Below are 54,605 nucleotides of genomic sequence, written 5' to 3' on the forward strand. Positions count from 1 at the left end.
ATGTATGAGGTATAAACCTCTTCTCTCCGGAATATATATGGAGAGAGGGGAGGTATAATGGATGCGGATCTCTGAGCTGCGTTTATTGGATATAGTGAATATTAAAGACGGTCGCCGGTTGGGTCCGATTAAAGACCTGGATCTGGATCTGGAACGGGGTTCGATTAAGGGGATCGTAGTGCAGGGTGCCTCTCGAAGCTGGGGTTTCTTTGGGGGACGGACAGAGGATATTCTTGTTCCCTGGGAGCGGGTAAAAAAAATCGGGGTGGATGTCATTTTGGTTGATGCCACCGATTTGCCGGAATTCAATTCCCTGGTGGACGACCGGCGGTGATAGGTGCGACGTCTATAGAGATATGGAAAGTCTTTTGTAAAAGATAGAGAAAGCCTTCTGAAGGGCAATACAACCCTCGGAAGGCTTTAAATCGTGTAAATAGGACCTTTGGGGAGTGCATCCTCCCTAAACTTTATGGTATAGTTAAAGTCGAGAATCGTATGGGGGGAAACCGATGACTTGGAGTTGGCGTCAGGGAAAAAATCTAACCTATCTTACCATTCCCCGCTGGGAAGCGGCGGGACTTCAGATTGGGTTTTCCACACGCTGGGGAGGGGTAAGTCCGGCACCTTATGCCAGCTTAAACCTTGGACTCCATGTAGGGGATGAGCCTGATAAAGTACGGCTTAACCGTGATTTATGGTTTCAGGAATGGGATGCTGCTCCATCTCAGGTTGTGGTTGGGGAGCAGGTCCATGGAACCAGAATCCATCAAGTGCAAGAAAAAGACGGGGGACGAGGCAGCGAATCCCTGGATAGTTCGATTGCCGGTGTCGATGGCCTGTATACCATGGAGCACACCGGCTTGATGGCCTTTTTTGCAGATTGCGTTCCGGTGTTCTTTTATCATCCCGGCCTTCGAGCCGTTGGCATTGCTCATGCGGGATGGAAAGGAACAGCGGGGAAGATCGTGGGTCATATGCTGGAGGAATTCCGGCGCCTTGGCGGAGAGCCCGGTGAAACCTGGGCGGCTATCGGACCAAGTATTGGCCCCTGCTGTTATGAAGTGGATGAACGGGTTATGGCTGAGTTTGCTAAAAATTTTACGCAGAGGCCTTTTTTAAAACCAAGCAGAAACGGACATGGGCTGCTGGACTTAAAGGCGGCCAATGCGATGGTATTGAGGGAAGCTGGGATACCCCGGGAAAGACTATGGGTAGCCCCGGAATGTACCGCCTGTCATACGGACTCCTTCTTTTCTCATCGCCGGGAGGGTCCGCAGACAGGACGGATGGCAGGCTGGATTCGCCGGCTGCCGGAAAAGGAGGAGTAATCGTGGCCGTAATTTTGGTGGTTGATGACGAAGAACCAATTCAGGAGCTGCTCAGGTTTAATCTTGAGAAAGAAGGCTACCAGGTATTGATGGCGGCAGACGGGTCTGAAGCGTTGCGCATTCTTGAGGAAAAACAACCGGAGCTTGTGGTTCTTGACATTATGCTTCCCGGTATCAGCGGTCTGGAAGTACTGAATCAAATCCGCAAGACCTCCAAGTTTGTTGAACTGCCGGTCATTATGCTGACAGCAAAAGGGGAAGAGATTGATAAAGTATTGGGGCTGGAGATCGGCGCCGATGATTATATTACCAAGCCTTTCAGCCCCAGAGAGCTGATCGCCAGAATCCGGGCCAGGCTGAGGCGTCTCAAGCCTTCGGAGGAGAACAACGATATCCTTCGTCAGGATCTGCATATTGATTTGGACCGTTTCCGAGTATCCGTTCGTGGAGAGTACATAGAATTAACACCGAAAGAATTTGAATTGCTGCGTGTCCTGGCAACCTATCCCGGTAAAGTCTATACCCGGGATGAGCTCCTGGAACGAATCTGGGGATATGAATACGCAGGGGATACACGAACAGTGGATGTCCATGTGCGGCATCTCAGACAAAAAATTGAGAAAGACCCTTCAAATCCTGAATATATCGAAACATTGCGCGGTATCGGGTATCGTTTGAAAGGATAGAACATGAAGATTAAGTGGCTTATCTTAGGTCTTTATCTGCTGGTCAGCTCCTTTTCCATACTGCTTTTCTGGCTGGGTGCTCAAGTACATACAGGGATTCGTTGGGATATCGATCCTTCTTCTACAGCTTTGGCGATCCTTCTCCCCGGGGGAATTGTCTACTTCTTTGCTTTTCAATTTGAAAAGCGCATCCGTAGAATGAATGATGCCATTGCCGGGATTCTTGAAGAGGAGTTTCAGCCAGACTCTCTTCCTGAGGATGCTGATGAATTAGGAACTCTCTCCAAGGCAATTGCCAATTTGGGGCAGCAGATCAATCTCAGCATGCTGAATAACCGACAAGAAGCCCAGAAGATCCAGGCTATTCTTGCCGGTATGCAGGAAGGGGTTATTTCCCTGGACCATGTGGGACGTATTGTCTTGCTCAACCGAGCGGCAGAAAGGCTTTTTGGCAGAGAGCAGGAGGCTGTCCGGGATAAGCACTTCAGTGAATTATGCGGGTTTGAGGAATTAGGAGACCTGGTGACGCAAGCTTTGGAAAAGGGCAGCTCCGGCCAAATCGAGCTGGCTACGAATTCGAAACTCATGATCCGGGCACAGGTCAGTCCGATAAGCGGAGAGAGGGCCCGCTCTCAGGGGGCAGTGATCGTCTGCTATGACATTACGGAAATTCGCCGTTTGGAGCTGCTCCGGACGGAGTTTGTCGGGAATGTATCCCATGAGCTGAGAACCCCTTTAACCTCGATCAAGGGATTTGTAGAGACTTTGCTGGATGGGGCGTCGGAAGTTCCTCACTTGCGGGAGCGTTTTTTAAATATCATCCATAAGGAGACCCTGCGTTTGCAGCGCCTGGTGGATGAGCTGCTGACTCTTTCCCGGATCGAAAACCAACGGCAGGATGCGGGTCAGGGTATGAGCAAAGTTCAGGAAGCCTATGAGAAGATCCGCCCCGTGATTGAGCCTTATGCGGAGGCTAAAAAGATCGAATTAGAGATTAAAATACCGGAGGACCTGCCGGAAGTTGCCATGGGCATAGATTTATTGAGCCAGGTACTTCTCAATCTTATGGAAAATGCTGTAAAATATACTGTGAAGGGTAAAGTGTGGCTCCATGCTTTTCATGACGACGGGAAGATTTTTTTAGAGTTCGGCGATACAGGGTGTGGGATTCCTAAAGAGGACCTGCCCCGCATCTTTGAACGTTTTTACCGGGTGGACAAAGCCCGCTCCCGGGAACAAGGGGGAACGGGGCTGGGTTTAAGCATTGTCAAGCATATCGTTGAAGGAGTCAAAGGGAAAATTACTGTGGCCTCTGAACCGGGTTCGGGCTCAGTATTTATCTGTGAATTACCAACCGGAAATGGAGTGGAGAAGAATGAAGAGGAGCCCAAGGAGGGGAATTTATAAAGTTGTTCGGGTGTTTGGTGTCAGCGTTTTTCTTCTTCTTCTCTTGAGTTCGCTGGGATGGGTTTACCGTTCCAGCTTCCTGACAGGATCCCTTAAGGTTGAGATCGCAAGGCAAGGGAGTATTGACCATCTCCAGACCGTCGCGGCGGTTTTTGCCAATGAGGAAACCTTGCTCAAAGCACCTGGGGCAGGAACACCGGAATTTCTGGTTCAGGAAGGAGAAAGAGTACGCAAGGGGGACCTGATCGCCAGGATTCATTCCGGAGGGGTGGCGCTGGGACAGGAGAATGCTGCTTCCGCCCATGACCTCTATACCTCCAGCGGCGGTATCGTCTTCTCCGCCATCGATGGATTGGAAACTTATTTAACCCCTGAAAATCTCCTGGCTATGGATGTGGGTAAAATTCTTCAACCAACCCAGGGGCTATCCGCAACTCAGGAAGCTCAGGAGTCACCCCCCTCTCAGAGCAGCGAGAGTGTGGCGGCGGGAAAAGTTATCGGTAAGATAGTCAACAATCTCAAACCTACGGTGGCCGTGCTCAAAGTTGAGACTAAGGGGTATGAGGTAGGGAAAAGCGTTAAGCTGATCATTAATGATCAGAATTACAGTGCCAAGATTCTGCGCCTTCTGGATGATCCCCATGGTCTGGTCGTTCAATTTAACCAATATATCAATGGGACAAGCCAAAAGAGACTCCAGGATATTTCACTTGTGCAGAGACCTTCGGTCAGCGGGGTGCTTGTTCCTAAGAGCAGCTTGTGGAATAAAGGTGAGGAGCTGGGGGTCTATGTGGTTAAGGAAGGGGCCATTCAGTACCGCAAGGTCAAGATTTTGGATCAAAATGACCAGTTCATTTGTGTTGAGAACCTGCCCCATGGAATTCCCGTCATCACTAATCCCCGCATGGGCATCGATGGGCTGATCATGAATATAAAAAATGTCTCTCAATCTTAACCTGTTCTATGAAACAGGCAGGAAACGGGCCTTCTTTGTAGAATTGAAACAAGATGGACGGTGTAATAAATGGATATATATGGAAATTTATCTGCTGTGCAGCAGAGGATTGAGCAGGCTGCAGTGAAAAGCGGCCGGGATCCATCCGCGATCAAGCTGCTGGCAGTAAGTAAAACCATGAGTGCCGGGACGGTGCAAAGGGCATACGAAGCAGGACAGCGGTCTTTCGCCGAAAACAGGGTTCAAGAATGGCAGGACAAGGCAATACAGCTTCCGGAGGATTGCGAGTGGCATCTCATTGGCCGTTTGCAAACCAATAAAGTGAAGTATCTGGATGAGAGGATCACCCTTATCCACTCTCTGGACAGGCTTAGCCTGTTAGAGACCTTAGAAAGCCAAGGAGCTCAGCGAAATATTATCTGGCCTACCCTCGTCCAGGTTAATATTGCCCGGGACTCACAAAAGGCAGGATTATTGGCCGAAGAAGTGGAGGATTTCCTGACGGAGGCAGCGGGTTGTCAGCATATCCGGGTCTATGGATTGATGACCATCGGTGCCTTGGGTGCTTCCCCTGAGGATACTCAAGGTTTTTTCCGACAGCTTCGCCTGCTCAAGGAGCAGCTTCAGCAGAAAAATGTGCCTCATGTGAACCTTAAAGAACTATCCATGGGGATGAGTCAGGATTTTGAGTGGGCAATTCAGGAAGGGTCCACCATCATCCGGGTGGGAAGACAAATCTTTGGCGAACGAATAGATTTAAATCATGAGTAATGTTGAAGGAGGTCAATGACAATGGCTAAATTATTTGACAAAGTGATTGGTATTATGGGTTTTGCAGACGATGATTATGAGGAAGATTATTTCGAAGAAGAAGAGGAGAAAGAAGAAGTCCGGGAAGAGACCAGGGGGACCGGCAATCGCAAAGGGGCTCAAGTGGTCAGTATTCACACCCAAAAGCAAATCAAAGTCGTAGTGATAGAGCCCCAGGCTTTTGAAGACTCGCAAAACATCGCCGATCAATTAAGAAACCGCCGTCCTGTAATTGTTAATCTGGAAAATGCTGAACGCAATTTGGCGAAGCGGATTGTGGATTTTGTCAGCGGCGCTACCTATGCTTTAGGCGGAAATATGCAAAAAGTCGGCAACGGCATTTTCCTCTTTGTGCCTAATAATGTGGATATATCCGGAGAAATGAAGGATGACTTTAAAGAGAAAGGCTTCTTTTGGTCTCTCACTAAATAAGGAGTGATTATTATAATTTTTGTTTATCAAGTGGCTGATAAGGTGCTCCTGATTCTGATGTACGCCATCATTTTGCGTGCTTTGTTATCATGGATTCCCAATCTGCCTTATAATGCTTTTGTGCGTATCTTACATGATATTACGGATCCCTTGATAAGGCCTTTTGAGCGTCTTCAATTTGGAGGGCCTGGTTTCGCCATTGGTTTGGCGCCGCTTATTGCCTATTTCGTGCTGATGCTGGTTCGCTCCATCTTACTTCCTGGGATACTCAGCATTTTGCTTCGTCTCTAAGGGTGGAAGGGATGGAATATCATATTGACCGCAGTGCCTTGAAATTTTGGACAGAGAAAGAGATGCGGCTGGAAGGAGCTCATTTGCTGGATTTATGCAATGAGGCCTTGCGAAAAAGAAAGCCGGTATGGACTCCTTTTCTGGGACAGGCGTTAGCTAATTGGTTGGAAGGCATCCTACAGCGGGAAGGTCTTGCTTTTCGGTTGGAGGGTGGGTTTTCCGATGCGGAAAGGGTGCGCTTTCTGGTGGTCGCAGATCCGGATGTTCTGGATAATGTCCCCAGCGAGATCCGGGCTTTGCAGGCAACCCCCACTGATCCTCGGGGCAAGCTCGACCATCGTCAGGTTTTAGGCTCCCTGATGGGTTTGGGGTTGAAGCGGGAAGTGATTGGGGATATACGTTTGACTGAACAGTGTTGCTTTGTGGCTGTTGCCCAGGAAATTGCCGATTTTCTTCTTAGTCAATGGGATAAGGCGGGAAGAGAACGGATCCGTGTGGAGGCCGTGGAGCAAGATGTGGAGATTCCCCTGGAACAGGGGAAAGAGCGGCGCATTACCGCAGCATCTTCCCGCATTGATGCGGTGGCTTCCAGCGGTTTTAATGTTTCCCGGACTATGTTCCAGGAGCTTATTCAGCAGGGGAAAGTTAAACGCAATGACCGGATGGTAGCCAAAGCGGATCTGGAAGTGAAACCTGGGGATATATTATCTTGTCGCGGTTATGGCCGTATGCGTTTGCTTGAGTTTCAAGAGACCCGCAAGGGGAGAATTGCATGGAACGTCATACTATATACACCTCATAAGCATTAAGAGGAGGATGATTATGGCATTAACTCCCATCGATATTCAAAATAAAGAGTTTCGCAAAGGGGTTCGGGGTTATAATACTGAAGAAGTAAATAAGTTCTTGGAAAGCGTCAGCAAAGAATATGAGGGGGTCTATGCTGAGATTTTTGAACTGAGAGACAAAGTCCAGCGTCTTGAAGCGGAGTTAAAGCAGTATAAGCAGTTGGAGTCCACTTTGCAGCAGACCATGGTCCTGGCTCAGCAGACCGCGGACGATGTGAAGCAAGCGGCACGGCATGAAGCTGAGCTGGTCTTAAAGGAAGCTGAACAAGAGAAGACAAAGCGGATGAGTGAGGCGCAGAAGAAACTGAATCAAGTAAACGATGAAATTGAAGACCTGCAAAAACGCCGGGAAATGATTCGGACCCAATTGAAGTCTTTCTTGCTTGCTCAGCTTGATTTAGCGGAAGCTTTTGACAAAGATCGTGTTTCTTGAATGCTTGCGAAACAATGAGTGATTGTGCTAGAATTAAATCTAGACATTTTTTGAAGGGGAAGAAGATTTCGCATGAAGAGTATTTTGTATTCGGAGCTTGGCTCCGACTTTCTTGTGCAGGGCTTGGGACTACACAAAGAGGAGCAGGGTTCTATCACAGGGAAGTTAGGACGCCACGAAATAGAGATTACCTCTTCGCCAAACTCTTTGAGGAATCAAGAGGAAGTGCAGGTCATCTATATTGGTAAAGCGGAACCTGGTCCTTATCGGGACGGAGACATCCTGATGGCTGGAAGCGATGATTTGTTGGACCGCGCCTTCCGTGCTCTTGATGATATGGAACAACGGGGTGTGGTCGTTGGTTTATCCTCTGAGGCGGACCCTCATCAACTGAGCTTGAACAGAGATGAACTCAATCAAACAACCCTGGCCTGGAAAGAGAAGAAGGTTCCTTTTCTTTGCTTATTTATGAGAGAGCCGGTTGGTTTAGAAGGTCAGGCCAAGCTCGTGACCATTATTCGTAAGGTGTTAAATGATTAAGCACCAATCCTTTTTGGGCATTATATTCTATAAGTAATAAATTCTATAAGTAATAAGAAGACATTTTTATATGGAACAGCGTTGATAAGGACTGTCCTTGGTTGGAGCCTCTAAAGCGAGCAGGAAGTGGTGAAAGCCTGTGAGGAAAAACAAGGAGTATCCCCTTAGAGTGAAGTGCAGAAATAAAAGTAAGCCTTCCGCCCGGTCCCCGTTAAAGGACTTCCGAGTGGCCATGGAAATGGTAACAAGGGTGGTACCGCGAGTGATATCCCGTCCCTTTTTTGGGTGCGGGATTTTTTATATTCAGGAGATCTAGCTTTATCGAAACAAGGAGGAATTATAATTATGGATTACCGGAATACCTTGAATTTACCGGAAACGGACTTCCCGATGCGGGGAAACCTGCCCCAGCGGGAGCCGGAAATTCTGCAGAAATGGGAAGAAGAAGATATCTATGCCACGGTGCAAAAGGCCCGGGCAGGGCGGCCGAAATTTGTTCTTCACGATGGCCCCCCTTATGCCAATGGTGATATTCACCTTGGCCATGCTTTGAATAAAGTGATCAAAGACATTATCGTCAAATACAAAACCATGGCAGGGTTCGATGCCCCCTATGTTCCCGGCTGGGATACTCATGGTCTGCCCATCGAGCAACAGGTCATCAAGAAATTAGGGGTCAATCGCCATGCTGTTTCGGTGGTGGAATTCCGCCGGATGTGCAAAGAGTACGCCAAAAAATATATCAGCATTCAGAAAGAGCAGTTTAAACGGTTAGGTGTGCGGGGAGATTGGAAGAATCCTTATTTAACCCTGGAAAAAGAGTATGAGGCCGCCCAAATCGGAGTCTTTGGTAAAATGGCCCGCAAGAAATACATCTATAAGGGCTTGAAGCCGGTCTATTGGTGTCCTTCTTGTGAAACGGCTTTGGCGGAAGCGGAAATCGAGTATGCTGAGAAGACCTCCCATGCCATCTATGTCAAGTTCCCCGTTAAGGAAGGGAAAGGGGTCCTTACTGATGAAAACACCTTTGTCATCATCTGGACCACTACCCCTTGGACTTTGCCTGCCAACCTGGCCATTACCCTGCATGAAGAATTCAGCTATGTCCAGGTGCAAGTGGAGAAGGAGCATTGGCTTGTCGCTGAAGGGATGCTGGAGAGCCTGCGTTCCCTTTGGAATCTTGAGCTCCCCGTGGAAAAGCGTTTCGTAGGCAAAGAACTGGAAGGTGTTATCTGTAAGCATCCTTTCATCGATCGGGATTCTGTACTCATTCTGGGGGAACATGTCACCCTGGAAGCAGGAACAGGTTGCGTTCATACCGCCCCCGGACATGGGGAAGAAGACTTTAATGTCGGTAAAAAATATGGGCTGCCTGTGCTTTGCCCTGTGGATCATCAAGGGAAGTTCACCGCTGAAGGCGGGGCCTATGCGGGCATGAAGGTGGACAAAGCGAACCCGGTGATTATCGAAGATCTTAAGAATCTCCACGCCTTGGTTCATGAGGAGAAAATTAAGCATAGCTATGCCCATTGCTGGCGTTGCAATAACCCCATTATCTACCGGGCCACAGAACAATGGTTTGCTTCCATCGATGGGTTCCGCAAAGCGGCCCTGGAGGAAATCGACAAGGTGCAATGGATTCCTTCCTGGGGCAAGGACCGTATCTATAACATGGTAGCCGATCGGGGAGACTGGTGCATTTCCCGGCAACGGACCTGGGGGGTTCCCATTCCCATTTTCTACTGTGAGGATTGCGGGAAAGAGATCATCAGCGATGAGACTATTGCCAAGGTTCAGGAAATCTTCCGTGAGGAAGGGTCCGACGCCTGGTTTGTTCGTCCCGCCGCCGAACTTTTGCCGGAGGGATTCACCTGTTCCTGCGGAGGTAAGTCTTTCCGCAAAGAGACGGATATCATGGATGTTTGGTTCGACTCCGGAACCAGCCATACCAGCGTCCTGATGGAACGGAAGGAGCTCGCCTGGCCCGCCGATCTGTATATGGAAGGATCGGACCAACACCGGGGCTGGTTTAACTCTTCTTTGTCCACATCGGTAGCCGCTTATGGAAAAGCTCCTTATAAGGCAGTTCTGACTCATGGTTTCCTGGTGGACGAAAAAGGACGCAAAATGTCCAAGTCTCTGGGCAATGGAGTTGACCCTTTGCAGGTAACGAAGGAGATGGGGGCGGATATCTTAAGGCTCTGGGTGTGCGCCGCCGATTATAAGAATGATGTGGCGGTATCACCACGGATTATGAAGCAAATGTCCGAAGCCTATCGCAAGATCCGCAACACCTTAAGGTTCTTGCTGAGCAATCTTAATGATTTTGATCCGGCTAAGGACCGGGTGGATTATAAAGATTTGCCGGAGATTGACCGCTGGGCTCTGCTGCAGCTGGGCAAAGTGACCCAGCGGGTATTGCAGGGGTACGAGAAGTACGAATTCCACTGGGTTTACCATTCGGTGCATAACTTCTGCGCTGTGGAGCTAAGCGCCATTTACCTGGATATCGTGAAAGACCGGCTTTATGTGGAAGGAAAGAATTCCACTCTGCGCCGTGCTTCTCAGACAGTGCTCTACGATGTCCTCAATGCCCTGGTGCGCTTGATGGCGCCGGTGCTGACCTATACGGCGGATGAGATTTGGCCTTATGTCCCAGGGGTACCTGCTGGTTCCCATGTCCAAACTGAGGAAATGCCCAAGGTTGATCCGCAATGGCTGGATGAAGCTCTGGAGCAAAAATGGGATACGCTGTTGGCGGTCCGCTCTGAGGTAACAAAGGCCTTGGAAAAAGCCCGTCAGGATAAATTGATCAACCATCCTTTGACAGCTCAGGTAGACCTGTATCCCAATACTGAACTGGAAGGATTCTTAAGAGATATTCCCAATCTGTCGGAAATCTTCATCGTCTCGGCAGTTCAGCTCCATAGTGCAGGAGAAGAGAAGCCTGAGGGTCTGAGCATGGCAGAAGACCTGGCGGGTTTCGGCATAGCCGTGAACTCGGCGGCAGGAGAAAAATGCGAGCGCTGCTGGATTTACGATACAGGAGTTGGGGAGAATCAAGAGCATCCTACCCTCTGCCCCCGCTGTGCTTCCGTTGTAAGCCATCTCTAAAAAACAGCATTTCTTTACTATTTCTATTTTTAAGACTTGGGCGGTACTATCCGCTCAAGTCTTATTTAATGTATCTAAAACGATAACGTTTATTATTAAGGTCAAATCCATGGACAATAGTTTGAATACTTAGTATTATATTTAGTGATGAAAACCAGTGGATTTATTTGTCTAATTTTTAGGATCAGGTACTAAATTGCACTTGATTTTCTTCTGGGATTTTGAATTAAATGCTCAAATTAAAGACCTACAGAGGTGGGAGTGAAGAAAATGAGGCTTACAGAGAGTCTGGCCAACCGGATCGTGGATTTGATTTATTCCGAAAGTGGGTTTCATGGCATTGTTTGTGACGCTACGGGGACCATTATCGCCGATTCGGCTAAACAGCGGGTTGGCGTTGCCCATGCGGGTGCACACCGCATCATGACGACCTCTATCCAAGACATCAAAATCACTGCAGAAGATGAAATGAGTTCGCAGGGAAAACAACGGGAAGGCATGAACATCGCCATTGTCCTCGAAGGTGAAAAGCTGGGGACCTTTGGTGTGGCCGGCCCTTTGAATAGTGTTGCTCCTGTAGCGAAAGTCACCGCGGCGATGATTGCTTTTTTACTCCGGGATGAAGAACTGAAAGAGGTTCTCAAGGCTCATGTGGAGCGGATGGGAGAGGCTCTGGAACAAGCGGCTGGAGCTATCCAGGAAATGGCGGCTTCTTCGGAAGAGGTGGCGGGGGTGAGTCAGACTGTGGCTACGGTAGCCCAGAATGCCAAAGAGCATGTTAAGGCCACGGAAGGTGTCACCGAATTCATTCGCCGGGTGTCGAAGCAGACCAATCTTTTAGGGCTTAATGCGGCCATTGAAGCGGCCCGTGCGGGAGAACAAGGAAAAGGATTCTCGGTAGTGGCGGGAGAAGTGCGCAAGCTGGCTGATGAAAGCAATCGTTCAGCCAATGAAATCAATGATTTGCTGAGCACCTTTCAGGATACTATGGAAGAGATCGCCAATGGGGTGTTTCAAAACAATGTCATAGCTCAAGAACAAGCTAAAGCCACTCAGGAGATTGCGCAGATGGTGGAGGAGCTGCAACAGGTCGGCACTGAATTAAACGAGCTGGCCCACAAGCTGTAAGAATTAATCATTCCCAACCGGCAGGTATGATGGGGGATTTGTACATTTTATTATTTATGTAGAATGGGATATTTGTGTAGACGAAAATCAGTTTGCTGACTATAATAAAAGCAGGTAAATCCAGTCAATTTGGATCAGGTAAAAATACATAAAGCTTCGAATGATTCCAGTGGGAGAGACTCAACATCCTGAGCGCCGAAGGAGAAACTTCCTGAATGTCGCCTGTTCAGAAAGGGAAACTCTCAGGCAAAAGTACTGCTGGAAGACGAAACTCTGGAGAGCTTCTCAGTGGAGAACACCAAAGGGGTAGCCCGCAAGCAAAGGGTAAATCTCTCAGGTCAAAGGACAGAGGTAGCGCGACGTGCTATTCTCTGTTTTTTATTTTACCCATTTCTTTATTTTCCCCGTGTTCAATAATGTTTTTTCCGGTTTTGGTTAATACTCAATTCTAGGGAGGTGTCCTAAGTGACGGAACTAAAAAGAACACCACTGTATGAGAAGCATCGCCAGGCCGGTGCGAAACTCATTGATTTCGGCGGCTGGGAAATGCCGGTTCAATACGCCGGAGTCATTGAGGAGCACAAGGCCGTGCGCAGCAAAGCGGGGCTTTTTGATGTCTCTCATATGGGTGAGGTGGAGTTGAAGGGAAAGGATAGCCTTGCTTTTTTGCAGTACCTATTGACTAACGATGTGTCGCGAATTCAGGATAACCAGATTCAGTATTCTCCCATGTGCACCTCTGACGGTGGTGTAGTGGATGATTTACTGGTGTATCGCTATAACCGGGAGCATTTTCTGCTGGTGGTCAATGCCTCCAACACGGATAAGGATTTTGCCTGGATGCAGGCTCAGGCTGAGGGCTTTGAAATAAGTTTGGAAAATCGCTCTGGGGACTTTGCCCAATTGGCTTTGCAAGGTCCTTTAGCGGAGAAAATCCTGCAAAAGCTGACAAGTATGGATTTAACACAGATCAACTACTATTGGTTTAAGCATGGGGAAGTGGATGGAGTCCTTTGCCTGATTTCCAGGACAGGGTATACCGGGGAAGACGGCTTTGAAATTTACCTGCCTCCTGAGCATGCTCCCCGGATGTGGGAAAGAATTCTTGAGGTTGGAGGGTCGGAAGGAGTTCAACCCATTGGTCTGGGCGCCCGGGATACTCTCCGCTTTGAAGCCCGACTGCCCTTATACGGCAATGAACTGGGGCCGGATATCACACCTTTGGAGGCCGGGCTAGGGTTTTTTGTCAAGCTGGAAAAAGAACGTTTTATTGGCAAAGAGGCCCTATCTGCACAAAAGGAGAAAGGTGTGCCAAGAAAGTTGGTAGGCCTGGAAATGATTGAACGGGGCATAGCCCGCTCCCATTATCCCCTTCAGAAAGAGGGAAAAGAAATCGGCTTTATTACGTCTGGCTCTTTTTCACCTACTTTAAACAAAAACATTGCCCTTGGCCTGATTCCCCTGGAGTATGCACAAATGGGGGAAACCTTGGATGTGATCATTCGTGGGAAAGCCGTTAAGGCCCGGATTATTCCTTCACAGTTCTACAAACGGCAGGGGTAAAGCAGTGCGAAAATTTTCCTCACCGGGCAAGGCAGGTTTTAAGTGTTACAGAGCACTGGGGCTGTTAAAAACACGATTAAATGGGGTTAGGGACCTGTTCCTTTTCCCCGCAAAATAAGGAGGATGATAGTATGAATCCAGTAGAATTAAAGTACAGCAAATCTCATGAGTGGGCTAAGGTCGAAGGAAATACCGTGACTTTAGGGATTACGGCTCATGCTCAGGACAGCTTAGGAGATGTGGTCTTTGTGGAACTGCCTGATAATGATACCACGGTGGTGGCCGGGGAGGCCTTTGGAACCGTGGAATCCGTCAAGGCCGTGTCGGATATGATTACTCCGGTTAGCGGCAGGGTTATCGATTATAATCAAGAGGTTCTGGATTCTCCTGAACTTCTCAATGATGATCCTTATGGTGAGGGATGGCTGATTAAAGTGGAAGTGGAAGATCTGAAGGTATTGGATGAACTCTTATCAGCCGCAGAATATGAGGCGTTTCTAGCGGAGGAGGGCCAATAAATGAATTACGTGCCGAACACGGTGGACCAGCAGGAACAGATCCTCACCCGGATTGGAGTAGGCTCCCTTGAAGAGCTTTTTGCGGATATCCCGGAAAGCGTTCGGCGCCAGGCTCAATTGAAGATTCGGGAAGGGCTGTCTGAGCTGGAGCTGGTAAAATATATGGGCAGGCTGGCTGCAGAGAATAAAACGGTGGAAGAGTATACCTCTTATCTGGGAGCGGGGGCTTATGAGCACTTTATCCCCAGCTATGTGGATCAGCTCTTGCTGCGCTCGGAGTTCTATACGGCCTATACCCCTTATCAGCCGGAGATCAGCCAAGGGACCTTGCAGGCCATCTATGAGTTCCAGACTCTTGTCTGTGAGCTGACGGGAATGGACGGGGCCAATGCTTCCATGTATGATGGGGCGTCGGCCCTTGCCGAAGCAGCTTTAATGAGCTGCGACGCCAGCCGGAGAAAGAAAGTCCTGGTGCCCCAAACGATTCACCCGGAATACCGGGAGGTCCTCCGGACCTATCTGCTTCCCCGAGGGGTGGAGATCCTGGAGATCCCTTATAAGGAGGGAGCAGTAGACTCTGAGGCTTTAGAAAAAGCATTGAATAACGAGGTGGCGGCGGTTCTTCTCCAAAGCCCTAATTTCTTTGGTATGATCGAAAAAGCTGAAGAGATTGGCCAAATGGCCCATGCCAAAGGCGGACTGCTGGTGATGGCGGTTAATCCGGTATCTTTGGGATTGCTTAAATCTCCCGGGGAGCTGGGGGCGGATATCGTGGTGGGGGAGGGGCAGCCCTTTGGCAATCCCCTGAACTTCGGCGGCCCCTATCTGGGATTTCTGGCTTGCCGGGAAAAATATGTACGCCGGATGCCCGGGCGAATCGTCGGAGCCACCAAAGATAAAAACGGCAAGAAAGGCTATGTGCTCACTCTGCAAGCCCGGGAACAGCATATCCGCCGGGAAAAAGCAGCCTCCAATATCTGCTCTAACGAGGCCCTTTGTGCCTTGGCTTTTACCATTCATCTTTCGGGATTGGGAAAACAGGGATTAAAGGAGATGGCCAGGCTTAATCTGCAGAAGGCCCATTATGGGGCTGAGGAGATTGGCAAGCTTCCCGGCATGAGCCTTGCTTTCCAGGGTCCTTTCTTCCATGAGTTTGTGATCAAGACAGAGGTCAGTCCCCGGCAAATCAATGAAGCTCTTTTAAGCCATAAGATCATCGGCGGTCTGGAGCTTTCCCGCTTCTACCCTGAGCTGGATCAGCATCTTCTCTTCTGCGTAACAGAAACCAAGACCAAGGAAGATATCGACAGGCTGGTGGCCGGAATGGGGGAGATACAATGAGAGCCTTGGAACCGCTGATTTTTGAACTAAGCAGAGAAGGGAGAACGGGGGTAAGCCTGCCTCCCTGTGATGTACCGGAAATTCCTCTCGAGGATCTGATTCCTCAAGAGTTTTTAAGAGATAAGGAACCTGAACTGCCGGAAGTCTCCGAGGTGGATGTGGTCCGTCACTTTACCCGGCTCTCTTCCTTCAATCACGGAGTGGATACAGGCTTTTATCCTTTAGGCTCCTGCACTATGAAATATAACCCTAAGGTCAATGAGAAACTGGCCCGTTTGCCGGGCTTCAGTCAGATTCATCCCTATCAGCCGGAAGAATTAACTCAAGGCGCCTTGGGCTTGATGGTTGAACTCCAGGAGGAACTTGCCGAGATTACCGGCATGGATGCCTTTACCTTGCAGCCCGCTGCCGGTGCCCATGGGGAGATGACCGGGATTCTGATCATCAAGGCCTACCATGACCACCGTCAGGATGTTAAGCGCAGGAAGGTCATTGTTCCCGATTCTGCTCATGGGACCAACCCGGCCACAGGGGCCATGGCCGGCTATGACATTGTTCAGGTGCCCAGCAATGAGCGGGGAGGGGTGGACATCGAGGCGTTGCGCCAGGTGGCCAGTGATGAAGTGGCTGCCTTGATGCTGACCAACCCTAATACTCTGGGATTATTTGATGAAAACATCCTGGAAATCGCTGAAATCATCCACTCTGTGGGGGGCCTGATCTATTATGACGGAGCCAACGCCAATGCTATCATGGGCATAGCCCGCCCTGGGGATATGGGCTTTGATGTGGTGCATCTTAACCTGCACAAGACCTTTTCCACACCCCATGGCGGGGGAGGCCCAGGGTCAGGCCCGGTAGGGGTGAAGGCATTCCTCGCTCCCTATCTGCCTAAACCTGTGGCAATCCGGACCCCTGAGGGCCGTTACTCATGGGATGACGACCGTCCGCTCTCCATTGGCCGGGTAAGAGCTTTTCAGGCTAATTTCGGAGTCTTGGTAAAGGCCTATGCCTATATCCGGGCCTTAGGCGGGGAGGGGCTGAAAGCCGCCTCTCAGAATGCCGTCCTCAACGCCAATTTCCTGATGAGCATCCTGAAAGACCATTATCACCTGCCCTATGACCGGGTGTGCATGCATGAGTTTATCATCACTCCCAAAAATCTGAAGGACTATGGCATCCATACCCTGGATATTGCCAAGCGGCTTTTGGATTATGGCTATCACCCGCCGACGATCTACTTCCCTCTCATTGTGGAAGAGGCCATGATGATCGAGCCTACAGAGACAGAGAGCCTGGAGACTCTGGAGCAATTTGCCCAAGTGATGATCCAAATCGCTGAAGAAGTGAAGCAGGACGCAGAAATGGTGAAAAATGCCCCCTACGATACCTTGGTTACCCGTCTGGATGAAACAGGGGCTGCCCGCAAACCCGATCTGCGCTGGCGGAAATCATAGTAAGGGATTCGCAGCTAAAGCAAAGCTATCAGTGAGTAATATTTGTGAGTGATATTTGTGAGTGATCAGAAGGGCTATGATTAGTCAAAAGATTGCCTTAGTAAAAAGATCTCCCGCCGGAAAAAGCGGCCGGGAGATCTTTTGGCGGTTCTTTCCGGGTAGCCGGTTATGGGTGCAGGTAGTACCGGCGGCTCCGGCGACACCGGCGAAGGATTTATCAAGGCAGCCGACCATACTGCTTAAGCAGCGTCGGTAAAGGCGGAAAAAACTGCCCGGGTCGTGTTCTTGATCCTACAAAGCCATATATGAACAGACCCGAAAAGCAGTCCAAGGATTTTGATTTACACAAGGGAGCGAATTTAAGCGAGCGGAAACAAAACTTCGCGAAAAGCCTGCAGCGGAGAAAGGTTGGAAACAGGACGTTTCCAACCGCCCATTGAGAACAAAGTGCGAAAGCAGTGCTTTCGAGGAGCGATTTGGGCACGAAACCCGGGCGAGGGTTTCGCCCAAGCCGCCTTCCACAGAGAATGACTCAGCGGCGCAGGTGCACCTTTCGGAGCGGAGGGCTTGAGCGTTAGTTTTGTCCGCGCAGCTTATGGAGCGACCGGTGTAAATCAAAATCCTGGAGACCAGCTTTCAAATCATCTTTCCGGAGCAACATGTAATGCCCCAAGAAACTTTGGGAAATGCTAAGAAAACCCTTTAAAAAACCCTTAAGCTAAAATAACAATTTTCAGATACAGATTTTTGCCGAATTGTGGAGTATAATTAATCAATGTGCATATGAAAGCTTGCAAATTTAAACCAGGAGGTTATTATAATGCAAACCTTTAAAGTTCCTGTAGGAATTTCCAATCGCCATGTTCATCTCTCTGAAGAACATATTGAAATTTTATTTGGTGCCGGACATCAGTTGACCCGGACCAAGGATTTATCCCAGCCCGGTCAATTCGCCTGTGAAGAAACGGTAACCCTGGTGGGGCCCAAGGGCACCATGGCCAATATCCGGGTGCTGGGACCTGCCCGCAAAGCAACCCAGGTGGAACTGGCAGCCACGGATACCTTTAAGCTTGGCGTCAAACCCCCGGTCCGGGATTCGGGAGATCTCTCCGGAACACCTGGTTTGGAGCTGGTAGGCCCTGCCGGAAAAGTTCAGGTTGAAGCCGGGACCATTATTGCAGCCCGTCATATTCATATGACTCCGGAAGATGCTGAAAAATACTGTTTAAAAGATGGAGATCATGTCAAGGTCCAAGTCACCGGACCACGGGCCGGTGTCTTTGAACGGGTATTGATTCGGGTTAACCCCAATTATGCTCTGGATATGCATGTGGATACGGACGAAGGCAATGCCTTTGGCTTAAAAAATGGGGATTTGCTGGACGTTATTATCGAGTAATAATTCACTCGGCATCCCCATTGGTAATGAGGCAATGGGGATGCTGTACGTATACTATCCGATGTGAACAACGTTACTGCGCATTCTCTGGGAACCTCATGCCTGAAATATGCCGCCTTTTTTCTCCGACTAATAAAATAAACCTGTCACAGGAAGAAGAGTTTCTTGTCCTGGGACGGGTTTTTTTACAATAAAACGCTATGCGTTCCGGTTCCGCCGGAGCGATGCTCATTAATGACGCTTTCCGGTGGTCGTGTATGAAGCGGAAATAGAGAATCCTTTGCTTGCAAACCGCGCCCCGGAAGGAAACTCGTTCTGCTGATCACGCATGGCGAGGAGCTGGTGAAGAGGTGCTGCACGCATCTTTACCGGCTCGGGGGATGACGGACCTTCGTCTTTTTTACAACATGAAATCCGCATACATCATCGCCGTCGGCCAGCGTTTGGGTGCGAATCAGATTCGCTCCCATTTGGTCATAGGTAATGAAATCAATGTTACAGATATATTTTACGAGAGCAAAGCAGTCTTCGCGTTTTCCAAGCTCGCATATGGCGCACTGACGAAACGTGGTGATGTGCTCGTCCGGACCTTTTATTTCATGTGTAAATACCCAATCCGTACTGTATTCCCGTTTCTGCGAACGCTCTGCGGCGATGGTTTTTTGGCGCATCATTTTTTCGGAAAAGGCGTCCTTTTGGGAATAGGATTTGAGCAAGAACGGTGTATGTGCCGCATGAACTGTCATTTCCCCGAACATTTGCTCGCTGATGGCGCCGTTCGCTGCCTTATAAACCGCAAAAAACATCGCAGCCATGATAAGACCTGAGCGGAAAATGTTATCCTTACCGCCCACCGAAGGGGTTCTGAGCAGCATTTCCCGATATTCCTTCTTCGCTTTTCTGCGGAGCGAAGCTGTTTTTTCTTTTCCCAGGCTGCCGGTAAGATAGCCGAAAACCCTTTTACTAAACATAAGAAACAAAATTCTTGCCTGCATATCATAGGTGAAGGTTTCTTTCATTGCCGTTCCTCTCCTCTCCTCATCTCACGTTAATGAAGCGCCAGTCCGTTGACAAAAATCCTTCCTTTGCGCTCCCTGCCGGAAAGCTTGTCGCCGGCTTCCCCCGGCAGGGCCTGACATAGGACAGAATGCAGCCTATAACACCGTTTTTTCAGTTGTTCTTCTCCTTTAGAGTTGGATTTTGGTTAGGGGAGACTAACTTTTGTGTTAAAAAATTTTGGGGTTTTCGGACGCGTCTTTAAGGTTCAAAACCCTAAAACAGCTTGCCAGTTAAAAAATTTGGTAATGATGCTGCAATGGTGCAGCGCTTTTTCTTTGGAAAAATCATGGATGATCGTTTCGAACAGGGTGGACCAATATGCCGTCAGGAGGATGTGGAGCTCATCTTCGTCAATGCGGATTTTTGTAAGCCCCCGGGCAAAGGCTTCTTCCACAAAGGCCAGGGTATGTTTGGTGTTCTCAGCTACAAAATCATTCAAAAAATTCGCATATACGGAGCCTGCGGAGCAGCACAAAAGAAGCTTAAAGCCGTCATACCTGGAGTAAAGAAACTCGATCCACCTTTGGTGGGTTGCTTCCGACATATCCCACACCGCCTGCATTTCTTCCCGTTCCAGGTGTTCATAATTACTCTGTTCCACGGCTTCGCTTAAGACGTTGATGTCCTTCAGAGTAGGTTCCAGTACGGCCGCGAACAATTCCTCCTTTCCGGAAAATCTTTTGTACAGAGCGCCGGTGGTGACGCCGGCTTTTTGGCATATTTCCCGCAAGGATGCCTCGGCAAATCCCTTTCGCAAAAACTCTTCTTTCGCGCTGACCAATATCTTAGGATCAATGCTGCAATCGGGTAATGACATGACATCCCTCCCACGCTGATAACGTTGTTATTGATAACGACGTTATCAGTATAGTGCAATCCTTTTTTCTTGTCAAGAGATACGCCTGTTTCTGCAATTGCCGCCGATGTGGATGTGTCAACCTGGCGAAGTAACAAAGTGCGAAAGCAGTCTTTGGGGACTTTCTTTACGATAAGTCCGAAAAGTGAAGATTGGTTTAGGCTAAGAAAATAGTGTATTATATAAGAGATTTAAAATATAACAGATTTAACAATAAAAGCGTCAGTAAGACGAGGGGTTTTATGGATAAGGGGGATGGCAATGCCCAAGGAAGAAAAGCTCAAAGTCGCCGTGGTGGGAGGGGGAGCAGCAGGTCTTTTGGCAGCGGTGATCGCCAGGCGGGAAGGGGCAGAGGTTAGGATATTGGAAAGGAATCAACGGGTCGGCAAGAAAATCCTGACCACAGGCAATGGGCGCTGCAACCTGACGAATACGGATTTGCATTTATCCCATTACCATGGCCAAAATCCTAAATTTGCTTATAGTGCTTTACAAGCTTTTGATAATCATCGGGCCATCGACTTTTTTGAGGAGCTGGGTATCACTCATAAAGTTGAAGAAGAAGGCAAAATCTTTCCTTTTTCCAATCAAGCCTCCAGTGTCCTGGATGTTCTGCGTTATGAAGTGGAGCACTTGGGGATCGAGACGATGCTCGAAGCCGAAGTGAAAGAGATTTGTAAAGTGAGCCAAGGCTTTGAATTGGCGGCGAAGGATGGCAAGAAGTATTTTGCTCATCGCGTTATTCTGGCTGCCGGAGGTAAGGCCGCTCCCAATCTGGGTACTAATGGCAGTGGGTATGCATTGGCCGAAAAACTGGGACATCGCCTGGTGGAACCTTTCCCGGCTTTGGTCCAACTTAAGCTGGAGTCGCCCTTCCTCAAACAGATTAAAGGCATCAAATTCGATGGCGGGGCGCAAGTGCTGGTCAAGGGAAAAACTTTGGCCAAAGCCCAAGGGGAAATCCTATTTACGGAGTATGGGATTTCCGGTCCGCCGATTTTCCAATTAAGCCGGACGGCTGCCGAAAAACTGCGGATGCAGAATGCGGTTTGGCTTAAGGTGGTGCTGCTCCCCGTTTGGTCCAGGGAAAAGCTTGAGCAGTATCTAAGCAAGCGCTGGGAGGAGGCTCCGGAAAAGAGCGTGCATTTCAGCTTTGTCGGCTTTATCAATAAGCAGTTAGTTCCCGTGCTCCTCAAACAGTCCGGCATTGAAGATATTAACAAGCCGGTCGCTGCTTTGACCGCCCGGGAAAAGGCAGGTATTCTGAACCTGCTTCAAGACTGGCGTTTCCAGGTCATCGGCACCAACAGCTGGACGGCTGCTCAGGTCACGGCCGGAGGCCTTGATGTTCGTGATATCAACCCCAGGACCATGGAATCTCTGCTGGTGCCGGGACTTTATTTTGCCGGCGAGATCCTGGATATTGATGGAGACTGCGGAGGCTATAACCTGCAATGGGCCTGGTCTTCAGGCTATGTGGCGGGCAAGAGTGCTGCCGACGGATGATGAAATGATTAGAGAGGCGGTGTGGAAAGATGATTTTAAAATCCATTGCCAATCCTGATGTTTATAAATTTATGGATACAGATCAAGAGCCGGTCTATCATGGTGCCTGTCAGGGCTGGTATCCTACCATTTGGCAGCGCCGAGCCGGTTGTGGTCCCTGTACGGCAGCCAATATTATGTATTATCTTACCCATGGCCGGCTTCCTGCTGGGGAGGGTTTTCGGAGCCGCGGGGAATGGATTGCCTTAATGGAAGAGTTGTGGAAGTATGTTACCCCCTCCCTCAAAGGGGTTAATAAGATGAGCATGCTTTATGAACCATTGGCAGCGTTTGCTCAGACCAAGGATATCTCTCTTGAATATCACCTCTGTGAGGTACCTGAGGAGGTTCACCGCCGGCCATCCTTAGGGGAGGTTGTGGATTTTTTAGCTGAAGCCTTGGACCAGGATGCCCCAATTGCTTTTCTTAACTGGTGCAATGGGGAGGTAAAAAACCTGGATCGCTGGCACTGGGTCAATATCATTCAACTGGAGTTCGATGAGGAAAAGCAGAAAGCCTATGGAACGATCCTGGATGAAGGCAGACTAAAGAAGATCGATCTGGCATTGTGGCTGAAAACCAGCACATTGGGCGGGGGATTTGTTTATTTCACGACGGCAGGGAGCGTTTAGTGCTCTTACTCTGATTTCTTTCTTTATCCCTGTTTGAGAAATGGATATAATAAGGCTATTGGGTTGTCTTTTGATGCTAATACGAGAAGGTATCAGTGAAAAGATTGAAGAACTATAACGAGAAATATAATGAGAAACTTAATGAGGAGAGAGCTATGAGCAGTGACTTCACTTCCCGTCCACCTCAAAAACACCATTGGAAGATATGGTGGGAATTAATTCGTCCCCACACTTTGACGGCCGCCACAGTTCCGGTTCTGCTGGGATCGGTTCTGGCCTTGCTGGAGGGGAAGACCCATCTTCTGCTTTTTGCCGCTATGATGATCGCCAGTCTGCTCATTCAGGCGGCAACCAATCTTTTTAATGAATACTACGATTATAAGCGGGGATTGGATACGGAGAAATCGGTGGGCATTGGCGGCGGCATTGTGCGTCATGGTATGGCTCCCGGCCTGATTATGACCCTTGCTCTGAGTATGTATGCTATCTCGGTACTGCTGGGCGTCTATATCTGTGCTTCTTCCTCCTGGTGGCTGGCAGCGGTGGGGTCCTTGTGCATGCTGATGGGCTATCTTTATACCGGCGGTCCTTATCCTATTTCCTATACTCCCTTGGGAGAGCTGTTTTCCGGTTTGTTTATGGGCTTTCTGATCATCCTCATTGCCTTTTTTATTCAGACCGGTTATGTTTCAAGTACGGCCGTTTTAGTGGCGGTTCCCAGCGGGATTTTAGTAGGGTTGATCAATCTAAGCAATAATTTGCGGGACCGGGATGGGGATAAGGCCAACGGACGCAAAACCATTCCCGTTCTATTGGGACCGGAAAAGACGATCGTATTTATGGGGATCATGTTTGCCGTTGCTTATCTCTGGATCGTGGGGCTGGTGGTGGTCCGGCTTATTACCCCCTGGGCCCTTGTGGCCTTACTGAGCATACCCAAAGCGAGGCAGGCGACGAAAGGCTTTGTGGGGAAGGTGGAACCCATTACCATGATGCCTGCTATGAAAGCGACCGGACAGACCAATACCTTTTTTGGTTTGCTGCTGGCTCTGGGGCTGTTGGTGGGGTATTTTCTCTAATGTACGGACTTTAAAGAAGAGAGCAACCCGCCTGAGGCGGGTTTTCCTTTACACTATCAGCAAGTATAAGCTTACGCTATATACTTTCCAAGCATAAGTGCAACCAGCGATTTCGCCTCATTGGTAAGCATGCGTTTAAAGCACGGCGAAGCCGGGTTTTCTTTATTATGCTAAAGGCAATCCTTAACGGAATCCTGGGGTTACGCTCAGGGTTAATGAAAGATTGAGAGGAGAGGGAGGGGAAAGATAATGAGGGTTCCGGAGCAAAAGACAGGTGTTTTTTCCTGGTTTGGGTTTGTCCTGCCCTTCGGGGAGAGAATCTCATTAATACAGGAGGCGGGGTTTACAGGGACCTCTCTTTGGTGGGAAGATGAAGAGGAACCCTTTCCTATGCCCAAGGAAAGGATGCCGGCCTTAGTACGGGAAAGAGGATTAATCCTGGAGAACATTCATGTACCCTGGTGTGATGCCAATGCACTGTGGTCGGATGAGCAAGCTTTGCGCGGAGAGATCATCGCCAGGCATAAGCAATGGATAGAGGATTGTGCACGGTTTGAGATTCCTTTGCTGGTGATGCATTTATGCGATGGGGAAAACCCGCCGCAGCCCAATGAGTACGGGTTGGCAAGTATGGGGGAACTGGCCGGGGCTGCGGAGAGACAGGGAGTCAGGATTGCCGTGGAAAACACCCGTCGCAGGGACAGTGTGGAGTATGTGCTGGGGCAGATTGCTTCCCCGGCCCTGGGTTTTTGCTTTGACAGCTCTCATCACCGGCTGACGGATCAGGAGGATTTTCACCTGCTGAGAGCCTGGGGTAACCGCCTGATGGCTACTCATTTTTCCGACAATGACGGGGTGGAGGACCGGCATTGGCTGCCCGGTCATGGTGTGATCGATTGGGCTAAAGTTGCCGGGGCCTTTCCGAAAGGTTATCAAGATTTTCTCACCCTGGAAGTATACCCTAATCCTCAGGAAAGACAAGGGAAGCCCCAGGAATTCCTGGAGAGGGCTTACGATAGAATCAGCGGAGTCAGGATTTTGATTGAGAATTCTTAACAGTCTGTGCAAACTGTTATAGGTATGTTATATTTGTTATATATTAATGAAATTTCATAGAAATTGGGATGAGTGATTCTGTTTGCAGGAAAGAAAACAAACAGGATTGAAAAGGGAAGTCAGTTAAAGCTGATGCGGTGCCCGCCACTGTAAAAGGGAGTCAACCATAAGATGTCACTGGATAGTTTATCCGGGAAGGCCTGAGTTGATGATGATCTTAAGCCAGGAGACCTGCTCATCTCCCCAAAGTAAGATTACCTACGGGATGTTAGGGAGGTGGATTTTTGTGTCGTCGTTGAACAACTTGGATACAAGCTAGCCTTCTAAGCCCTTCCGTTAGTGAAGGGTTTTTTTATTTGCAGTAATTTGAATCAGAGTGAAAGGCTACTTAAGGAATGGTAAATCATGATGTTTTAGAGGAGGATACTTATGCAAGTTTTGACCAAGCTTAACCTTAAACGGATATTAGCCCTCTGCCTGTCTGTCTTTGTGCTGTTGTCTGCGGCAGGGTGCACTAATTCAAGTACGCCGACCGGTGGCAGCAGTCCGGCAGCTGCCCCTTCCCCAGTGGATAAGGATGCCGAAATTGTCCTGGGAGGATACCGCAATCTTGCTCCCGGTGAAAAAGACGGATATTATTGCAGTGCTATTCTTTACGTGTGGGAACCCCTGATTAAGCAGGATGATCATGGGGCGCCCCTTCCCGGCCTGGCCGATAGCTGGGAAATGTCTGCGGACGGCAAGGAATGGACCTTTCATCTGCGGCAGGGGGTGGTATTCCATGATGGGGAAATGCTGAATGCAGATGCTGTCATCGCCAATTTCGACAGGATGAAACTGGGGGTGAAAACCTCATCGTTCTATCCTCTGGATATTAATGCTCATTATCCGGAATTAAAAGAATACGCTAAGGTCGGCGACTATGGGATCAAATTGACATTTGAGAATCCTGCGCCAACCCAGCTCTATAATATGGTTAGCTTCGGCAGTGCCATCTATAGCCCTAAATGCTTTGATGAGGAAGGGAATTTCCAAGGCATCGCCCAGGGCACAGGGCCTTTCCGGATAGTGGAAAATGTGAAAGATCAATATGTTTTGCTGGAGCGCAATGAGAATTATTATGGGGAAAAAGCTAAGGCGAAGGCTGTCCGGGTGAAAGTCATTCCTGACGCAGACACTCGCTTCTCCGCCTTGAAAGCAGGGGAAATCCTTGGAGTAATGGACTTGAGCGCTATACCGGCTTCTTTAGCGGTAGAGTTAAAAGATCAATCTCAATTTGCACTGACCACGACAAAATCCACCATGATTCGTTTTCTCGGGGTCAATGGAACCCAATTCCCCTTCGATGATGTACGGATGCGTCAAGCGGTCAGTTTAGCTTTGGACCGTCAGTCCCTGGTCGATGATCTCTATAGCGGGTATGGAACCCCGACGACCAATATCCTGAATTACAGTACTCCTTTTTATACAGATATTCCCGTAGAAGAAAATCTTGAGAAAGCGAAAGCCCTTGCTAAGGAAGTGCTGGGAGATCAGCGCCATAAAATAGTCTATATGATTAACGGTGCTGAAACGACTCAGAAAATGGAGGCTGAACTGATTTCGTCCTGGCTTTCTCAAATCGGTTTGGATGTGGAGATTAAGGCCATGGAGTATGCTACCATGCGGGAGGAGATGAAAGCGGGGCACCATCATCTGGCCCGTCTTCAGCAGGGACTTTCCAACAGCGAGGCTTCAACGATTTTCAGACGCTTTATGCTTTCCACAGGAGATCATAACAAGAATTACAGTCTGGGTTACACTAGTCCTGAAGTTGAAGGGTTGATGAAAGAAGCGGCATCCTCTCTTGAACTGGAAAAACGCACCGCTATCTATAATCAAATCCAACGAATTTCCACGGAAGAACTGCCGGTCATTCCTCTTTTTAATGATGTGACTTTGATGGCTTACAGCACAAAACTAACCAACTACGAAGCTAAGCTTTATGGGCTGGAGCTGCCGAAAGTGGAATGGGCTGAATAGGGAATGAGCCGCTATATCAGCCAAAGAATTGCCTCACTGATACCGGTGTTGTTCGGCATTACTTTGCTCGCCTTTGCGCTGGGGGTAATTTCCCCCGGCGACCCGGCGGAAATTGCTTTAAGCCGGGGCGGTATGTCCGAACCAACTCAGGAGCAAATCGCGGTGATGAGGGAAAAGATGGGGCTGAATGAGCCCTTGCCTGTCCAGTATCTTCACTGGGCAACCAATGCCTTGCGGGGGGATCTGGGCATTTCCTATTCGACACAGGAACCTGTGGGAGAGGAGCTGGGCCGGCGCCTGCCGATAACCTTGCAGCTGGCCGGATATGCTGTGGTTCTGGCCTGTACCGGCGGGATTCTGATGGGAATTCTGGCTGCCATGTACAAAGATCGGGGCCTTGATCATAGCCTTATGGGTTTGACGAACGTGATGCTTTCTTTCCCCGGGTTCTGGCTGTCCCTTTTGCTGATTCTTTTGTTTGCAGAGATACTGGGCTGGCTGCCGACCAGTGGAGTCGGGGGAGTCAGGCATATGCTGATGCCGGCGGCAGCTCTCTCCTGTGCCACAACGGCAACGGTGGCCCGGTTAACCCGCTCCGCCCTGCTGGCGGAATTCGGGAAACAGTATTTTCTGGCTGCCAATGCCAGAGGAATCAGTAAGTATCGCTTGATTGTGAGAAATGCTCTGCCCAACGGGATAGTGCCGGTCATTACCTTGTTGGGAAACTACATAGGGGGAATACTGGGCGGCTCCGTCGTGGTGGAAACCATCTTTGCCCTCCCGGGAGTGGGCAGCTATGCCATCGAAGCCATCTATGCCCGGGATTATCCGGCACTGCAAGGCTATGTACTCCTTACGGGAGTGCTTTTTGTTACCATTACCCTGATGGTGGACTTGGTTAGTTTGGCCTTAAATCCGAAAATCAGGCTGGGAGGGAAGCGGTTATGAGAAGAAAAGTCAGGCTAAAAGCGGTCCTCGTTCTCACCCTTCTCTTCATAATTATTGTTGCCAGCATAGGTGCGCCTCTGCTTGCTCCGTTTTCGCCCACGGCTACGGATATGTCGGTACGCCTGCAGGGACCGTCCTGGGAGCATCCTCTGGGAACCGACGCTCTGGGTCGGGATATGCTAAGCCGCGCCCTGTATGGGGGAAGGGCCTCTATGCTGCTGGCCCTGACCGCCACGGTATTATCCATGTCCTGCGGAATGATAGTAGGGATAGCAGCCGGGTATTACGGGGGGCCGGTGGATTGGCTGATCACCATCCTGGCCAATATTTTTCAAGGACTTCCCGGGACCTGTTTCATGATTGCTGTGGCGGGAGTGCTGGGTCCAAGTATTCAGAGCCTTTTGCTGGCCTTGGTATTCACTTCATGGGCAGGATTTTCCCGGATTGTCAGAACGGAAGTATTGCGCCAGCGGGAGGAACCCTATGTTGAGGGGATGCGCTGCCTGGGAAGCAGTGACCTGCGGCTGATCATCCGGCACATCCTTCCTAATATCATGAACACACTGCTGATTCTTTTTACAACACGGGTAGGCAGGAGTGTGCTGACCATAGCTGCCCTGAGCTTTTTAGGCTTAGGGGTCCAGCCGCCTACACCGGATTGGAGTGTCATGATCAATGACGCGCGCCTCCATTACCGCAGTGCCCCCCATGTGTTGGTCGTACCGGGAATGTGCATCTTTCTCCTGATGCTGTCGATCAATATGCTGGGAGATGTTCTCCGGGATCATTTTGATGTGAGAAATGAGGAGGTACGGGAGTGGTAGAGAGGACCGCCGATGATATCATCCTGGAAAAGGTGAGCGTTTACTTTCAAGTTCCCACAGGATTCGTCCGTGCCGTGGATCAGGTATCGGCCGTTTTTCCGGGTGGGCAGATTACCGGATTGATCGGCGAGAGCGGGTGCGGAAAATCTGTATTGGGTCTGGCTATTCTCGGTCTGCTTCCTGCTTATGCTCAGATAAGGGGATATATTTTCTATCGGGATATTAATATTGCCCAGGCTTCCTTAAGGGAGCTCCGTGCTCTGCGGGGACGGGAGATCGGCCTGATTCCTCAGAACCCTGGGGAGTCTTTAAATCCGGTACGCAGGATTGGAGTTCAACTGGAGGAGGCTTTAAGGGGTGTTGAGGGCAACAGGGGCGCCCGCCGCCAAAAAGCTGAGAGCCTGCTGAGTAGATTTGGTTTTGAAGATCCAAAGCGGATCATGGCCGCCTATCCCTTTGAACTCAGCGGTGGGATGCAGCAGCGGGTGCTGTGCGCCCTGGGGATTTCCTGTACACCCCGCTGGGTCCTGGCTGATGAACCCACCAAGGGGCTTGATCTTGCCCTGCGTGAGCAGGTTTATGAGAACCTTTTAAGGGTAAAGGAACAGGGGGTGGAAGGAATGCTGATCATCACCCATGACTTGGTGCTGGCTGAAACCTTATGCGATGGTGTAGCGGTCATGTACAGCGGGGAGATTGTGGAATGGGGACAGAATAGTTTAAGAGAGCCCCTCCATCCTTATACCCGGGCTTTCCTGGAATCTTCGCCCGGAAAGGGAATGAAGCCCTTGCCCGGCTCTCCTCCCGCCCCCTGGGATAATCCTCCGGGCTGCAAATTCGCGCCCCGCTGTACACAATGTACTGCCCGCTGCGTGGCGGAAAAACCGGAGGTTTATGTCCGTGCAGGGAAGATGGTGAGGTGTTTTTTATATGCTTGAGGCCCGTGAGGTAAGCAAAACCTTCCGCAGGAGCTGGGGAGGGGGTGCCTTCACGGCCCTTGCTCAGGTAAGCCTCCGCCTGGAACGGGGAGAGACCTTGGGGTTAATGGGGCCAAGCGGGTGCGGCAAAAGCACTTTGGCGCGTATCCTTTTAAGGCTGATTCCGATTGATACCGGCCAGGTTCTTTATCAGGGAGAGGATATCACGGCCTTGCGGGGCAAGGCGCTGCTTCCTTTTCGCCGGCAGGTTCAGCTGATCCCGCAAAGGCCGGAATCTTTTTTCGATCCGGCTATGAAGTTAGGGAATAGTGTGTTGGAGCCGCTGAAGATTTTTGGCATCTACGAAAAGAGGACGGCCAGGGAGATGCTCTTGGGGACGCTGGAGCAGGTCAAGCTCAATGCTTCCCTGCTGGATCGCTATCCTCACCAGGTGAGTGGTGGGGAAATTCAGCGGCTTTCTATCTGCCGGGCTTTGCTCCTGGACCCCCAAGTGCTTATTTTGGATGAAGCTACGTCCATGCTGGATATTTCAGTGCAGGCTCAGATTCTGCGTATATTGCAGGAACTGCAAAGGGTACGCAAATTATCCTATCTGTTTATATCCCATGATCGTGAGGTTGTGAATTTAATGTCCGACCGATTAGTGGAAATGAAAGAAGGAAGGATGTTAGGAAAGAATGAAGGCGGAACCATGGAGCAGGGGAAGGACTGAGTTTTGGACTGAAGAGGGTGAATGCTGGAGATTAAAACTGCGCCAACCCTTTGGTGAATATAGTGAGCGGGTGCTCAATGATGAAGCGGAAGAGGCGTTTTGGCAGAACTATTTGGCTGCCAAACCGGTCTATGCACCTGATCCTTATTCAGTCAAAATAGCCGGGGCTGTGAGCACTCTCTTTAAAAATGCAGGTGCGGAATCACTCCTGGAATTAGGTCCGGGCTGGGGCAATTATACTTTGAGTTTGGCGTCCGTCTGCCGGCAGCTAATCTGTGTGGACAGCTCCCGGGCCGTGCTGGATTATATCCGCAACGTTGTGGCTGAACACAATCTGACCCATGTAACTGCTTTGTGGGGTAAATGGGAAGACTGCAGTCCCCCTATATGTGATGGGATATTGGCCTACAATTGCTTTTACCGGATCACTGCAATTGAAGACTGCTTGAGGAAAATTCATGAAAAGGCGAACAAGCTTTGTATTATCGGGATGAATAGCGGTCCGGAACAGCCGTATATTCATGATTTCGAACAGAAATTGGGACTAAAGGTGCGGTACAGCAGGGTGGATAGCCGGGATTTGAAAAAGGTGCTGAAGAGTCTGGGAATTTCTCCGAGCATCGAAATCAGCCTTCCTAATGAGCGTGAATATGTTTATGAGACCCTGGCAGAGTTGCAGGAAAAGGCTCTTTCTTATGTCATAGGTTCCTGTGATGAACAGGCGGTGCGGGACATTCTGCTTCGCTACTATTATGAGGATAAAGATGGCCAATACCGCTGTACATATAAATTCTCTTCGGAATTGATGTGTTGGTACCCCTAAGCTTCTTCTTTTCATCCTTTGGGGATAGCGTTGAAAGAAGATACGGGCCAAGTGTATAATAAAGTGGATTCATCCCTGGAGTATCTCTGGAGTTATCTGCGGTTATTTTTGGCCCGGCAGGCATGTTCTGTGGAGAGAACGAAAGTTGCCGATGCCTTCCCAAAGCTGTATAAGGAGAAAAGGGGCTGTTTGTATGAAACGGATGCCGGTTGTGTTTATTGGACATGGCTCGCCTATGAATGCCATCGAGGAGAATCAATTTACACTTCAGTGGGAGGCTCTTGGGACGAGGATTCCGCGGCCCCAGGCCATTCTTGCGATTTCTGCTCATTGGTTTACACCAGGCAGCAGGGTGACGGGTGGGGATGCTCCGGAAACAATTTATGATATGTACGGGTTTCCGGAAGAGCTTTACGAGATCGTTTATAGAGCGCCAGGTTCCCCTCAGGTTGCTCAACAGATCAAAGATTTGTTGGGAGAACAACTACAAATAGACACTGGTTGGGGCTTTGACCATGGCACTTGGTCCGTCCTGCACAGAATATATCCTCAGGCAGAGATACCTGTGCTTCAGCTGAGCGTAGACCGCAATGCATCTTTTGCAGATCAATATGCCATAGGTCGGAAACTCAGAGGACTTCGTGAACAGGGCGTTCTGATTTTGGGCAGTGGCAACGTTGTCCATAATCTGGCCAGAATTCATTGGAATATGGAGGGCGGATATCCCTGGGCAGAGGATTTTGACAACTATATTAAGGAAAAAATTGTGGACGGCAACCACCGGGAGGTTATGGATTTGGAAAAGGCGGGGACATCGGTCCGTCTGGCCTTTACTGTTGCCGATCATTTTGCGCCGTTGCTTTATGTTTTAGGTGCTGCCGATGAGGAGGACAGGGTTGCGGTTTTTAATGAGGCCTGCATTATGGGCTCTCTTTCCATGACCAGCTATTTATTAAGCTAAGGTTTGAGTGGAATAAAGGCAAAACGACCAGGAAAGGAAGGGAAACGTGAGATGAAGAAACGTGATATTAAAAAAATGATCCGGGGACAGAGAGCGACAGACGGAGCGGGTGTCCAGCTGGTCCGCGTCCTTGGGCGCCGGGATGTGGAGGATTTTGATCCCTTTCTGATGCTGGATTCCTTTGACTCGACGGATCCCGAAGATTATGTGGCAGGGTTTCCTATGCATCCTCACCGGGGGATAGAAACCATCACCTATTTGATTGCAGGGGAAATCGACCATGAAGACAGTCTGGGCAATAAGGATACCATTCATGCCGGTGAAAGTCAGTGGATGACCGCCGGCAGCGGCATTATGCATCAGGAAATGCCCCAGGAATCGGCTCGGATGCTGGGTTTTCAACTGTGGCTGAATATGCCCCGTGGGGAAAAAATGGCCCCGCCCGCCTATTTGCCCATTACCCAAGACAAGATAGGCAAAGTGGCCAAAGACGGAGGGGAGGTTCGCGTCCTGTCGGGACGGCTTGACGAAACGGCAGGAGTGACCACCAAGCATATTCCGGCCACCATCTACGATGTTTCTCTTGTTCCGGGAGGAGAGGTCGAGATTCCCACCCATCCGGAGGAAAATGTGTTTGTCTTTCTGATCGAGGGGGATGCCTTGATCAACGGGGAGCTGATTGCAGCCAAAACGGCGGTATTGTTTGGGGAGGGGGAGTATATTTCTGTATCCGCCCCTCCCGGACTTGAGCTAAGGTTTGCTTTCTTTGCGGCCAAACCTCTGAGAGAACCCATCGCCTGGGGAGGACCGATTGTGATGAATACCCGGGAGGAATTGGATTATGCCTTTGCGGAGTTAAGAGAAGGGACGTTTATTAAGCATAATTAAATCGGCTCTGGGGAAAAGAAAAAATCCGGTGTCCAGTTTGCTTTTTCAGACTGGATGCCGGATTTTTATAGTTTGCAGAGTTTATCCCCAGACTTCCTCGGCGATTTCTTTAATCAGGATAAGCTTTTGCCATTGCTGTTCTTCGGTGAGGATATTGCCCTCCTCAGTGGAAGCGAAACCGCATTGGGGGCTTAAGCATAAACGGTCGGCGGGAACGTAGTCCGCCGCTTCGCGGAGGCGGGCGATGATCTGTTCTTTTTCCTCCAGCTCTCCGGTTTTGGAGGAGACCAGACCAAGCACGACCAGCTTATCCGCGGGAATCTCCTTTAAGGGAGAAAAATCCCCTGCCCGGTCGGTGTCATACTCCAGATAGTAAGCGGAAACCTGTTCTTTGCCGAAAAGAGTAGGGGCAACCGGGTCATAGCCGCCGGAGGTGGCCCAAGTGGAATGATAATTGCCCCGGCAGACATGGGTGGTCACGATCAGGTCGGCGGGAAGATCAGAGATGGCCTCATTGTTGAGACGGAGATAGAGATTCAGCAGTTCCTGAACATCGTACCCATCGCCGGCCATGGTGGACCAGAAGGTTTTATCGCAAAGCATGCCCCAGGTGCAGTCGTCCAGCTGGATGTTGCGGCAGCCCTGTTCATAGAAGGCCAGAATGGCCTGGCGGTAGGCAGTGGCGATATCACTGTAAAGCTCTTCACGGTCAGGATAATATTTGGCAATTTCCTGTTCATTCTCGCCCCGGACCAACTCTGCCAAAAACTGAGCAGGGGCGGGAATGCACTGCCGGGCCAGCACGTCCTTGCCGGCGATTTGTTGGAGAAAGCGATAGTGAGCCAGGAAGGGATGGCCGGAAAAGCGGATTTTTCCGGAAAGCCGGGCCGAATCGGCTCGGGTTTCTTCGCCGTGAAAGAAATAGCCATGCTCCATCATCACATGCTCGACACCCTCAAAGCCCCAAAAGAAGTCCAGATGCCAATAGCTGCGGCGGAACTCGCCATCGGTTACAGCCTTTAAGCCGATTTCTTTTTGCTTGGCCACCAGTTTGCGGATCTCTTCATCTTCTATTTGGGTAAGGTCCTGCGGCGTGATTTTTCCCGCTGCGAACCTTTCCCGGGCGGTTTTTAGGGCCTGAGGGCGGAGAAAACTTCCGACTATATCGTAGCGGAAAGGGGGGACAGTTCTCTGGGCTGTATCTGGAAATTGTGTGCTCATAGGGGATCCTCCTTGCTGTTCCTGTAGTGATTGTGAGTATAGCACAGGGAGAATCCTATAGGGTAACACCTAAAGTTTATACTTGCCTATAGCTTATACCTATAACTTATTCCAGCAAAGGCACACCATAGTCCTGGATGACTTTCTTCAGTTCGTCAAGATAGAGCCTTGCTTGTTTGCTGAGCTGGATCTGATGACTGGCAATCCAGCCGACCTGAATCCGGTCATCCACCTGCAGGGGGACCGAGGTAATATTGTCTCCGTTGAGATCCGCACTGACGATACCGGTGGAGATAGTGTAGCCATTGAGCCCAATCAGCAGGTTGAACAAGGTGGCCCGGTCGCTGACATGGATGCTTTTCTTATGAAAGACCGTGCTTAAAATTTCTTCGGAAAAGTAAAAGGAGTTGAACTCGCCCTGTTCGAAAGAGAGGTAAGGATATTCCTGCAAATCTTCCAGGATGACGGAAGTTTGGGCGGCCAGGGGATTGCGGGTGCTGATAAAAATATGGGGGCTGGCGGTAAACAGGGGATGAAAATCAAGCCGGTTTTCCCGGAGCAGTTTTTCGATAACCTTCTGGTTGAAGGGATTCATGTAGAGGATGCCGATTTCGCTGCGCAGGTTTTTGACGTCTTCGATAATTTCATAAGTGCGGGTCTCCCGCAGGGTGAACTCGTATTCTTCGGCACCGCTTCCTTTGATCAGATTTACGAAAGCGTTTACGGCAAAAGCATAATGCTGGGTGGAAATGGCACAAAGCTGCCGCGAGGGTTTTTGGTGCAGATAACGCTGTTCCAGAAGGCCGGCCTGTTCCACTACCTGACGGGCATAACCGAGAAATTCGGAGCCGTCAATGGAAAGAGTTATTCCTTTGGCGCTTCTGAGAAAGATCTCGATGCCGATCTCGGCTTCCAGGTCTTTGATGGCATTGGACAAACTGGGCTGAGAGATAAAAAGTTTTTTGGCGGCCTCATTGATGGAGCCGCAGTTCACCACTTCGATCACATATTTGAGCTGCTGCAAGGTCATTTGCTTTCTCTCCCTATTGAAAAAAATATCCGCACAAAACAAGGACTGTCTTGACGGATATTTTCAAAACGGTAAAAAACCCTATCCAGGAGGGTGCTGCCGCAAAGCAAGTATCCTGACTCAGGATCATCACGCCTTTTCGTCTTCTCAGCGTCTTATGACGCCAATGACATCATGAAAAGGGCTCCCCATGACAGTGGCCGGTCCGTCCGGGATTTGCACCCGGTTCCATGAACTTTGCAGTGGTTTCTTATTAATGCTTGATGCTTTCATGTCTGCTGTTTTTATTTATACTACAAACGCTGACGAAAGTATAGAAATAATCTTAGGGTTTCTGGGCAGAATTCAGGGTAATTTATTTTCACCTGGGGAAAACTGATGTTGAAATCATGGCGAGGTGAAGACAGTTGACGGCCTCCAAAAAGAAAGTCAGACATGCAAAAGAAGATCCAGAACGGGTTGACAAAGGGACCGATGAAGCCCGGCTGCCCAATAATGAACCTCTGGATTGGGACGAGCTGCGGGATAAGGTAACGGAGCTTTATCTGGTACTGGAAAGGATCAATCTCACAGAATATATTGCCTATCTCAACAACCCCCGGCGGCTGCTTTGGCTTAATTTTGGCGTGGGGCTGGTTAAAGGCTTGGGAGGAGCCATCGGGGCTACTCTCTTACTGGGCCTGTTGGTGATGTTTTTGAAGCGTCTGGTTTTACTTAACCTTCCGGTGATCGGCGGAGTTATCGGCGAAATCGTCAAGCTCGTCAATGCCCATAATGGATATTAGACAAGGAGGAGACTTAGCATGGATACCAGTAAATACGCCCAGCTTATTGAACAACTGAAGAAAGATAAAGAGGAGGCTTGGGCAACAGCTCAGGGACTGATTACGGGAGATATGAGAGAATCCATCGCCGAGCTTTCCTTAATCGACAACCATCCGGCGGATATTGCCACTGAGGTTTATGAACGTTCCCGGGATGTGGCCATCCACGACCGGCTTCGCCACCGCATCCAGGCTATTGACTCCGCCCTTCAGCGTTATGAGGAGGGAAAGTACGGCCTGTGTGAGCATTGTCAAAAAGAGATTCCCCTGGGAAGGCTTGAAGCGTTGCCCTTTACTACCGTCTGCACGGAATGCAGCCGTCTCGAGGAAAAGGAAGAGCAGCATTCCCTGCATCGGGACCCTGTGGAAGAAGAGATTCTGGACATGCCTTTCGCCAGGACCTTTAATGATGGCAAGGATCAGGTGGGCTTTGATGGGGAAGATTCCTGGCAGGCTGTGGCCCGCTTCGGCACCTCGGATACCCTGCAGGATTTAGGAACCAATCATGATTTGAGTGATCCGAACAGCTTTTATGAGCATGGGGATGAAGTCATCGGTGCCGTGCAAGCTGTGGAAACCATCGAGGTAGAACTGGAGCCCGGGCATGCCAATACAGTGTATTATGGGAAAAAGCACGGCCGGACCTAGAATGGCCGCGATTGCCCCACCCCACCCTCCTATGATAATATAGACTGAGCAAATAGAAGTTCTGGGAGGGTAATCGCTTGCTGATATGGATAACGATTGGGGTTATTTGGGCCATTGACCGTGTACTGAAGGTTTTAATTCAGGGGAACTTTGTCGTGGGGGAATCGGTCCCTGTTATCCCTGACTTTTTTCACTTGACTTATGTTCTGAATCCGGGAGCTGCTTTTGGATTGCTGCCGGGCCGGACCTGGATTTTTATCCCTGCAGCCGTTATTGTCTGTGCCGGGATCATTTATGCCCAATTCAAAATACCCCGGCAAGAATGGTTGATGCGTTTGACCCTGGGGTTAATCGGCGGAGGTGCTTTGGGTAATCTTTATGACCGTTTGTTCATCGGTAAGGTCGTGGATTATCTTGATTTCCAAATCTGGCCCTTCGTCTTTAATTTCGCCGACAGCGCCATTGTCGTCGGTGTGGGGCTATTGATGATCTTGATGCTTTTTGAGGATCGCAAGGAGCGCAAAGCTGAGTAAATTGAGGGAATACGGAAGCGAACAGGGGATAATTATGAATTGGGAAGGGTTGAATACCGGATTGGAAGCTGAAGAGCTGGAACTGGAACTGGAGTTAGAGAACGAGGAGAGAGAACACCAGGAAGCGGAACAGAAGATGGAGTTCCGGCTTGCCGAAGGAACCCGCCTGGATGTGGGGGTTACGGAAAGGGTAGGCAAAAGCCGGTCTTTCATCCAGGGATTGATCGAGGAAGGCCATGTCTTGGTCAATGGGGCCGCCAGAAAAGCCAATTATAAAGTGCGGGCCATGGATCAGATTACGGTGGTGATTCCTCCTCCCAGGGAATTGAAGGTGGAAGCGGAGAATATTCCTCTGGAAGTTCTCTATGAGGATGAGGATGTCCTGGTCGTGAACAAGCCTCAGGGTATGGTGGTGCATCCGGCTCCGGGGGCCTGGACGAAGACCATGGTGAATGCCCTGCTTTACCATTGCCGGAATCTCTCGGGAATTAATGGGGTATTGCGCCCCGGCATTGTCCATCGTATTGATAAGGATACCTCGGGGCTTTTGGTCGTGGCCAAAAATGACCTGGCCCATCAAGGCTTAGCGGAGCAGATCAAAGCCCACAGTATGGCCAGACGCTATCTGGCTATTGTGCACGGAGTGGTGTTCGAGCCCTCAGGAACTGTGGATGCGCCTGTGGGCAGGGATCCCGCCGATCGTAAAAAGATGGCGGTGGTTTTTCAGAATGCCAAAGAGGCTGTGACTCATTATGAAGTCCTGGAGAGGTTCCGTGACTTTACCTTGCTTGAAGCCCGGCTGGAAACAGGCAGGACTCATCAGATTCGGGTCCATATGGCTTATCTCAAGCATCCTGTGCTGGGAGATCCTCTTTATGGACCAAGGAAGAATCTCTTCGGCCTGCAGGGGCAGATGCTTCATGCCCAACTTTTAGGGTTTCAGCATCCGCGCAGCGGGGAGTATATGGAGTTCAGCGCCCCGGCTTCCGGGCTGTTTCAAGAGGTTTTGGAGGAGATTCGCCGGGATGAGCTGGAATGAGGTGCTTGGGCCGGGGGCAGGGTGATTAGAATAGGGTGAGGATAGATGACGGAGATAAATATAAATAGCCAAAACATCAGGTTGTTTCGTCTATATACCCATCATCTGGATAGGCGGCGTGAAAAGAATTACATCCCCGCAATCGCAGGTGCTTGTGGGATGCAAAACACCCCGCCCGGTGCGTGGGAAACTGCTTTGTTTAACCGCATTTCCGGTTGCAGCCTTGGGGATATGAACGCGCTTCTTTATACGGAAAAATCCCTCTTACAGGCGTGGAGCTTTCGTGGCGCGCCTGTGGTGTTCCCTGCTGAGGAAAGCGACGTATTTCTGTCCGCCCTCGTTCCTGGAGACAGTGAGGACTGGATTTATACTCGTGGGATTTCGGGGGCACTCGACTTTTTACAAATGCCTTTTGATGAATTACTGGGCAAGCTAAAACAGGTTATGCCATGGCTGGATGAGCAAACAATAGAAAGCAAAAGCACCCTTGACCAGACCTTAGCGGAAGGGATGCTGCCCCTTCTGCCTTTGGAAAAACGGGATTTATGGAACAGCCCTTCCATGTACGGGGCACCCGATCGGCAAACCGTTGGCGGGGCTGTGGTGTCTTTCCTGCTGCGGCCATGTGCCTTTTTGGGGTTGGTGGTATTCGGGGAACGCATCGGCATCAGTCCTACTTTTACCTCCTACAAGAGCTGGCTGGGGCAGACGCTTAAACCTGGCGGGGATGCGGCAAAAAAGCTGGTGCGGAAGTTTCTGCACTGTTATGGTCCCACCACCCCTTACGCTTTGGCGAGCTGGCTGGGCTGTTCGGAAAAACAAGCGCGGCGCATGTGGGAAGCTGTTTCCACTGAGCTGGAGCCGGTCAGGGTAGGTGGGAAGACAGCCTTTATTCTGTCTGAGGACAAGGATTTGCTGTGTTCTCCGCCCTCTCCGCAAAGGGAATGGCTTCTTCTCGGTGGGCACGATCCGTATCTTGACCAGCGTGACCGGCATATCCTGCTGGCTGATCAGGCCCTTCATAAGCAGGTTTGGAAAACAGTAACCAATCCAGGGGCTATTTTGCAATCAGGTGAAATCGTTGGTATTTGGACGAGCAAAAAGAAGAGCAAAGGTATAGAAGTCAAAATGACCTTGTGGAAGGATCGGTCTGCCGAAAAACAAAAGATCTATGACTTGATCGAAGAATACGTCGCTTTTCGGCAAGAAAAACTGCTGAAAATTGAGCAATAGCCTTTCATTTATTGAGTGAGCTGGCTTGAATCAATCAATTGCCTGGAATATTAAATATTACGCCAATTCATTGAGACATTGACATTGGACAAAATCTAAGCTAGACTAAATCCAATGAAGCCTTTAAAAAGGTCCCGTGAGACACAGAAGGCAGGAAGAAGTAGGGTAAACTGTCTGCTGTGGCGGACAGTTTTTTTGGTATATGCCGAAAGGAGTGCAAACCCTTGGAAGGAATCACAAAGAGCAAGATCCTTGACGCGGATGGAATTCGTCGGGCGATCACCCGGATAGCTCATGAAATTGTCGAGAAAAATAAAGGGACCGACGGAGTGGTCTTAGTGGGAATCCGCCGGCGGGGTGTTCCTCTGGCTGAGCGGATTCAGCAGCGGATCGAGGAATTTGAAGGGGTTAAGCTTCCTTTGGGAATTCTGGATATTACCCTATATCGGGATGATTTAAGTCTGATTGATGTTCAGCCTGTGGTTCATCAGACCGAAGTGCCCTTTACTATCGAAGGAAAAACAGTGGTCCTGGTGGATGACGTTCTCTACACGGGACGTACAGCCCGGGCGGCTCTGGATGCCACCATGGACTTAGGGCGGGCGGAAAAAATTCAGCTGGCTGTTCTCGTGGACCGGGGACATCGGGAACTCCCGATTCGTGCGGATTATGTGGGGAAAAACCTGCCTACCTCAAGGCGTGAGATTGTCTCCGTCTGCATTAAGGAGATTGATGAGACGGAAGAGGTCCTTTTGTTGGAGCGAGTGGATAAGTAAATTCCGGCTCTACGGATATGTATAATGATGAGTGAATTGAACTTCATAAACACCCTTTAAGTGCTTTCCAGAGAGTGAGCCAAGGGTAGAGAATACAGGATCTTTGTATCCTTATATCCTCTTGCCTTTGGCAAGGGGATTTTTTGTTATCAGGAAGTATAAGAACCACCGATTCGTTAAAGGTAATAAAAGAAAAAAGATAAGGGGAGAAGCATATGGGCTGGTCACGTAAAGATTTACTGCATATTGAAGATTTGCCTGCCAAGGAAATTCAACTCATCCTCAATACAGCCAAACCCATGAAAGAAATCATGTCCCGGGCAGTCAAGAAACTGCCCACCTTCCGGGGGAAATCGGTTTACAACCTGTTTTTTGAATCCTCGACCCGCACCCGGACTTCCTTCGAGACGGCGGCGAAGATTCTCGGCGCCGATACCTCCAGCCTGGCGGTGGCCCAAAGCAGTCTCAATAAAGGAGAGACCCTGCTGGATACAGTGAGGACCTTGCAAGCCATGAAACCGGATCTTGTGGTCATTCGCCACTCCAGTTCCGGCGCCGCCCAGTTTCTGGCCAAAGAACTCAAGGCCGGTGTGATCAATGCCGGGGATGGCCAGCATGAACATCCCACCCAAGCCTTGCTGGATTTGTATACCATGCAGGAGCGCCTGGGCAGTGTGGAAGGGCGTAAAATTCTCCTGGTGGGGGATATCCTCCATTCCCGGGTAGCCCGCAGCAATGTCTGGGCTTTGAAGAATTTAGGCGCGGAAGTGGTTCTGGTGGGGCCTCCCACCTTGCTGCCTCCTGAAATCAAATCCTGGGGAGTGAAAACGACCTTTAATCTGGATGAAGAACTGCCCGGAAGCGATGTGATTATGGCTCTGCGCCTGCAGCTGGAACGCCAGCAGTCGGGACTTTTGCCCAGCATGCGGGAATACTCTCAGCTCTATGGAATTACAGCCGAACGGGTCAGGAGGACAGGCAAACAGACCCTAATCATGCATCCCGGTCCTGTGAACCGGGGCGTGGAGATCGAGAGCAGCATCGCCAATTCCAGTCAATCGGTGATTGAAGAACAGGTGACCAATGGGGTTGCGGTGAGAATGGCCATTATGTATTTATTATTAGGAGGAGGAACCGCTCATGTGGTGGATTAAAAATGCTCAGGTCGTTGACCCGGCTCAGGGACTTTCCGGTGTCTATGATGTTCTGATTGGAGAAGGAAAGGTTCTGCAGCTTAAAAAAGGACTTACCGAAGCTGAAGTCAAAGGGGAATGTGGAGAAGCGGAGTGGCAGGAGATTGATGCCGCAGGAAGCTATCTTTTCCCCGGATTGATCGATGTTCACACCCATTTGCGGGAACCGGGCCGGGAAGATAAAGAAGACATCGCCAGCGGCTCCCGGGCAGCCGTCCGGGGCGGGTTTACCACGATTTTAGCCATGCCCAATACCACACCCATTCTGGACCAAAAAGCCCTTGTGGAATATGTAGTGAACCAAGGAAAAAAAGTGGGTTTAGCCAAAATACATCCCATTGCCGCCATCACCAAGGGTCAGGTGGGAAAAGAACTGGTGGAGATGGTGGAACTGGCTGCCGCGGGAGCCGTAGGCTTTTCCGATGATGGCAGAGGAGTTCAGCAGGGGGAAATGATGCGCCTGGCTCTGGAGTATGCCAAACTGACCTCCTGCCCGGTGATCAGCCATTGCGAAGATGAGAGCCTGGCCCATAAGGGAGTGATGCACCGGGGAATCGTCAGCACCCGTCTGGGCTTAAAAGGAATTCCCAGCAGCTCGGAAAGCGTCATGGTGGCCCGGGATATTCTCCTTGCCGAAGAGAGCGGCGGCAAACTTCATTTAGCCCATATTTCCGCTAAGGAAAGTGTGGCCCTGATTCGTAAAGGGAAAAAGCGGGGTGTGGATGTGACTGCCGAAGTGAATCCTCATCATCTGCTCTTTACCGACGAGGCTGTGGCCCGGACTCCTTATGGAACATCCTATAAAGTCAATCCTCCCCTGCGCACGGAAGAGGACCGGCAGGCCTTGCTTGAAGGTTTGCTGGACGGGACCCTCGATATGCTGGCCACCGACCATGCCCCCCATACCTGGGAAGAGAAGACCAACCCCTTTGATGAGGCTCCTTTCGGAATTTCCGGTCTGGAGACCGCTTTAGCCGCGGTCTGGCAAGAGCTGGTGACCACCGGCATTCTGCCCGTAGAGCTCCTGATTAAGGCTTGGAGCATGAATCCCGCCCAGCGTTTCCAGCTGCCGGGGGGAACCTTAAAAGTCGGCGGGCCGGCGGATCTGATTCTTTTTGACCCCGAGCACACAGAGCTCATTGATGTAGAGTATCTGGCCTCCAAAGGCAAGAACACCCCTTTCCTGGGGCAAAAACTGCAAGGATTCCCCAGCAAGGTCTGGGTGGATGGCCGCCTGGTTCATGAAATTTGACAGGTCCGTTTTGGGACAGAGGGACAGGTTTGCTGTCCCAGGTTTGACAATCTATAACCAGAAAGAATTAGACTGATGATAAAAAATAGATAAATAAAGAGGGCAGAAACGGGACAGAAAACCTGTCCCCTTGTCCCAAAGGAGGGCTTAGCATGGCGTTTCTCGTATTGCAGGACGGTACGGCTTTTGAAGGGGAAGGATTTGGAGCCTGGCCGGCAGATCAAGAACAAGACATCCAAACCGGGGAGGTGGTGTTTAACACCTCCATGTCGGGATATCAGGAAATGATTACAGACCTTTCCTACACGGGTCAGATTCTGGTCCTGACCCATCCCCAAATCGGCAATTACGGCTGGCATGATGAAGAAAATGAAGCGGATAAAATTCTGCTCAGAGGGTTGGTGGTGCGGGAGCTTTCCCAAGGGGAAGGCAGCGCCCACGGGGATCGTTCTTTGGAAGAGTTTTGCAGACTGCATAACATTTGGGGGCTGAAGGGAATCGATACCCGGGCCTTAACCCGCCATATCCGCAATCAGGGCACTCTGCCGGGAGTCTTTGCCCAGACACTGGAGCAAGGGAAAAAGTATTGGCAAGAGTACGCCAATACTTCCTCGGCTGCGGAGAAGGAGCCCCATTGGGTTTATCAGGCTACAGTCAAAGAGAGCTATGAAATTCCGGGGAGCGGGCCTTATGTGGCGGTCCTTGATTGCGGAGCGAAGCGCAATATTCTCCGCGCCCTGCAGCAAAGAGGATTAAGAATCCGGGTGTTCCCTGCGTGGAGCAGTGCGGAAGAGATTTTAGCCTCTTCCCCCAAGGGCGTGTTCATCAGCAATGGACCTGGGGACCCCAGCGGGCTGCCCGAGCTGATTGAGACGGTCCGGACATTGCTTCCTAAGCTGCCCATGATGGGGATTTGCCTTGGTCATCAGATCCTGGCCCTGGCTGCCGGGGGGAAAACCTATAAACTGCCCTTTGGCCACCGGGGAGGGAATCATCCCGTCCAGGATTTGCGCACAGGCCAAACCAACATGACGGCTCAGAATCACGGTTATGCTGTTGCGGAAGACTCTTTGGCCGGAACAGGGTTTCAAGTCAACCTGCGCAATTTAAATGATGGCACGGTGGAAGGAATGGAGCATACCCAGTATCCCGTTTATTCCGTTCAGTATCACCCGGAGGGAGCGCCGGGTCCGGAAGAGAATGAGATGCTTTTTGAAAGATTTTTCGGGGCTGTGGGAGCTTGAACAGATATCTGAGGGACTTGGGAAACAGGAGGAACGTATGAACACGAAGAAATGGAATAAAGTGCTGGTGATCGGGTCCGGCCCTATCGTCATTGGGCAAGCGGCGGAATTCGATTATGCAGGAACTCAGGCTTGCCGGGCCCTGCAGGAAGAAGGAGTAGAGGTGGTTCTGGTCAATTCCAATCCGGCCACCATCATGACGGACCAGGAAGTGGCGGATCGGATCTATATCGAACCCCTGACTGTGGAATTTCTGGAGAGAATCATTGAGAGAGAACGGCCTGACGGCATCATTGCCACCATGGGAGGGCAAACCGGTCTGAATCTGGCTTTTCAACTGGCGGAAAAAGGCATTCTCCAACGCTGCGGTGTGGAACTGATGGGGACTTCCCTGGAAAGCATCACCAAGGCAGAGGATCGGGAACATTTCCGGAGCCTGATGCAAGAGCTGGGGGAGCCGGTTCCGCCCAGTGTTATCGTATCGGATCTGGAAGAGGCCCTCAGTTTTGGCGAGGAGATCGGATACCCCGTGATTGTCCGCCCTGCTTATACTCTGGGCGGCACGGGAGGGGGCATTGCCCATGACCGGGAGCAGCTCAGGGAAATCGCCAAAAGCGGTTTGCAGGCCAGCCTTATCGGTCAGATTCTTGTGGAAAAAAGCGTAGCGGGATGGAAAGAAATCGAATATGAAGTGTTAAGAGATGGTCAGGGGAATTGCATCACCATCTGCAATATGGAGAATATGGACCCGGTAGGGGTGCATACGGGGGACAGCATGGTTGTGGCCCCTTGTCAAACCCTGACGGACCGGGAGGTTCAGGCTCTGCGCACCTCCTCCCGCAAAATCGTGGCAGCTTTAGGTATTGAAGGAGGATGCAATGTCCAGTATGCCCTGCATCCGGAACGGTTGGAGTATGTGGTGATTGAAGTGAATCCCCGGTTGAGCCGCTCCAGCGCCTTGGCCTCCAAAGCCACAGGCTACCCCATCGCCAAAGTGGCCGCCAAGATCGCTCTGGGATACACCCTTCCGGAGCTGACCAATGCCGTCACCGGCAAAACCAGCGCTTGTTTTGAGCCGGCTTTGGATTATGTGGTGGTCAAAATCCCCCGCTGGCCTTTTGATAAGTTCTCCGATGCGGACCGCCGCCTGGGAACCCAGATGAAGGCTACGGGAGAGGTTATGGGACTGGGACGGAACCTGGAGACCGCCCTGCAAAAGGCTGTCCGTTCTTTGGAAATCAAAGCCTTCGGCCTGCTTCTCCCGGAATTCCAGGAGCTTTCCGATGAAGAGATTCTGGAACGCTGCCAAAAGCCTGATGATCAATTGCTGTTCATTCTGGCCGAAGGGGTGAGAAGAGGTCTAAGCCTTGAACAAATCCAAAAGGCCAGCAGTTGGAATCTATACTTCCTCACGGCTATTGAACGAATTGTCAGGATGAGTGAAACCCTTCAATCCTCTCCCTGGGATGAGGCGCTTTTGTTAAAAGCCAAGCGAATGGGCTTTGCGGATCGGGAGTTGGCCCGTCTCTGGCAGACCACGGAAAAAGAAGTGTATGCTTACCGACAGGAAAAAAGGTTGCAGCCGGTCTTTAAGATGGTGGATACTTGTGCCGGTGAATTTGAGGCCTTGACCCCTTATTTCTACTCCAGCTATGACCAGGAGGATGAAGGAATACCCTCCCAGAGGCGCAAGGTGGTGGTTCTGGGCTCCGGTCCTATCCGGATTGGGCAAGGGATTGAATTCGACTATTGCTCCGTTCACTCCGTCCTGGCGTTGAAAAAAGCCGGTGTGGAAACTATCATTATCAATAATAATCCGGAGACCGTCTCCACGGATTTTGATACAGCGGACCGTCTCTATTTTGAACCTTTAACCCTGGAGGATGTTTCAGCCGTTCTGGACCGGGAGCAGCCGGAGGGAGTCATTGTCCAATTCGGCGGTCAAACGGCCATCGGCCTGGCGAAGCCTTTAGCTGAGCGGGGATATAAAATCCTGGGCACCAGCATTGAAGATATCGACCGGGCTGAGGAGCGGGGGCAGTTTGATGAAGTGCTCCATACCATCGGCGCCAAGCGGCCGAAAGGAGGCCAGGCCTCTTCCCTGGCAGAAGCGGTTGAAGTGGCCGCCCGCATTGGCTATCCCCTGATGATTCGTCCTTCCTTTGTCTTGGGAGGCCGGGCCATGGAGATCGTTTACTCAGCCTCTGAGCTGGAAAATGTGGTGAACCGGGCCATGGCGGATTTCCCGGGTCAGGAGTTATGGATGGATCAGTACCTGGTGGGCAGAGAGGTGGAGGTGGATGCCATCTCCGACGGCGAAAATGTCAGTCTGCCCGGAATTATGGAACATCTGGAACGGGCCGGAGTTCACTCGGGAGACTCCATCGCCGTCTATCCTCCCCAGACTTTATCTGAAACATTAATCGAGCGGATTACCCTGCTGACCACGGAAATCGCCCGGGCCTTGCGTGTTGTAGGTCTTCTCAATATTCAGTACGTCATTTTTCAGGATGAAGTGTATGTGATTGAGGTCAATCCCCGCTCCAGTCGTACGGTTCCCTTTATCAGCAAAGTGACCGGACTGTCCATCGTGGATTATGCCACCGAGGTCATTCTCGGGAAAACTCTGACGGAATTAAACCTGCCCTTGGGCTTGTGGCCTCTTCCGGAACGGGTAGCCGTAAAAGTCCCTGTGTTTTCCTTCTCCAAACTCCATCGGGTGGAACCTTCTCTGGGTCCGGAGATGAAGTCCACCGGGGAAGTGATGGGAGTGGACCGGACCTATGAAAAGGCTCTCTACAAAGCCCTTTTGGCAGGAGGATTCAATATGTCGGCCCACGGTAGCTTGTTGGTGACCTTAGCGGATCGGGACAAGGCGGAGGGGATACCCTTGGTCAGGAAATTTGCCGACCTGGGCTTCCGCATCTTAGCCACGGAAGGAACGGCTAAAACCCTCCGGGAAGAGGGGATTCAGGTTGCGCCGGTGGCCAAGCTCCATCAGGGGTCCACGGAAATTATCGATGCTATCCGGCAGGGTGTGATTCAATGTGTCCTCAACACCACCACCCACAACAAAAAGCAGGAAAGCGACGGCTTCGCTATACGCCGCACGGCGGTGGAGCAAGGGATTCCCTGCTTCACCAGCCTGGACACCGCTTCCGCCTGGGTTCATGTGCTGATGTCCTTTTTGCCCAGTCTGATGTCGCTTAAGTAAGGTGAAAAATGGGGACAGGTACAGATAGTCGTTAATCATCGCTTAAGAGATAGTAGCGCTTAGAAAAGAAAGCATAGATTGGATACAGATTAAAGAAAACCCGGCTTCGCCACGAAGACACTGTCTTCGCACTTGTTGCCTTAAACGCATGCTTGCGAATGAGGTGAAGCCGTTGGTTGCACTTATGCTGGAGGAAAGTATGCAAGGTCGTTATACTTACTGACAGTGAAATAAAACGCCGGAAAGGAAGGGATGGAAATGCTGGATAAGGCTAAAGTCGTTTCTCACCAAATCATGGGTGATCCTTGTTATAAGATCATGAAACTGGTTCTTCGGACCGATATTGCCCGGGAAGGGCAACCGGGACAATTCGTTCATGTGCAGGTCGCAACGGGACTGGATCCTCTTTTGCGCCGCCCCATCAGCATTGCGGATATTGACCGGGAAGCCCGGGAGCTAACCCTGCTCTATCGGATTAAGGGGAAAGGTACGGAAGTGTTGGCTCAGGTCAAGGCGGGAGAAAGATTAAGTTTGATGGGCCCTCTGGGCCATGGCTTTACCCTGCCTGAGCAAGGGGAACTTATCCTCGTTGCGGGGGGAATCGGCTCTTTTCCCCTCCTTCCTTTAGCCAAGGCAGCCCGTGCGAAAACTATTCCTGTACGTTTGTATTGGGGCGGGGAAGATGAAGACTTCTTTACCAGTGCCGGACTTGGACTTTGGCAGGATGCCGGCATCCCGGTTTCCCTGAGTTCCATGGACGGAAGTATCGGGGCTAAAGGCAATGTTTTAGACCTTATTCGCGAAAACTCCTCAGGTTCAGAGGCTGGCCAAGGAGCGGGATGTTCAGTGGCGGTTTGTGGTCCTCAGGTGATGATGAAGGTTGTCAGCGAGTACTTTCTGCAAACGGGAGCTTCTGTGGAAGTTTCTCTGGAAGAGCGGATGGGCTGTGCGGTGGGAGCCTGCTTAGGCTGTGTGTGCACCTTAAAAGATGAAAACAGCGGCAAAATCCGCAGAGGGAAAGTATGTCAGGACGGACCGATTTTCCAAGGGAAGGAGGTGCTCTGGGATTATGAACAGTGAAAAGGGTGGAGATAACTCCATGAAAAAGATTAATCTGGAAGTGAATTTGGGCCCTTTAGCCTTGAGAAATCCCGTGCTCACCTGCTCAGGCACTTATGGCTTCGGCGAAGAATATGCTCCCTATTGTCCGGTTGATAAGTTGGGAGGAATTACTCTCAAAGGACTTACCCCGGAGCCACGCCTAGGGAATCCGTTACCGCGGCTGGCGGAGACTCCGGCGGGAATGATCAACTCGGTCGGTCTGGAAAACCCTGGCCTCGAAGAATTTCTCCACTCCTATCTCCCCAGAGTGCGGGAGCTGCCCACTACGGTTATTGCCAATATTTCCGGATTTTCTTTACAGGACTATGAAACGATGGCCAGCGCTTTTCAATCCGGTTCGGGAATTGATGCCTTGGAAGTCAATATCTCCTGTCCTAATGTCAAGCATGGAGGGATGCATTTCGGCACCCATCCGGACAGTGCGGAAGAAGTGATTGCCTTGGTCAAAAAGAAGACGGATCTTCCCGTGATTGCCAAGTTATCCCCCAATGTTACGGATATTGTGGAGATGGCCAAAGCAGTGGAACGGGGGGGCGCGGATATCATATCTATGATTAACACTTTGCTTGGGATGAGCATTGATATTGAAAAACGTCAGCCCCTCCTGGCCAATAAGGTTGGCGGCCTGTCAGGGCCGGCTATTCGTCCGGTGGCGGTACGGATGGTGTGGCAAGTGGCTCAGGCGGTAAAAGTCCCGATCATCGGCATGGGAGGGATTCTCACCTGGCAGGACGCCGTGGAATTCATGCTGGCCGGGGCCAAAGCGGTAAGCATCGGCACCGGGAATTTTGTGAATCCTCTCGCTCCCCTGGAGGTCATAGAGGGGATCGAGGAGTACTGCCGCCGCCAGGGTTTTGATGCTGTGGAGGAGATAGTGGGGCTGGCTTTGTAGGTTGAGGGACCGGATATAGTCCTCTGTGGTGCAGTCGGTGTCGGCAGAGGATGAAAGCGGCTGTCAGCGGTGTGGTGGATGAGTATTTTCAGAAAGTGTTGCCTTCTGTGAGTGGATAAAAGAGTAGAAGCGGCTGAAAGAAAGGAAGATGGAAATGGAGCTGGAAAGAACAGTGTCGGAGAGTAATAAAAAAGTCATGGTGGCCATGGATGTGAATAGCCGGGAGAAGGCTTTAGCTCTGGCTGACCAACTTCAGGGGAGCGGCTGCTGGCTTAAAGTAGGGATGGAGCTCTATAATGCTGCAGGTGCCGGCATTATCCGGGAACTGAAGGACAAAGGCTTCCCTATCTTCCTGGATCTGAAGCTTCATGATATCCCCAATACGGTGGAAAGTGCGGTGCGGGTTCTGGCCGGGTATGGCGCCGATATGCTCACTATTCACTGCAGCGGCGGTCATGATATGATGGCCCGGGCGGTCCAGGCTACCCATGAAGTGAAAGAGCAAAAGAACGCTGAGGAGCGGATGAAGATTATCGGCATCACGGTACTGACCAGCCTTGATGAAGAGAGGTTGCAGCAAGACTTGGGAGTGGGCAGAACCTTGCCGGATCAGGTGGTTGCTCTGGCCGAACTGGGTCAAAAGGCAGGTATTGACGGGGTAGTGGCCTCGGCTCAGGAAAGCCCTATCCTCCGCCGGCATGTAGGGCCGGATTTCGTAGTCATTACGCCGGGGATTCGCCCCAAAGGCAGCGAAACCCATGATCAGGCCCGTACCCTTACCCCCAAAGAAGCCCTGGAAGCCGGGAGCTCTTATCTGGTGGTGGGCAGACCCATTACCCAGGCGGCCAATCCAAGGCAGGCCTTGGAGCAGCTTTGGGATTAAGACTTTATTTTATTTGTAGAGCTTCGTAGAAGCGCAAATAGCAGTTGATAAAAATTAAAACAGAAATTACCCGGGTGATCGGCAGGGCGTTAAGCAATAGAGCCGAGATTGAGCATAAAGTGTATCGATTGGAAAGGAGTCTGTAATTTATGACAGTATCGAATAAATCCTTATCCCCTGAAGAGGTTTTAAACATATTCAAGGAAAGTGAAGCTTTATTGGAAGGGCATTTCCGGCTGACCTCGGGTAGACATAGCCGTCAATATATGCAATGCGCCAAAGTTCTTCAATATCCCCATCATGCAGCCCGTTTAGGGGAAGCTTTAGCGGAATCCTTCCGGGACCAGGGAATTGACTTGGTAATCGGACCCGCCATGGGGGGAATCTTGGTTGCTCATGAAGTCGGCAAGGCTTTAGGAACCAAGGCCATCTTCACCGAGCGGGAGAATGGAGAAATGAAGCTGCGGCGGGGATTTGAACTCCAACCGGGACAAAAGGTTCTGGTGGTGGAAGATGTGATCACTACCGGGGGGTCGGTCCGGGAGGTTATCGAGGTGGTTAAAGCCTATGGGGCGGAACCCGTGGGAGTAGGGGTGCTGGTGAACCGGAGCGGCGGGAAAGCTGATTTTGGAGTGCCCTTGGCCTCCCTATTGGAGATTGAAATTGAGTCTTTTGATCCTGAAAGTTGTCCTCTTTGTGCTGAAGGGATTCCGGCTGTTAAGCCGGGAAGCCGGGCTGTGCCGGCGGGGAAGTAAGAGATTTTCCTTATGGTTACAGCGGTCTTTTCGTGGTCTTGTTTGATGCTGAGTGATTGGAATTGGCTGAGGTATGTAGATAGAGAATAGATGCTCCCGTTAAGGCAAAAGGCTTTTTATCGCCTGTTTGCCTTAGCGGGAGCATGTTTTTTAGCACGTTTAGTGGAAGGAGTTCCTAAAAAGCTATCTTTCAGGAAAGAGGAGTAAAGGCTCTGGTGTCTAATAGTTATATAAAGGAATTTAGAGAGAAAATTGGATTTTTAGCAATGAAGCGGATTATCAAATAGACACATTCGAAGTTGTTTATAGAGGAGGGATTACCGAAATACCATGCGGTAATCCCTCTGGAGTGGAAGAAAATGCGTATGGATGTTGCGGTAAAAAGATGTTAGATGAAATACGGCTTGAAAGTGACTGTTTGGAGGGATAATATTGGCAGATTATATTGTGGTGATACCAATACCTAAGTTTATCATTCATGAAAACTTTAACTATTGCAAAATTGACTTTATAAGACCTTGGGCTATCTACCAAGATAATTTGTTTATTAAATTTCCTTGGCTAGTTAATTTAGCAGAAGAGGAGCCGATAGAAGATATTACCTTTTCCGAGGGAATTATTCATATTTTTGAGGATGGTAATTCCAATAATAATTTGTCAAAGCTTATTTCGGCATCTACAGAGATCGATGGCTCAATGTTTTTTAATTACACATTAGTGTCATTTAGAATTACAGATAATGAATTCATATTTGAAAATCCAACAAGAGAATCAGATGAGAGATTCTTTACCAGTTCAATTAGCTATATTGATTCTATATTAGATATTATCCGGGTTGATTATTGCCGGTTTGATATTCCGCATACAGCTATAGGGTGTCCAGGTTTTATTCAGGAAATTAATAAGAGAGGTTTATTTGTCTATAGCATTACTGATGAACGAGGGCGAATTATCGCTAGGGAAGATGAAAATGTGATAATAGTTCCAGGGGAAGGTCTGGAATTAGATGGGTTGCAATCAGATAATGTACTTAAATGTTTAGTTGAGGAAAGCTATACTCCCGATTTATTAGGAGCAAAGCTACAAAAATTACTCAGAATTTTCGGTACATGTATTACACTGCCTACGGATGAAATAAAAATACTAACTGCAATTTTTGCATTAGATGGTTTGCTTACTCCTTCACGAGCTCAATCAGATGAATTTAAGAAGGCTGTTGCAAAGTTAATTTCTGACGATGCTTATAGTTATAGTAGTGAATTAGCGAGGTTCAGAGATTATTATAAAAATGTCCGTAATAGCTTTGTTCATCATGGACTGTCGTACGAGGAATTAGGAAGAAACCGAAAAAAAGACTTACACTATATTCAATCTCTAGTTGTAAGGCTATTGTATAAATTAGTTGAAAAGAGAAATGAGAAATTTGACTCATACTGGTCTAATCTTATAGCATTATTATGATTCTGTGTTAGTTCTCATCTAGGGTGGCCGTACTTCATCTAACACAGAATTCCCCGCAACTAGAGGATGATGCATGCGTTTAGGGCGCGGCGGGAACGGCGAAACGTTCTACGAAATCATACGCAAATTACCGCGCCTCCATGCGCGGGTTGTAGGAGGACGATATGAGAGTTCTTTTAAATGAACCCAAAGGTGAGAGTTATAAAAGTCTTATCCAATTTGCGTTTGATGCATGTGACACCTTTCTTTTTATTAAACATACACAGCTATCATATAGTCAATCATTTGACAAAGTGGTAAAGGAATTAGAACCAGATTTTATCTGTTGTAAGGAACAGAACGAATGGCCTGGAACAATTTCCGTTCCAACTGCAACAGTATATTATTTTCATACTTCAGAGAAAAGCAAAGAGATACTTAAAGACATAACCGATTCTCTCTTTAATTGGCGCGCGCCAAACCTTCCAGATGATTTATGTTTCTTGAAAGGGGATAAGCAGTGGCTTATAAATACATCTCATGAACGTATCTGTGATATTATCACGGAGAGTGAATCGGAACTTGAACAACTTAAAAGAATAAATGGGTTGATATATAGGATTGATAGCGAGTAAATTTTTTAGGGGCCGATGTCCTGTTGGCCTCTGAGTCTGGGGGCGTATGACTTCGTAGAACACAGAAGTTCCGCAACTTAGAATAGATGAATGCATCAAGATGCTGCGGAACTTCTCAGAACGTTATAAGAAATGGGACGCGGATTTCGTGAAAAAGAGCATTCGTACATGATAGGTATTTGCCACCACATGAGCATTACGATTACCTGTCGGATTTTTCTAATCTTATATCTTATAAAGCTGGAATAGCTACACAAAAAGTTTTTAGATGGATTTTCTAGAAACACAAATGATGAATATCATCAGATTTTTGATGGTGAAGAATTTATGTTTCGGGGTGTGCTTTGGGGGCGCCCCACTTCTTATAACAGAGGAGTCCCGCAACTAGAGGATGATGAATGTGGTTGGGACGCTGCGGGACTCCTCGAGACGTTAGGTGAAATTGAAGTTTCGGAGTTTTCTTTTTGGTCTTATACATTAATAAATGTTAAAGAGGTTTGGGTTATGAGCAATGATGAGAAGTTTCAACAAAAGCTAATTCAGAAGATCGGCGAAGGAATGATGAAGGGGATAGATCTTGCTACAGGCAATGACGTTGTATCCATTAAGAAATTTGTTGATCAACAGAAAAGATTACATCCAGAACTTGAAAATGACCCTGGAGCATTAGCGGATAGACTTATCGATAAACGTAAATGGTATGCAAGTGTTGCGAGCTTTTGTTGGGGTTGTGGGGGATGGTTTACGATAGTTCCTAATCTTGCGCATATTTGGCGAATTCATGGAAGATTGGTGTTAACTATAGCATACATATATGGTTATGATTTAGATGATTCTGAAAGGCGAGAAGAAATTGCTTTATGCTTTGCACTCAGTGGTGGTAATGAGGCTCTTAAGAATGTGCTTAAAGAGGCTGGAATGGCTGGGGCAAAGAAGGCACTTCTAACACCAGCTATGAAAGAGATAATCAAGAAGTTGCCAAACAAAATTATTACCATTGCTGGACAGAAAAGTCTTCTCAACGTGGCGAAAGTTGTCCCTGTTGCGGGTGGAGTAGTATCAGGCGTTATGGATTTCTTCTCAACTACCGGTATTGGTGCGGCTGCGAAAAAATTTTATAGTTGACAGTAATTGGCAGCTTGCAATTTCACATAACAGAGGAGTCCCGCACAACTAGAGGATGATGAATGTGGTTGGGACGTTGCGGGTCTCCTCGAAACGTTATATGATATTTCCTTTAAGACCGCCCGTTGTCCATGGCGGGATATAGGCGAGAACTTAATTTCGTACTTGTAGATTTATTGTTTCGTAGTGGTAGAAAGATGTGTCTTATATGCAATATAGTGTAGTTAATAGTATAGTATATTGATGGTGGTGTAATTCCTACTTACGGTAAAAAAGGATTTTATATTGCAAAAAAATCAAGGTTTATACGTTTCCACTAACCTCGAACATAAGGAGATAAAATGTCAAATATCATTGAGATAAGCGATTTTTCATTGCCCAATTTGGATGTTTTTGCTCGCCTGACGGAAACGCAGCTGCGCAACCGGTTGGAGCCGGAGATGGGCATCTTTATTGCGGAGAGTACCAAGGTAATTGGACTTGCTCTCGACGCGGGATGCGAGCCTATTTCACTTTTGATGGAGCGCAAATACATTGCAGGGCAGGCGCACGGTATAATCAGCCGCTGCGGAGATATCCCCGTCTATACTGCCGATAGAAACCTGCTGGCAGAGTTGACCGGCTTTCAGTTGACCCGCGGTGTGCTGTGTGCCATGCGGCGTCCTCATTTACCCAGCGTTGAGGAGGTGTGTGCCGGTGCAAGTCGGGTGGCTGTGCTTGAGAGGATTGCGGATTCCACCAACATGGGAGCCATTTTTCGCTCGGCTGCGGCTCTAGGCATCGATGCCGTGCTGCTTACCCCTTCATGCTGTGACCCACTGTGCCGGCGTGGGGTAAGGGTGAGCATGGGTACCATCTTTCAAGTGCCATGGGCCCGTATTGGCAGCGAGCCCTCCCAGTGGCCGCAGCAGGGCATGAAGATTCTGCGCAAGCTGGGCTTTAAGACCGTTGCC

54 protein-coding genes and 4 riboswitches (1 of these 58 running past the window's edge) are annotated in these 54,605 nt (G+C 49.8%); of the genes, 50 read left to right on the forward strand and 4 right to left on the reverse strand.

Features of this window, described 5'->3' with window-relative positions; all coding sequences use genetic code 11:
• The 20 genes from sigG to pduL all read left to right on the forward strand — a co-directional run.
• Positions 1 to 8 carry the end of an RNA polymerase sporulation sigma factor SigG gene (gene sigG, locus BUA14_RS18015; RefSeq protein WP_072773856.1) on the forward strand. 766 nt of this gene lie to the left of the window's left edge, so the window shows 8 of its 774 coding nt (coding positions 767-774); the start codon falls outside the window, past its left edge; it ends in the stop codon at positions 6 to 8.
• A 53-nt stretch (positions 9 to 61) separates the two neighbouring features.
• Positions 62 to 334, forward strand: a complete 273-nt coding sequence (locus tag BUA14_RS18020; protein ID WP_005811353.1) for a YlmC/YmxH family sporulation protein — start codon at positions 62 to 64, stop codon at positions 332 to 334.
• Between the two features lie 175 nt (positions 335 to 509).
• Entirely contained in the window at positions 510 to 1,328 is an 819-nt protein-coding gene (gene pgeF, locus BUA14_RS18025; protein WP_072773857.1) for a peptidoglycan editing factor PgeF, read from the forward strand.
• 2 nt (positions 1,329 to 1,330) lie between these two features.
• Positions 1,331 to 2,014 carry a response regulator gene (locus BUA14_RS18030; RefSeq protein ID WP_072773858.1) on the forward strand — a complete coding sequence of 228 codons (684 nt, stop codon included), beginning with the start codon at positions 1,331 to 1,333 and terminating at the stop codon, positions 2,012 to 2,014.
• A 3-nt stretch (positions 2,015 to 2,017) separates the two neighbouring features.
• Complete coding sequence (locus BUA14_RS18035) at positions 2,018 to 3,421, forward strand: sensor histidine kinase (RefSeq protein ID WP_072773859.1); 1,404 nt, start codon at positions 2,018 to 2,020, stop codon at positions 3,419 to 3,421.
• Positions 3,390 to 4,376: an HlyD family efflux transporter periplasmic adaptor subunit gene (locus BUA14_RS18040; RefSeq protein ID WP_072773860.1), complete on the forward strand. Its 987-nt coding sequence runs from the start codon at positions 3,390 to 3,392 to the stop codon at positions 4,374 to 4,376. Before BUA14_RS18035 ends, BUA14_RS18040 begins: the two co-directional genes overlap by 32 nt.
• Positions 4,377 to 4,445: 69 nt before the next feature.
• A complete protein-coding gene (locus tag BUA14_RS18045; RefSeq protein ID WP_072773861.1) occupies positions 4,446 to 5,147 on the forward strand; it encodes a YggS family pyridoxal phosphate-dependent enzyme in 702 nt (233 codons plus the stop codon).
• A gap of 21 nt (positions 5,148 to 5,168) precedes the next feature.
• Positions 5,169 to 5,618: a cell division protein SepF gene (locus BUA14_RS18050; RefSeq protein ID WP_072773862.1), complete on the forward strand. Its 450-nt coding sequence runs from the start codon at positions 5,169 to 5,171 to the stop codon at positions 5,616 to 5,618.
• 3 nt (positions 5,619 to 5,621) lie between these two features.
• Positions 5,622 to 5,909 carry a YggT family protein gene (locus BUA14_RS18055; RefSeq protein WP_072773863.1) on the forward strand — a complete coding sequence of 96 codons (288 nt, stop codon included), beginning with the start codon at positions 5,622 to 5,624 and terminating at the stop codon, positions 5,907 to 5,909.
• An 11-nt stretch (positions 5,910 to 5,920) separates the two neighbouring features.
• The gene (locus BUA14_RS18060; protein ID WP_005811344.1) at positions 5,921 to 6,718 is read left to right on the forward strand and encodes a YlmH family RNA-binding protein; all 798 of its coding nucleotides are present in this window, start codon (positions 5,921 to 5,923) and stop codon (positions 6,716 to 6,718) included.
• A 13-nt stretch (positions 6,719 to 6,731) separates the two neighbouring features.
• Positions 6,732 to 7,190, forward strand: a complete 459-nt coding sequence (locus tag BUA14_RS18065) for a DivIVA domain-containing protein (RefSeq protein ID WP_035213918.1) — start codon at positions 6,732 to 6,734, stop codon at positions 7,188 to 7,190.
• A gap of 72 nt (positions 7,191 to 7,262) precedes the next feature.
• Positions 7,263 to 7,730: a hypothetical protein gene (locus tag BUA14_RS18070; RefSeq protein ID WP_005811341.1), complete on the forward strand. Its 468-nt coding sequence runs from the start codon at positions 7,263 to 7,265 to the stop codon at positions 7,728 to 7,730.
• Between the two features lie 345 nt (positions 7,731 to 8,075).
• Positions 8,076 to 10,844: an isoleucine--tRNA ligase gene (gene ileS / locus BUA14_RS18075; RefSeq protein ID WP_072773864.1), complete on the forward strand. Its 2,769-nt coding sequence runs from the start codon at positions 8,076 to 8,078 to the stop codon at positions 10,842 to 10,844.
• A gap of 270 nt (positions 10,845 to 11,114) precedes the next feature.
• The gene (locus tag BUA14_RS28780) at positions 11,115 to 11,972 is read left to right on the forward strand and encodes a sugar diacid recognition domain-containing protein (protein ID WP_072773865.1); all 858 of its coding nucleotides are present in this window, start codon (positions 11,115 to 11,117) and stop codon (positions 11,970 to 11,972) included.
• A gap of 160 nt (positions 11,973 to 12,132) precedes the next feature.
• Positions 12,133 to 12,240: riboswitch (glycine riboswitch) on the forward strand.
• A 1-nt stretch (position 12,241) separates the two neighbouring features.
• Positions 12,242 to 12,325, forward strand: a riboswitch (glycine riboswitch).
• Between the two features lie 112 nt (positions 12,326 to 12,437).
• Positions 12,438 to 13,535, forward strand: coding sequence for a glycine cleavage system aminomethyltransferase GcvT (gene gcvT / locus BUA14_RS18085; protein ID WP_072773866.1), 1,098 nt, complete (start codon positions 12,438 to 12,440; stop codon positions 13,533 to 13,535).
• A gap of 131 nt (positions 13,536 to 13,666) precedes the next feature.
• Complete coding sequence (gcvH, locus tag BUA14_RS18090; protein ID WP_072773867.1) at positions 13,667 to 14,053, forward strand: glycine cleavage system protein GcvH; 387 nt, start codon at positions 13,667 to 13,669, stop codon at positions 14,051 to 14,053.
• Positions 14,054 to 15,394, forward strand: coding sequence for an aminomethyl-transferring glycine dehydrogenase subunit GcvPA (gene gcvPA, locus BUA14_RS18095; RefSeq protein ID WP_072773868.1), 1,341 nt, complete (start codon positions 14,054 to 14,056; stop codon positions 15,392 to 15,394).
• A complete protein-coding gene (gene gcvPB / locus BUA14_RS18100) occupies positions 15,391 to 16,851 on the forward strand; it encodes an aminomethyl-transferring glycine dehydrogenase subunit GcvPB (RefSeq protein ID WP_072773869.1) in 1,461 nt (486 codons plus the stop codon). The genes gcvPA and gcvPB overlap by 4 nt, the downstream gene beginning before the upstream one ends.
• 76 nt (positions 16,852 to 16,927) lie before the next feature.
• Positions 16,928 to 17,107: a hypothetical protein gene (locus BUA14_RS18105; protein WP_072773870.1), complete on the forward strand. Its 180-nt coding sequence runs from the start codon at positions 16,928 to 16,930 to the stop codon at positions 17,105 to 17,107.
• A 564-nt stretch (positions 17,108 to 17,671) separates the two neighbouring features.
• A complete protein-coding gene (gene pduL / locus BUA14_RS18110) occupies positions 17,672 to 18,250 on the forward strand; it encodes a phosphate propanoyltransferase (protein WP_026198816.1) in 579 nt (192 codons plus the stop codon).
• Positions 18,251 to 18,615: 365 nt separating this feature from the next.
• Here the strand turns inward: pduL and BUA14_RS18115 are convergent, their stop codons facing one another.
• Positions 18,616 to 19,269 (reverse strand): L-2-amino-thiazoline-4-carboxylic acid hydrolase, encoded by a 654-nt coding sequence (locus BUA14_RS18115; RefSeq protein WP_072773871.1) that lies wholly within the window; start codon positions 19,267 to 19,269, stop codon positions 18,616 to 18,618.
• Between the two features lie 245 nt (positions 19,270 to 19,514).
• On the reverse strand, positions 19,515 to 20,126 hold the full coding sequence (locus tag BUA14_RS18120; RefSeq protein ID WP_072773872.1) for a TetR/AcrR family transcriptional regulator: 612 nt from the start codon (positions 20,124 to 20,126) through the stop codon (positions 19,515 to 19,517).
• A 294-nt stretch (positions 20,127 to 20,420) separates the two neighbouring features.
• Between BUA14_RS18120 and BUA14_RS18125 the strand changes: the two genes are divergently transcribed.
• The 12 genes from BUA14_RS18125 (at position 20,421) to BUA14_RS18180 (ending at position 32,593) form a co-directional block, all read left to right on the forward strand.
• Complete coding sequence (locus BUA14_RS18125) at positions 20,421 to 21,671, forward strand: BaiN/RdsA family NAD(P)/FAD-dependent oxidoreductase (RefSeq protein WP_178371730.1); 1,251 nt, start codon at positions 20,421 to 20,423, stop codon at positions 21,669 to 21,671.
• A gap of 29 nt (positions 21,672 to 21,700) precedes the next feature.
• Entirely contained in the window at positions 21,701 to 22,342 is a 642-nt protein-coding gene (locus BUA14_RS18130; protein WP_072773874.1) for a hypothetical protein, read from the forward strand.
• Between the two features lie 155 nt (positions 22,343 to 22,497).
• Positions 22,498 to 23,421, forward strand: a complete 924-nt coding sequence (locus BUA14_RS18135) for a 1,4-dihydroxy-2-naphthoate polyprenyltransferase (RefSeq protein ID WP_072773909.1) — start codon at positions 22,498 to 22,500, stop codon at positions 23,419 to 23,421.
• A 249-nt stretch (positions 23,422 to 23,670) separates the two neighbouring features.
• On the forward strand, positions 23,671 to 24,477 hold the full coding sequence (locus tag BUA14_RS18140) for a sugar phosphate isomerase/epimerase family protein (RefSeq protein WP_072773875.1): 807 nt from the start codon (positions 23,671 to 23,673) through the stop codon (positions 24,475 to 24,477).
• Positions 24,478 to 24,530: 53 nt separating this feature from the next.
• Positions 24,531 to 24,730, forward strand: a riboswitch (cobalamin riboswitch).
• Positions 24,731 to 24,906: 176 nt separating this feature from the next.
• A complete protein-coding gene (locus tag BUA14_RS18145; protein WP_084078700.1) occupies positions 24,907 to 26,499 on the forward strand; it encodes an ABC transporter substrate-binding protein in 1,593 nt (530 codons plus the stop codon).
• 3 nt (positions 26,500 to 26,502) lie between these two features.
• Entirely contained in the window at positions 26,503 to 27,447 is a 945-nt protein-coding gene (locus tag BUA14_RS18150; protein WP_072773876.1) for an ABC transporter permease, read from the forward strand.
• A complete protein-coding gene (locus BUA14_RS18155; protein WP_072773877.1) occupies positions 27,444 to 28,271 on the forward strand; it encodes an ABC transporter permease in 828 nt (275 codons plus the stop codon). Before BUA14_RS18150 ends, BUA14_RS18155 begins: the two co-directional genes overlap by 4 nt.
• Positions 28,265 to 29,209 carry an ABC transporter ATP-binding protein gene (locus BUA14_RS18160; RefSeq protein ID WP_072773878.1) on the forward strand — a complete coding sequence of 315 codons (945 nt, stop codon included), beginning with the start codon at positions 28,265 to 28,267 and terminating at the stop codon, positions 29,207 to 29,209. The genes BUA14_RS18155 and BUA14_RS18160 overlap by 7 nt, the downstream gene beginning before the upstream one ends.
• Complete coding sequence (locus BUA14_RS18165; RefSeq protein WP_072773879.1) at positions 29,202 to 29,921, forward strand: ABC transporter ATP-binding protein; 720 nt, start codon at positions 29,202 to 29,204, stop codon at positions 29,919 to 29,921. The genes BUA14_RS18160 and BUA14_RS18165 overlap by 8 nt, the downstream gene beginning before the upstream one ends.
• Positions 29,887 to 30,744 carry a class I SAM-dependent methyltransferase gene (locus BUA14_RS18170; RefSeq protein WP_072773880.1) on the forward strand — a complete coding sequence of 286 codons (858 nt, stop codon included), beginning with the start codon at positions 29,887 to 29,889 and terminating at the stop codon, positions 30,742 to 30,744. The genes BUA14_RS18165 and BUA14_RS18170 overlap by 35 nt, the downstream gene beginning before the upstream one ends.
• Positions 30,745 to 30,937: 193 nt before the next feature.
• Entirely contained in the window at positions 30,938 to 31,705 is a 768-nt protein-coding gene (gene ygiD / locus BUA14_RS18175) for a 4,5-DOPA-extradiol-dioxygenase (protein ID WP_072773881.1), read from the forward strand.
• A 51-nt stretch (positions 31,706 to 31,756) separates the two neighbouring features.
• Positions 31,757 to 32,593, forward strand: a complete 837-nt coding sequence (locus BUA14_RS18180; protein ID WP_072773882.1) for a pirin family protein — start codon at positions 31,757 to 31,759, stop codon at positions 32,591 to 32,593.
• Positions 32,594 to 32,674: 81 nt separating this feature from the next.
• Here BUA14_RS18180 and BUA14_RS18185 read toward each other — a convergent pair whose 3' ends face one another.
• Positions 32,675 to 33,814 (reverse strand): 5-methyltetrahydropteroyltriglutamate--homocysteine S-methyltransferase, encoded by a 1,140-nt coding sequence (locus BUA14_RS18185; protein ID WP_072773883.1) that lies wholly within the window; start codon positions 33,812 to 33,814, stop codon positions 32,675 to 32,677.
• Positions 33,815 to 33,920: 106 nt separating this feature from the next.
• Positions 33,921 to 34,844 (reverse strand): LysR family transcriptional regulator, encoded by a 924-nt coding sequence (locus tag BUA14_RS18190; RefSeq protein WP_072773884.1) that lies wholly within the window; start codon positions 34,842 to 34,844, stop codon positions 33,921 to 33,923.
• Positions 34,845 to 34,932: 88 nt separating this feature from the next.
• Positions 34,933 to 35,099: riboswitch (cobalamin riboswitch) on the reverse strand.
• 152 nt (positions 35,100 to 35,251) lie between these two features.
• Here BUA14_RS18190 and BUA14_RS18195 point away from each other — a divergent pair.
• The 18 genes from BUA14_RS18195 to BUA14_RS18280 form a co-directional block, all read left to right on the forward strand.
• Positions 35,252 to 35,629, forward strand: a complete 378-nt coding sequence (locus tag BUA14_RS18195) for a DUF5665 domain-containing protein (RefSeq protein ID WP_072773885.1) — start codon at positions 35,252 to 35,254, stop codon at positions 35,627 to 35,629.
• Between the two features lie 18 nt (positions 35,630 to 35,647).
• A complete protein-coding gene (locus BUA14_RS18200; protein WP_005811305.1) occupies positions 35,648 to 36,316 on the forward strand; it encodes a TraR/DksA C4-type zinc finger protein in 669 nt (222 codons plus the stop codon).
• Between the two features lie 77 nt (positions 36,317 to 36,393).
• Positions 36,394 to 36,849: a signal peptidase II gene (lspA, locus tag BUA14_RS18205; protein ID WP_072773886.1), complete on the forward strand. Its 456-nt coding sequence runs from the start codon at positions 36,394 to 36,396 to the stop codon at positions 36,847 to 36,849.
• Between the two features lie 34 nt (positions 36,850 to 36,883).
• Positions 36,884 to 37,888 (forward strand): RluA family pseudouridine synthase, encoded by a 1,005-nt coding sequence (locus BUA14_RS18210; RefSeq protein WP_178371731.1) that lies wholly within the window; start codon positions 36,884 to 36,886, stop codon positions 37,886 to 37,888.
• Positions 37,889 to 37,933: 45 nt separating this feature from the next.
• Complete coding sequence (locus tag BUA14_RS18215) at positions 37,934 to 39,121, forward strand: winged helix DNA-binding domain-containing protein (protein WP_072773888.1); 1,188 nt, start codon at positions 37,934 to 37,936, stop codon at positions 39,119 to 39,121.
• Positions 39,122 to 39,345: 224 nt separating this feature from the next.
• Positions 39,346 to 39,897 carry a bifunctional pyr operon transcriptional regulator/uracil phosphoribosyltransferase PyrR gene (gene pyrR / locus BUA14_RS18220; protein WP_018306070.1) on the forward strand — a complete coding sequence of 184 codons (552 nt, stop codon included), beginning with the start codon at positions 39,346 to 39,348 and terminating at the stop codon, positions 39,895 to 39,897.
• A 215-nt stretch (positions 39,898 to 40,112) separates the two neighbouring features.
• A complete protein-coding gene (locus tag BUA14_RS18225) occupies positions 40,113 to 41,051 on the forward strand; it encodes an aspartate carbamoyltransferase catalytic subunit (protein ID WP_072773889.1) in 939 nt (312 codons plus the stop codon).
• Positions 41,038 to 42,342, forward strand: a complete 1,305-nt coding sequence (locus tag BUA14_RS18230; protein ID WP_072773890.1) for a dihydroorotase — start codon at positions 41,038 to 41,040, stop codon at positions 42,340 to 42,342. Before BUA14_RS18225 ends, BUA14_RS18230 begins: the two co-directional genes overlap by 14 nt.
• Before the next feature lie 152 nt (positions 42,343 to 42,494).
• A complete protein-coding gene (gene carA, locus BUA14_RS18235) occupies positions 42,495 to 43,586 on the forward strand; it encodes a glutamine-hydrolyzing carbamoyl-phosphate synthase small subunit (protein WP_072773891.1) in 1,092 nt (363 codons plus the stop codon).
• Between the two features lie 37 nt (positions 43,587 to 43,623).
• Entirely contained in the window at positions 43,624 to 46,800 is a 3,177-nt protein-coding gene (gene carB / locus BUA14_RS18240) for a carbamoyl-phosphate synthase large subunit (RefSeq protein WP_072773892.1), read from the forward strand.
• Positions 46,801 to 47,052: 252 nt separating this feature from the next.
• Positions 47,053 to 47,880, forward strand: a complete 828-nt coding sequence (locus tag BUA14_RS18245) for a dihydroorotate dehydrogenase electron transfer subunit (protein ID WP_178371732.1) — start codon at positions 47,053 to 47,055, stop codon at positions 47,878 to 47,880.
• The gene (locus BUA14_RS18250; RefSeq protein WP_072773894.1) at positions 47,870 to 48,814 is read left to right on the forward strand and encodes a dihydroorotate dehydrogenase; all 945 of its coding nucleotides are present in this window, start codon (positions 47,870 to 47,872) and stop codon (positions 48,812 to 48,814) included. The genes BUA14_RS18245 and BUA14_RS18250 overlap by 11 nt, the downstream gene beginning before the upstream one ends.
• Before the next feature lie 154 nt (positions 48,815 to 48,968).
• The gene (pyrF, locus tag BUA14_RS18255; RefSeq protein WP_072773895.1) at positions 48,969 to 49,697 is read left to right on the forward strand and encodes an orotidine-5'-phosphate decarboxylase; all 729 of its coding nucleotides are present in this window, start codon (positions 48,969 to 48,971) and stop codon (positions 49,695 to 49,697) included.
• 149 nt (positions 49,698 to 49,846) lie between these two features.
• Complete coding sequence (gene pyrE / locus BUA14_RS18260; protein ID WP_072773896.1) at positions 49,847 to 50,452, forward strand: orotate phosphoribosyltransferase; 606 nt, start codon at positions 49,847 to 49,849, stop codon at positions 50,450 to 50,452.
• 432 nt (positions 50,453 to 50,884) lie between these two features.
• Positions 50,885 to 51,913: a hypothetical protein gene (locus BUA14_RS18265; RefSeq protein WP_072773897.1), complete on the forward strand. Its 1,029-nt coding sequence runs from the start codon at positions 50,885 to 50,887 to the stop codon at positions 51,911 to 51,913.
• 164 nt (positions 51,914 to 52,077) lie between these two features.
• On the forward strand, positions 52,078 to 52,527 hold the full coding sequence (locus BUA14_RS18270) for a hypothetical protein (protein WP_072773898.1): 450 nt from the start codon (positions 52,078 to 52,080) through the stop codon (positions 52,525 to 52,527).
• Positions 52,528 to 53,031: 504 nt separating this feature from the next.
• Positions 53,032 to 53,652, forward strand: a complete 621-nt coding sequence (locus BUA14_RS18275) for an EcsC family protein (protein ID WP_018212696.1) — start codon at positions 53,032 to 53,034, stop codon at positions 53,650 to 53,652.
• 341 nt (positions 53,653 to 53,993) lie between these two features.
• Positions 53,994 to 54,605 (forward strand): TrmH family RNA methyltransferase (locus tag BUA14_RS18280; RefSeq protein WP_072773900.1); only part of this gene is annotated, 612 nt, incomplete at its 3' end.

Origin of the sequence: Desulfitobacterium chlororespirans DSM 11544 (assembly GCF_900143285.1) — a bacterium.
Taxonomy (GTDB): domain Bacteria; phylum Bacillota; class Desulfitobacteriia; order Desulfitobacteriales; family Desulfitobacteriaceae; genus Desulfitobacterium; species Desulfitobacterium chlororespirans.

Coding starts and splice junctions, on each gene's coding strand:
- BUA14_RS18270 (WP_072773898.1), top strand. CDS start 52,078: ATGAGAGTTCTTTTAAATGAACCCAAAGGTGAGAGTTATAAAAGTCTT.
- BUA14_RS18120 (WP_072773872.1), bottom strand. CDS start 20,126: ATGTCATTACCCGATTGCAGCATTGATCCTAAGATATTGGTCAGCGCG.
- BUA14_RS18125 (WP_178371730.1), top strand. CDS start 20,421: ATGGCAATGCCCAAGGAAGAAAAGCTCAAAGTCGCCGTGGTGGGAGGG.
- carA (WP_072773891.1), top strand. CDS start 42,495: ATGGCGTTTCTCGTATTGCAGGACGGTACGGCTTTTGAAGGGGAAGGA.
- BUA14_RS18275 (WP_018212696.1), top strand. CDS start 53,032: ATGAGCAATGATGAGAAGTTTCAACAAAAGCTAATTCAGAAGATCGGC.
- BUA14_RS18225 (WP_072773889.1), top strand. CDS start 40,113: ATGGGCTGGTCACGTAAAGATTTACTGCATATTGAAGATTTGCCTGCC.
- gcvPA (WP_072773868.1), top strand. CDS start 14,054: ATGAATTACGTGCCGAACACGGTGGACCAGCAGGAACAGATCCTCACC.
- BUA14_RS18140 (WP_072773875.1), top strand. CDS start 23,671: ATGAGGGTTCCGGAGCAAAAGACAGGTGTTTTTTCCTGGTTTGGGTTT.
- BUA14_RS18185 (WP_072773883.1), bottom strand. CDS start 33,814: ATGAGCACACAATTTCCAGATACAGCCCAGAGAACTGTCCCCCCTTTC.
- ileS (WP_072773864.1), top strand. CDS start 8,076: ATGGATTACCGGAATACCTTGAATTTACCGGAAACGGACTTCCCGATG.
- pgeF (WP_072773857.1), top strand. CDS start 510: ATGACTTGGAGTTGGCGTCAGGGAAAAAATCTAACCTATCTTACCATT.
- BUA14_RS18145 (WP_084078700.1), top strand. CDS start 24,907: ATGCAAGTTTTGACCAAGCTTAACCTTAAACGGATATTAGCCCTCTGC.
- BUA14_RS18245 (WP_178371732.1), top strand. CDS start 47,053: ATGGAAATGCTGGATAAGGCTAAAGTCGTTTCTCACCAAATCATGGGT.
- ygiD (WP_072773881.1), top strand. CDS start 30,938: ATGAAACGGATGCCGGTTGTGTTTATTGGACATGGCTCGCCTATGAAT.
- BUA14_RS18050 (WP_072773862.1), top strand. CDS start 5,169: ATGGCTAAATTATTTGACAAAGTGATTGGTATTATGGGTTTTGCAGAC.
- BUA14_RS18155 (WP_072773877.1), top strand. CDS start 27,444: ATGAGAAGAAAAGTCAGGCTAAAAGCGGTCCTCGTTCTCACCCTTCTC.
- BUA14_RS18250 (WP_072773894.1), top strand. CDS start 47,870: ATGAACAGTGAAAAGGGTGGAGATAACTCCATGAAAAAGATTAATCTG.
- BUA14_RS18180 (WP_072773882.1), top strand. CDS start 31,757: ATGAAGAAACGTGATATTAAAAAAATGATCCGGGGACAGAGAGCGACA.
- BUA14_RS18040 (WP_072773860.1), top strand. CDS start 3,390: ATGAAGAGGAGCCCAAGGAGGGGAATTTATAAAGTTGTTCGGGTGTTT.
- BUA14_RS18210 (WP_178371731.1), top strand. CDS start 36,884: ATGAATTGGGAAGGGTTGAATACCGGATTGGAAGCTGAAGAGCTGGAA.
- pduL (WP_026198816.1), top strand. CDS start 17,672: ATGCAAACCTTTAAAGTTCCTGTAGGAATTTCCAATCGCCATGTTCAT.
- BUA14_RS18045 (WP_072773861.1), top strand. CDS start 4,446: ATGGATATATATGGAAATTTATCTGCTGTGCAGCAGAGGATTGAGCAG.
- BUA14_RS28780 (WP_072773865.1), top strand. CDS start 11,115: ATGAGGCTTACAGAGAGTCTGGCCAACCGGATCGTGGATTTGATTTAT.
- BUA14_RS18190 (WP_072773884.1), bottom strand. CDS start 34,844: ATGACCTTGCAGCAGCTCAAATATGTGATCGAAGTGGTGAACTGCGGC.
- BUA14_RS18230 (WP_072773890.1), top strand. CDS start 41,038: ATGTGGTGGATTAAAAATGCTCAGGTCGTTGACCCGGCTCAGGGACTT.
- BUA14_RS18035 (WP_072773859.1), top strand. CDS start 2,018: ATGAAGATTAAGTGGCTTATCTTAGGTCTTTATCTGCTGGTCAGCTCC.
- BUA14_RS18170 (WP_072773880.1), top strand. CDS start 29,887: ATGAAGGCGGAACCATGGAGCAGGGGAAGGACTGAGTTTTGGACTGAA.
- BUA14_RS18200 (WP_005811305.1), top strand. CDS start 35,648: ATGGATACCAGTAAATACGCCCAGCTTATTGAACAACTGAAGAAAGAT.
- BUA14_RS18020 (WP_005811353.1), top strand. CDS start 62: ATGCGGATCTCTGAGCTGCGTTTATTGGATATAGTGAATATTAAAGAC.
- BUA14_RS18150 (WP_072773876.1), top strand. CDS start 26,503: ATGAGCCGCTATATCAGCCAAAGAATTGCCTCACTGATACCGGTGTTG.
- BUA14_RS18165 (WP_072773879.1), top strand. CDS start 29,202: ATGCTTGAGGCCCGTGAGGTAAGCAAAACCTTCCGCAGGAGCTGGGGA.
- carB (WP_072773892.1), top strand. CDS start 43,624: ATGAACACGAAGAAATGGAATAAAGTGCTGGTGATCGGGTCCGGCCCT.
- BUA14_RS18115 (WP_072773871.1), bottom strand. CDS start 19,269: ATGAAAGAAACCTTCACCTATGATATGCAGGCAAGAATTTTGTTTCTT.
- gcvH (WP_072773867.1), top strand. CDS start 13,667: ATGAATCCAGTAGAATTAAAGTACAGCAAATCTCATGAGTGGGCTAAG.
- pyrF (WP_072773895.1), top strand. CDS start 48,969: ATGGAGCTGGAAAGAACAGTGTCGGAGAGTAATAAAAAAGTCATGGTG.
- BUA14_RS18105 (WP_072773870.1), top strand. CDS start 16,928: ATGATTAGTCAAAAGATTGCCTTAGTAAAAAGATCTCCCGCCGGAAAA.
- BUA14_RS18065 (WP_035213918.1), top strand. CDS start 6,732: ATGGCATTAACTCCCATCGATATTCAAAATAAAGAGTTTCGCAAAGGG.
- BUA14_RS18215 (WP_072773888.1), top strand. CDS start 37,934: ATGACGGAGATAAATATAAATAGCCAAAACATCAGGTTGTTTCGTCTA.
- BUA14_RS18060 (WP_005811344.1), top strand. CDS start 5,921: ATGGAATATCATATTGACCGCAGTGCCTTGAAATTTTGGACAGAGAAA.
- BUA14_RS18135 (WP_072773909.1), top strand. CDS start 22,498: ATGAGCAGTGACTTCACTTCCCGTCCACCTCAAAAACACCATTGGAAG.
- BUA14_RS18070 (WP_005811341.1), top strand. CDS start 7,263: ATGAAGAGTATTTTGTATTCGGAGCTTGGCTCCGACTTTCTTGTGCAG.
- gcvPB (WP_072773869.1), top strand. CDS start 15,391: ATGAGAGCCTTGGAACCGCTGATTTTTGAACTAAGCAGAGAAGGGAGA.
- BUA14_RS18130 (WP_072773874.1), top strand. CDS start 21,701: ATGATTTTAAAATCCATTGCCAATCCTGATGTTTATAAATTTATGGAT.
- pyrE (WP_072773896.1), top strand. CDS start 49,847: ATGACAGTATCGAATAAATCCTTATCCCCTGAAGAGGTTTTAAACATA.